We start from the raw sequence: 50,157 nt of genomic DNA, 5'->3' as shown, positions 1-50,157 counted from the left end.
TATATCAATAAAATCTATGTTGTAACTGAACCTCTGCCCTAACTCTGAGTTGTGCACAAACTTAGTGTGATTGGTATAACAATCAGACAAGTAGTAACCTAAAACGCCGATCATAGGATCGGCGTTTTAGCTATTCACTATTGACGTTTATGTTCGAAGCATCAACGTAATGTTTCAAAACATCACTTAATCAAACGTTAACGCGCTGGACATAATATCAAAATTGGTTTCAAGGACAGACTCACTCAACACTTCTTTCTGATCATTGATGATTTTCAATAAGGTTTTATCTTGCTTAGACTCTAAATGGAATTCATAGGTACCATCTTCTAAATCAATAACCCCAACATCTTCACCCCAGATACCGTCCCATAAGCTTGGATCATTGCGCTCATAGTTCACCATATAGACAAACTTAGATTCGTTAAGATCCGTTACGGAAAAATTGTACCTTTCGAAAAACTCCGGTAATAACTCCCAAAATTCCTGCTGCGGGTAATCAACCAAATAGGCCGCCTGGCCTTCTACTTCAGTCAAAGTAACCACCTTGCGATTGGCTTTTGCAAGACGCTGATCCCGAAGGTTTAATCGATATTCGTAGTCGACCTGTGCGGAAACGGCATTAATCATCGCCATCTCGATACGTTCTTTTTCAATCGGATCGATATCGCCATTTTTCTTCGATTGATACTCAATCAAATCGACATTCAAACCAACGCTACGTCCATGAGGTTTTGTCACCAAAGAATATTTAAAGCGCCAGCTTTCTGAAGTTTGTGTATCTTCCCACAACCAAAAGCCACTTTTAGTTTCCTGATGAAACCAATCAGACTCCAATTTGGTGTCTTGCTTTGAGGTCAGGCCTACGCCCTCTTCCTGCAAATAATTCTCGATAGCACTGACCACAACGTTTTCTAAGTCGCTGTCGTCATCAATTTTGTCAAACCAAATCTGCGCAGTCTTATCAAATTCATCAACCCGACTTCCCGATGCTAACGGCAATACCAGAGCCGGCGCACGGATATCCAATGCTTTGCCTATTGGGCCAGATGTGCCTTCTATCGCTGGTACGTCATATTCCGAATCCTTTGCCGGCTGGGTTAGGTGATTGGGAATGATTAACGCTTGGGGCACGTCTTGGTTGACGTAGTCAAATTCGCCTTTTGCCTGTTTGCGTGTTTCTACTGTACTGCAGGCGCTTACGGCCAAGGTCAGTAGTGAAAGATATAAAGTTCGGCGATTCATTAAAACTCCTGATGAATAAAGCCCGCAATTACTTGCTTGTTATTGCTTGTTATAGGTCTAGTGCCAGTGACGATTAAGTGCTAACGATGCCTGTTTGACAGGCTTAATTTGCCTACACATTCTTCGTCATGGGTAGAAGCTATCATCGATATAGGCGCTTACTTTAACATAATCAACGCTAAGTGAAAGCCCCAAAAAAACAACTAAATGGCAATTTAGTGGTCGTTATATCACTTATGTGAATGATAGAACATCCCTGCTAGCTATTTTGGACGAATACATAATCAATTAGTTCCCGATAAAAGTCGATTTAAACCACTCCATTACATACACTTACCTGATTTAATTGAATAACTGGGTTCGAATAATGTGTTAATATTTAGCAATAAATCTTCGGGCAACATTCAGCACTTGAAATGAATCAAAGTTTGGTATTTACGGCCATCGGCAAAGACAAAACCGGCATCGTCAGTGACTTAACAAAATTAGTCTGGCAATTTGGTTGTAATATTGATGACAGTCGAATGGGTATTTTTGGTGATCAGTTTTCGATCATTATGCTGGTTTCTGGGTCAAAGGCGGCGATCAACCAACTGGAAGTCAGGCTTCCCCTGCTCGCCCATTCCATGCAATTGTTAACCATCATCCAGCGCACGCACTCCCTGCACACTGACATCCATGTCGAGCAGGTAACGGTTGAGTTTAGCGGTAAAGACGCCCCTGGCATACTTAAAGAGGTAACCGAGTTTTTTGCCCGACGTGATCTCGATTTAATTTCACTTCGTTCCAATGCAGACAAAATTACGGAAAAAATTTCATCCCAACTCATCTTCAAATTTAATGACAAGACAGACTGGAAAACCTTAACACCCGATTTTAATCAATTGTGTCAGCGGCTCGGCATAATTGGCAAGCTCAATTACAGCTGACATTTACGTAACGTTAAAGGAAACAACTATGGTAAGCCCACTACAAGTCGGAGCAAAAGCCCCTTTATTTACTCTACCGGATCAAAACAATAACCCGGTGTCTTTAGCAGACTTTATCGGCAAGAAGAAAGTATTGATCTATTTTTACCCGAAAGCGATGACACCCGGTTGCACGGTACAAGCTCAGGAATTACGAAATCACAAAGACGATTTTGATAAGCTCGACACAGTCATTTTGGGCATAAGTCCGGATGAAGTTAAACGCCTGGATAAGTTTTGTCAGCGAGATGAGCTTAACTTCACCTTGCTTTCCGATGTGGATCACAAAGTTGCGGAAGACTTCGGAGTGTGGGGACTGAAAAAATTTATGGGTCGAGAATATGATGGTATTCATCGTTTGTCATTTCTGGTCGGCCTCGACGGCACTATCGAAACATTATTTGATAAATTTAAAACCAAAGACCATCACCAGGTAGTGCTCGATAGCATCAAATAGTACCGGTTAACGACAAAAAAACGCGTCAGTCGTGTCAGTGACTAACGCGTTTTTTACAATCTGATAGTAATGCTATTGCAGGAGCTTATTCCAACACGAGATCGTCAGATTTCGACGTCGATGGCCAGGCATTAACAACCGCCTTAACCAGCGTTGCCAGAGGTATCGCGAAAAACACCCCCCAAAACCCCCACAATCCACCAAACAATATGACGGCAATAATAATGGCGACCGGGTGCAGGTTAACCGCTTCGGAGAATAAAAACGGCACCAAAATATTGCCATCCACGGCTTGAATAATACCATACCAAAGAACCAGATAACCAAACTGAGCGCTAAAGCCCCACTGGAACAGGCCAACTAGAAAGACAGGAATGGTTACAACGGTTGCCCCGACATACGGAACCAAAACAGATAATCCAACCAGGGATCCCAGTAACACCGGATAGCGCAGCCCCAGTAACATAAATATGATCGTTGAGGTGATTCCGATAATTAAAATTTCTAAAACTTTACCACGAATGTAGTTGTGAATTTGCTGATGCATTTCCGCGCCAACCTGAGCGGTTAAACGACGCTCCTTGGGTAAGAAACGGATCACACTCTTAAGTAATTCATCTTTATCTTTTAAAAAGAAAAACACCATGATGGGTACCAATATCAGGTAAACCAACAAGGCGACGATATTTGACAGAGAATTAACCGATACTTCCAGTATTACCTGCCCCCATTGTAATAACTTATCTTTTATCGAACCGATTAACGTATCTATTTGTGATTCGGTCACAATCTCGGGATATTGCTGGGGCAATGTCATTAAGTAGTTATTACCTTTGCTGATCATATTTGGCACTTCCTGGACCAGATTACTGGTCTGCTGCCATAACACCGGCACTAAACCGAATATTGCGGTAAAGGCGACGATAGAAAATACCAGCATAACCAGCATCACCGATTTATTACGGTTAAGGCCAATCTTACTCACCCTTTGTACCGGTTGTTCCAGCAAAAATGCGATGGCAATTGCCACCATAATTGGCATTAACAGATCGGAAAAAAAGTAGAGGAGCGCAAAAGATAGCGACAAAAATAAAAACAGGGTAACCGCGTGGGGATCAGCAAACTTTTCTTTATACCACTGGGCGATATAATTAAACATCGAGCTCTCTCTTTAGAATTATAATTTCCATGACCTCATCGTGCAGAGGCATTAATGCGTATTCGAAACCAGCACTGGACAACCATTTAGGGATATCTTGTTTTGAACCTGAGTCAGAAATTATCAGACGCATTTTTTGCCCCGGTGATAACCGCCTGAGGGCGAGTTTGGTTTCGATTAACGGGCGCGGACATTTCCAGTCTCTGGCATCGAGAACTAAGGCGTATAACAAGCAAACCTCCGAACACTGTATATCATTTGATCTGCCTTTGAAACGCCAATATTATCAATATGCTGCAGAGAATAAAACCAGTGTACCCGTTACAACCAAATAATTCGCACAATAATTGTAAAATGAATTCATATCGGCGAATATAGCAAGCCTAACTCTGAGCAAGTTTAATACCGCAAAGCGTTGAACTATCCCGCCTGTCGGTGCTCTAAAAGTTTTAATCCGCATGATATCAAGGTTGTAGTTAGGGTATTAATGAATATTGCCTATAAAAAAACAAAAGTTTTCTTCTCCACTTTATTGTTAACACTTACCTTAGGTGGTGCAAGCCAGTCGATGGCGCAGCAAAACAAAAACCAACTTCCGGAAATTGGTACATCTGCGGTATCGACCTTATCATTGGACAAAGAACGTATCTATGGCGATGCCATGATGCGTCAGGTTCGTGCGAGTATGCCGCTCATTCAAGATCCGGTGCTTATCGAATACATTAATCATTTAGGTAATTCACTGGTTCGCAATGCTGACGGCGTGAATTACAAGTTTGATTTTTTCCTGGTCAATAATAAGGAAATTAATGCCTTTGCATTTTTTGGCGGTCATATTGGCGTCCACTCAGGGTTGCTTACCATGGCCGATAATGAGAGTGAGTTGGCCTCGGTACTTGCCCACGAAATCGCCCACGTAACTCAGCGACATCTGGCCCGTAAACTGGAAGCTCAGTCAAGAGCGACACCATGGACGCTAGCCGGCATGGTAACCGGTGTTTTGCTTGCTCTGGTGAATCCAGAAGCGGGTATGGCGGCACTGATGTCCGCCAACGCCGCCAGCGCTCAGGCAGGCATCAATTACACACGCAGTAATGAAAAAGAGGCTGACCGAGTCGGTATGGCCATCCTCGCCAATAGTGGTTTTGATCCCAACGGCGCGCCGGACTTTTTCAAAAAGATGTCAACAAAGTATCGTTATACCTCAAAGCCACCGGCGATGTTATTAACCCATCCACTGCCCGACTCCAGGATCACAGATTCGAGAAACCGGGCTCAGGCATACCCATCGAGATTATTGCCTGCCAGCCTTGATTTTGAGTTAGCCAAGGCGCGCTTACGTTCTCGATATTCAGGGGAGCCAGAAAATAATATCAAAATATTTACGGCGGAGCTTAGGCGCCAGAACTATCAATCCAAAGAAGCGACGGAATATGCGCTTGCGTTGTCTTATTTTGCCGATAAACAATACGATGCGGCGGAAGAGTTACTTACTGAATTACTGGTGAAACATCCGAATAATCTGTTTTTTGTTGATGGTTTAACCGACACTTACCTTGAACAGAAAAAGTACGATAAAGCACTTAACATGCTTGAACGATTGAACCTGCTAATGCCGAATAATCAGGTAGTGACATTAAATTATGCCAATAGCGCAATTTATGCCGAAAAATATGCCTTGGCGAACAATCTATTACAGGATTTTCTGATCTTGAATCCAGGTAATTTTATTGCTCATGATTTGCTCACCGAAACCTACCGAAAACAGGATAAACCGTCGCAGATGCACGCCAGTCAGGCAGAAGTTTATGCACTTTTAGGGCTCTACCCGAAAGCCATTGATGAGTTGCATACCGCTTATAACTTTGCCGATCAACAAACCTTGATGAAAAAGCGGATAAAAGCGAGAATCGTGCAGTTTCAGGAACAAGAAAATCAATTGAAGCGTTTGTAGGTCAACTGATCCACATTCCTATTTCCATCCGTTAGATATTATAAAGGACAATCATGAGTCAATATACGATTTATCATAACCCCAGATGTTCTAAAAGCCGCCAGACCCTGCAATTATTGCAAGATGCAAACGTTGACGTGGAAATCGTTGAATACTTGAAAGAGCCTTTGAATAAAGAGCAGCTCTTAGATGTTGCCAAGCGTCTGAACGTAACACCACTTGATATGATGCGTACCAAGGAATCTGAGTTTAAGGAACTTGGCTTAAGTAAAGACAGTCAGGCAGACGTGCTTGTGGATGCGATGGTATCTACCCCCAAATTAATGGAAAGACCCATTGTTGTATTTGGTGACAAAGCCTGTATCGGTCGTCCTCCTGAAAACGTCTTATCGTTAATTGAACAATAACCTAGCAGTATGAAATCCGCATGAGCAAACAAACCTTTTCGACCCCGACGTTAAAACGTATTGCCCTGACAGGCTATTTTGGCTTGCTGGTATTTATGCCATTGTGGCTGATGTATCTATCCCCTAGCGAAGGTCTGTCGCCGGTATTGTCCGTCGCAATGTTTGTGATCCCGCTATTGTTCCCATTGCCAGGAATGATAAAAGGAAACCCATACACATACGCCTGGGCAAATTTTATTGTGATGATCTATTTTCTCCATTCTCTGACGACCTTATGGGTATCACCAGAAGAACGTTTACTCGCTGTTGTTGAATTGCTGCTTGCTAGCATGATGTTTTTCGCCGGCACCTATTATTCGAAATATAAAGGCCAGGAACTGGGTCTAGGATTAAAAAAGAACGGTAAAGAAAAGAAATAACTGAGGTATCAACCAAAATGAAACTGAATCGACTGGCTTTATTTTTTATTAGTGTTCCAATCCTCTGCGCATGCGGTGGCGGTTCAGATTCCGACGATGGTTTTATGCCTCAGGATCCGATCACCGGTGATAATATCGTTTTAAACGATACCGTAATCGCCAAAGATAGCGCCGTCGAGTTAATTTTATTACTCAACCGACGCGACGTTAGTGAAATTCACTGGCAACAAACCAGCGGTGCCAGTGCTAATCTGGTTCATACCGAAGGTAAAGTGCTGGCCTTCACCGTGCCTGAGGCCGGTGATTATAGCTTTACCGTAGACTTTCGAAGTGACGGTCAAAGTTATCAGGACTCGGTAAGTTTTAGCGCGACATCCGACACCCCTACCCTGGTCGCGCGCCTTGGTCACAGTGTGGTTGAAGGCGGAGGCATATCACTTCGTGCATTTTTGGATGACTCTTATGCAGAGCAGGATGTTTCCTGGCAACAAACCAAAGGCCCTGATGTCAGCTTTAATGATCGTAATGAAAGCAACCGTGTGGCAATTTTAACCGCTCCACAAGTCAACCAGGATACGGTGATTGAGCTTGAAGCTTCGATGACAGATCCTAATGATGGTACGGTTTACACAGATACGGTATCTTTATTGGTCGAAAATACAGCAGGTATCGCCAATAACGCCTATTTTGATGACGCCCCACTGGCAACAGTATTTCCCTATAACAACGACGGTCCTTATCGGAATGAATTGGTCGATTGTGTGTACTCTAACCAACTAACTAGCTCCTGTCGGCTTTCTACCCTGCCTTTGTTGGCTCAGGAAACACTTAACCCAACCATTGATGATATTATGGACCGAGTTGTTGTCTCACATCGCTGGATGGGCGACAGATTTAAACAATATCTTCAGGCCTACGATAACTTCAACGATTTTAAAAACCTGTTGCGAGCAACAACCGCGATTGTTATTTCTTATGATGTCAGACCTTCTTTTTATTGGACGGTAACCGGAGCCATTTACCTGGATCCAAATTCTCTGTGGCTAACCGTTGACGAGCGCGATACCATCAATGAAGCGCCGGATTACCGGGCAGACTTTGGTCGCGATTTACAGTTTGTGATCCCATGGCGCTATACCAAAGACAACGAATACGTGAGTTTCTTTTTTGAACCTAATGACCGTGAAAACCGTCCTTTAGAAGACATTAAGTACGATTTAGCAGATTTGCTCTATCACGAATTAGCTCATGCTAATGACTTTTTGAGCCCTGCTGACTGGTCGTCGTTTTCAGCGTCGATGCGCATTCTCGATGCTGCAAATCAATACAGTGAAATTTCAGAGCGACTAAACAACATCTACCCCTTGTTAAGTCAGGAAATGCTCGGTCTTGCCGAAGTACGATTTTTGGGCGCTCAGGCAAACAGCACTCAACAAGCCTATCTACCGGCTGATGTTGCAGAATTTTACAAAAATGACGTCGCCAATGATTTTTACAATTACACCACAACGCGAGAAGATCTGGCGATCTTATTTGAAGAGACCATGATGGCACTGCGTTTTGATGTTCGCCGTGACACCGCAATAACCAATGTCCCCACAGGAGATGATATTACTGGCGATGATTACATCGTAACCTGGGGCCAGCGTGGCCGCGTAGCGGTCAACGATATCCTGCCCAGGGCTATTTATGTAACAGAGCGGTTATTGCCTGAATTTGATATCAACAATCACACCGGTGATTTGTTGCCCCCGGTATTAATGACACCAGGGCAATCCTGGATTGATAACCTTGAGCTGACCCCTGAAAATGGCGAACAACTTAGAAGTCGCCCAGAAGCTTTCTCTACATTCACAAGCAAACAGCCAGTGCTTTTCCAGAAATATGAGCCACATCTTCGCGCCGATCCGGAACAGTAGGGACTCCAAAATTGATTTAAAATAGGCCAGCTGCATTGGCCTTTTTTGTTTTCATAACAAACTTACAAGGCTAACTGTGTCGTGACGCAAAGTGAAAGCCAGAAAACGACATTTCGTCATACCTCCGCCGTCCGGTATCTCTCGGTATATGATTACGTTAAAGGTTTAGATTCCGGTTCGTAGACCGGAATGACGCAGGAAGTTTAAGTTGCAGTTTAGTCGACGGAATGACGTTGAAGGTGCGGTGTCGCCTTCCTTGCCTGAAATAACGTATCGTCATACCTCAGGCGCTCGGTATCTCTCGGTATATGATTACGTTAAAGGTTTAGATTCCGGTTCGTAGACCGGAATGACGTAAATGGCTTGGTTCAAAGGCCGAAATGACGTTGCAGGTGCGGTGTCGCCTTCCTAGCCTGAAATAACGTATCGTCATACCTAAGGTGTGGGGTATCTCTCGCGAGGATTTACTTCAAAAGTGTGCTTTTGATAAATGGAATGGTAATCTTGCGCTGCTCACGGATTGAGGCTTTGTCCAGAATGTCGAGGCTATCGATTAATGACGCCATATCCCTGGACAAACGATTAATCAGGTAACGAGCCGTTTCATCATTTAAATCAATACCCCGTAATTTGGCACGGTGGATCAACGCAGATACTTTTTCGTCATCCGTTAACGGTTTCGCCTGATCGACCATACCCCAGGTAATACGTGACAATAAATCCGGTAATCGTATGCCTAATTGTGCGGCACTATCGTTGCCACTTAAAATAATCTTTTTATCGTTCTCGATCACTCGGTTGTATAAATCAAATATTGCCCGTTGCCAGCAATTTGATTTCGCTATCAGCTGCAGGTCATCAAGGCAAATAACATCGACTTGCTCTAAATCCGCCAACACTTCAACCGACATATCGACCAATTCGGCCAATGGTAAGCACACAGAGCTATAGCCTAATTGACTGGCATAGGCGCAGGTCGCGTGCAGTAAATGAGATTTACCGACGCCTTTTTGACCAAACAGATAAAAACCGTGTGCGCTCTGGCTTTTCCCTTCAACAAACGCTTTCAGGTTGGCAATTAAGGGTTGTGGCTCAGAACAATAAAAACTGTTAAACGTTTCATCGTCTGGTAAATGAACTGCAAGAGGCAGCTGATTGTATTTCGACATCACCCCTTCCAAATAAACCGGCTAATCTGCTCTGACTGGCCTCGTTCAAGCGGGTCACTGCCTTCAACCAGCTTTCCTTCCAATTTTAGCGCCTGTTTAATTGCGGCTTCACTGGACAATAACGATAGATTGAACAGCATGGTCGAGCCTTGCACGGAAACCAGTTGAACGCTGGAAACTTGCGTCAAACTCTCCAAAAACGTTTTAACATCTTTAAATGTACTCATCGAATCAACATTTAAAATTTCAATCTTGGTAAAATTATTTGCCTCGGTGGAAACACTATACGAGTTCTGCTCATACAGAGATTGGGCTATACCATTTACCGCTTGGGTAACCAGCTCTGTATTGTCATTGCCTTCGTAGCGCATTGATGCGCGACGACCATTGACGAATAACGTCCAGTCGATGGCTTTCGCCTGGCTATCCGCTTGTTTCTTTGCAGAATCGAGTAATGAATTGTCCGATAGACGAACCACCACAATGGCTTCAGAATTATAGCGTGTAGAGGCTTGTGTCAAGGGTTGTTGAAATCGCCCCCAAACATCACCGGAGGATACTTCCATAGCATCGGTTAAATCCATCAATGGAAAGTTAACCGGCAAACCGTACATGCTGGCCTGCTCTTTAAAGTTAGCGACGACAGGCTCCGGCGAAGAATCGGCAATAATCGAACGACGATTGCCCTGTTCTTCAATAAACCAAACGGTAATGAGTGGTCGATGCTTCCCCCAAATTCCTACCTGTGCTTTTTGCAGCAGCAAATTGACTTTATCCTGATCAAAGTCAGCAATTAAATAGGTTTGGCGTTCCTGCTGGGCATAACTAAATTGACTTAAATAATTATCCGGACGGCGTAACGCTGAGGCCAAGGTGCTGCTACTGGCAACGGATTCGCTACCGGCGATTTTAACCAGCACTTGTCGAAATGCATCTCGCACTGCCTGTTGCCTGGATTGGGAAGACTGACTGGGAACACTCACCTGTCCCTGGTACAAATCATCAACCTGAACAGCATTCACTGTTGCCACGTTCAAGCCAACAAGTAAAAAACTTATGGTGATGCGTTTACACAAAATTTTTATCATTTTCATAGGGCGAATATTATCATAAAGACCAAGAATTTAACCAAGAAAAGAAAATATTTTCTCACAGAGATTTTAACCAGTGCGCTGCGCTGGTAGAATAACCGCAATTTTTACCAGTGTAACGAGGGGACTGTTGAACTTTGTTGTTTGTTTTATCGACAAACTGGCGGTGATTTCTACAAAATTCAATCGTATGTTGCGAATGGATACACTTGCATATTATGAAGTTTGAAGAAAATTGCAATCAATGTTTTACAAGCAGCACTCTGTGAACTTAACTTTTTGCAGGAATCAGAGTGATTAAGACAGACAAAGAAAGATCAATCCCCAAATGAACAGTCATTAAATAAGGGTTCGAAGTGAGCGAGCAGAAACAATCTCTTAGCTATAAAGATGCCGGTGTTGATATCGATGCAGGTAATGCCTTAGTTGAAAACATAAAAGGTGCGGTAAAACGCACACAACGCCCTGAAGTGATGGGTGGTTTAGGCGGTTTTGGCGCAGTATGTCAATTACCAGCAGGCTACAAAGAGCCAGTTCTTATTTCGGGGACAGACGGTGTCGGCACGAAACTTCGTCTTGCCATCGACCTGAAAAAGCACGATACCGTTGGTATCGATCTGGTAGCTATGTGCGTAAATGATCTGCTCGTGCAAGGTGCTGAGCCATTATTCTTCTTAGACTACTATGCTACCGGTAAGTTGGATGTTGACGTAGCATCTGATGTTGTTGCTGGCATTGCCGAAGGCTGTGTGCAATCTGGCTGTGCTTTAGTTGGCGGTGAAACGGCTGAAATGCCGGGCATGTATCATGCAGGTGATTATGACATCGCAGGTTTTTGTGTTGGCGTTGCTGAAAAGTCTGAACTTATCACGGGTGAAGACGTTGCCGCTGGCGACCAGTTAATCGCCCTTGCCTCTTCAGGCCCTCACTCAAACGGCTTTTCTTTGATTCGCAAAGTATTGGAAGTAAACAATACCGATACCAACGAGCTACTCGCGGGCAAGTCGATTGCTGAACACTTGCTTGAGCCTACTAAGATTTACGTTAAATCAACGCTTGCGCTGCTAAAAGACGTAAAAGTAAACGCCCTATCGCACATTACCGGTGGTGGTTTTTGGGAAAATATTCCCCGCGTATTACCAGCGGGTAGCAAAGCTGTAATCGACGGTTCAAGCTGGCAATGGCCTGAAATCTTCAACTGGTTAAGGGAAAAAGGCAACATCACTGAGCATGAGATGTACCGTACCTTCAACTGTGGTGTTGGTATGATCCTCGCGGTTCCTGCTGACAAGCTCGAACAAAGCCTGGAAATCTTAACAGCCAATGGCGAAAATGCTTGGCACATAGGTGCCATCGAAGACGCTGTGGAAGGTGATGAGCAGGTGGTAATTAAATAAATGTCTGGAAAAAAACGAATTGTCGTTCTGATCTCAGGCAGTGGTAGCAATTTGCAGGCAATCATCGATGCCTGCAATGCTGAGCAAGTCCATGGTGATGTTGTCGGGGTAATCTCCAACATAGCAGACGCGTACGGCTTAACCCGCGCCAAAAATGCAGACATCGCCAACGAAGTGTTATCTCACAAAGAATTTGCCAGCCGTGAAATTTACGATCAAAACCTGATTAAAAATATCGATACTTATCAACCTGATTTGGTCGTTTTAGCAGGGTTTATGCGTATACTCACACCAGAGTTTGTGCAACACTATCAGGGCAAATTGCTGAACATCCACCCTTCGTTGCTACCTAAATACCAGGGACTCAATACCCATCAGCGTGCGATTGATGCCGGCGATAAAACCCATGGCGTCAGTGTCCACTTTGTGACAGAAGAGCTTGATGGTGGTCCGGTGATATTGCAGGCAAAAGTACCGGTATTTGAAGAAGATACCGCATCTGACTTAGCGGCTCGTGTCCATGAACAGGAACATCGCATTTATCCACTTGTGGTGAACTGGTTTTGTCAGGATCGCTTAACAATGTCGGAAAATTGTGCCATCCTTGATAATAAGCCCCTGGCCGAAAACGGCTATGCCAATGAAGAATAAGGTGATTTATCGTAATTATTCGCAATAATTATTGAACTTCCCTTCATTGGTAGTTTCGAATCTATATACCGAAAGCTAATACCAATAAGGAGCGCTCATGACCTATCGTACCAAATTCTTTCTCACCCTGGTGTCGAGTCTGTCGCTCCTTTCCTTACCCACCCTTGCCAACCAGACTGCATCGGCTGAAACACGAGAAATCGTCAGTAAGATCCCCGATTTTGTCGCAAAATACAATATCGTTCACGGTGGAGACATCGTTGGTAAAGCCACCAGAGCCCTGGTCAATCATGATGATGGTTCAGTGGAGTTTAGCTATGAAACCAAAATCAAATGGATGATCCTCAAAGATAAACGCAAAGAAATAACCACCAATAAAATTGAAGATGGTCGGGTGATCCCGCTTACTTATGAATCCATTCGCGAAGGTACCGGTAAAGATAAGTATTATCACTGGCAGTTCGATAAAGAAAATTCGCAGGCAACGGATCTAAAAAAAGAAAAAACCGTGGATATCGACTGGCCGGAAGGATTGCAAAGCAAACTCAGCTTTCATCTACAATCCCGATTTAATCTCATCAATGGCGTTGACCGTTATCGCTTTCCTATCCTTTCCACGTCAGGAAAAGTTCGTGAATATGCGTTTGAATACGTTGGCGAAGAAGAACTTATGCTGCCCTATGGATTGGTCGACACTGTAAAATTGCGCCGCCGCAAGAATGATGAAAAAGTCACCTATGCCTGGTTTGCACCAAAGCTTAATTACCTGTTAGTTAAACTCCACCAAATAGAAGGCAGCTATCAACAAGTTCAGGCAGAGCTCGTCAGCCTGGACCAGACGGAAGAAGAAGCTGACGACGCCATAGCGCCAATTGAAGAACCCTAGCAAATAGGCTTTTTTGCTGTGTTCCAGTCTTCTAAATTAATAACTGTGTAACAACTAAATTCTGAAAATTTGTCACTTATCGGATAAGCCACCTAAGTCTTGCACATGTTGAATATCATGCTAAAGTTCAAATATATTCAAAACGTTAGCCCCCACCTAAAACAGAAGATATATGGACATATTGAAAAAACTCTTTGGATACTTGGTTCACCTGTATGTAAGTTTTTATTTTAGGAATAAAAATGTTTACGTTATTAGCGGACTTCGGCGTAGCGGCAATCATGCCTTGATAAATTGGCTTGCCAATTCGTTAGAGCGTTCAAGCGTTACTTTATCAAGCCTCAATTATCAGGTTTATCAAACTCATTCAGGAAAGACCATCTTACTAAATGAAGTAAACTTCTATGGCTGTATTTGGTTTATTAAAAGGATCCGTCAAATTAAGCCTTTATTAAAGCATGCAGACAATGTAGTAATCTCTCTGGAAGATTATTTGCCTGAGCCCAGAGATAAGTATGTCCCAGCAAAAGCTTATAAAATATCGGTTAAAAGAAAATTACTTAACATCATTGCCTCTCGGCTAACCCATTCTATAAAACAAGCTTCCGTTGGACTCGATCGAGGGGACATGAGAATCGACGAAAGGATAGTTGACTATAGACTCTGGCAAAATACAGTCAACGCCGATTGGCTTGTTTGGGATTTTGATTTATGGCTTACAAGCACGGGCTATCGAAAAAAATTTTTAAACAAACTTAATTTGCTAGATGACATCCAGCCTAAAATATCGATTCAAGGAGGGGGATCCTCATTTACTGGGAAAAGCTCGGCTCCGCAAGCACATGATTTAAACTCTCGCTGGAAACATATAGAATGGCCTGACAGAGTGATAAATCTGATTCGCAAGGATGCTAATCAACCCCTTTTGACCAATGAAGAATGGGAATTCATATCTACCTACGAAGCACCTAAGTAAATCACTAAGTCCTGATCACATACAAAGGTTAGTTTTCCTTGTAACGATAATCAGATCCAAGGCTATCCGAGATGGGATTAGATTAAGGGTCAGAGTCAATTATTAAAATATAATTTCTATATATTTCAAATGATTAAACCTCATTCCAGAATGACTCTGTCCCCTTAAACAAACCTTAAAGGGACAGAGTCATTCACTTATCAACCCTAACTCATTGATATTTATCACATTGATATAATGGTAATTGACTCTGACCCCATACGATTTAGTTGTTGGTGTGCTGTTCTATTACTTCTCCGAGCTTGAACAAGATTGCTTCGCCTTTGGCCATTTTGTGCCAGGATTCATCGTTGGTAAGCGGCTGTGTAGCAATAATCGTCACGACATCATTGGGGGTGGTTTCTTCTTTGAAATCTACCAACATTTCGGTATCGATGAGCTTTGCAGGACCAAACGGAGCCCGTCGGGTGATCCAATGCAATTTGGTATCGCAATAGCAAAATACAAATTCGCCATCGGACATAATGGTATTGAACACGCCATATTGATTGATTTTTTGGCACAATGCCGTCAGGGTATTGAACAATTCATCTGTCGGCGGTTTCTCACGGCCATAGGTGTTTATTAATTGTTCGAGGATAAAGCAAAAAATCTGTTCACTATCACTTTCCCCGACGGCTTCATGCCAGGAGGTCTCAAGGGCTTCTTTGTAGTCTTTGAGCTGACCATTATGAGCAAAGGTTATATTTCGTCCCCATAGTTGTCGTACAAATGGGTGGGTATTTTCCAGAGATATGCGGCCTACGTTTGCTTGACGAATATGACAAATCACGGCTTCACTTTTAATCGGATACTCTTTTACTAACCGGGCAACACGTGATGTTGCACTTGGTAAAGGGTCTCTGAATGTTCGACAGCCTTTGCCTTCATAGAAAGTAATCCCCCAACCATCTTTATGGGGTCCGGTTTTGCCCCCCCTTTCAATTAAGCCGGTAAAACTAAATACAATATCGGTTGGTACATTGGCACTCATTGCCAATAATTCACACATGGCTCACCTTTAGTATTGAAACTTGCACGTTAAATATATGAAAACTTTGCCTCTGAAATTTAACACTGTAAACACGTCATTTACACTTTTTATCTCTATTTTTCCAAAGAAGCTTAAAATAACCATTGAAAACCCGCCGCTTTATAATTATCCTTAGATAAGTGGTCTGACCTCATACAAGTTAAGGAGCTATTGTGGAGTATCTCATCTGGTGGGCAGCCTTTGCTGCTGTCACAACCTATCTGGCATATACCCGTGCATCTCTGGGGATGTTTACATTGGGTTATGCTGTATTGCTTTTAGCGGGCAATATTTTCGACGTTACCGGCTTGGTAAGCTGGGTAATCTTTGCTGCAATCGCCATACCATTGAATGTTTCAAGCATTCGCAAACAACTCATCAGTGGCAAAGTGCTGAACGTTTTCCGAAAAATCATGCCGGAAATGTCTACCACCGAGCGTGAAGCTATCAATGCCGGTACCACCTGGTTTGAAGCGGATCTGTTCAAGGGTGATCCAGACTGGCAGAAAATGCACAACTATCCGCAACCTCGCCTGAGTGCCGAAGAGCAAGCATTCCTGGATGGCCCGGTTGAAGAAGTCTGTCGCATGTGTGATGACTGGGAAACCACTCACGAGCTAACCGATCTTACGCCAGAAGTCTGGCAATATCTCAAAGATCATAAATTCTTTGCGATGATCATCAAAAAGCAATATGGCGGTTTAGAATTTAGCGCCTACGCACAATCTCGCGTATTGCAAAAACTTTCCAGTGTATCAGCCGTACTTTCCAGTACTGTTGGTGTACCAAACTCCTTAGGACCAGGTGAATTACTGCAACACTATGGTACTAAAGAACAACAAGACCATTATTTGCCGCGTCTTGTTACCGGGGAAGAAATTCCATGTTTCGCCCTGACTTCTCCGGAAGCAGGTTCTGATGCCGGTGCAATTCCAGATTACGGGATTGTTTGTAAAGGCGAGTTCGAAGGTAAAGAGGTGTTGGGCATGCGCCTTACCTGGAACAAGCGTTACATAACACTGGCACCAGTTGCGACCATTTTAGGTCTGGCGTTTAAACTGCGCGATCCTGACGGCCTGATCGGTGATACCGAAGAATTGGGTATTACCTGTGCATTGATCCCAACCGATATTGACGGTGTGGTCACTGGTCGTCGTCATTTCCCATTGAACGTGACCTTCCAAAATGGTCCAACTCAGGGTAAAGACGTTTTTGTGCCACTTGATTTCATCATCGGTGGTAAAGAAATGGCTGGTCAGGGCTGGCGCATGCTAGTTGAGTGTTTGTCGGTTGGTCGTGCAATCACCCTTCCTTCAAACTCAGCCGGTGGTGTAAAAACGGCGGCTTTGGCTACTGGTGCTTACGCACACATTCGTCGCCAGTTCAAACTGCCTATTGGCAAAATGGAAGGTATCGAAGAAGCCATGGGTCGTATTGGCGGAAACGCTTACCTGATGGATGCGGTAACAACGATGTCTACCGGTGCCATCGATTTAGGCGAAAAACCGTCGGTAATCTCGGCAATCTGTAAATATCACCTAACCGAGAAAATGCGCGAATGCATCAACGATGCGATGGATATTCATGGTGGTAAAGGCGTATGTTTAGGGCCAAACAACTACCTGGGCCGTGGTTATCAAGGCGCACCGATTGCTATCACAGTAGAAGGCGCAAACATTCTGACTCGCAACATGATTATTTACGGTCAGGGCGCAATCCGCTGTCATCCTTATGTATTGGCGGAAATGGAAGCTGCAGCGAATCCAGATTTTAATAAAGCGTTAGACGATTTTGATGCGGCATTGTTTGGTCACGTTGGTTTTACCATCTCTAACATGGTTCGCTCAATCTGGTTCTCACTAACGGGAGCTCGCTTTAAGAAATCACCATATAACGATAAAACCAAGCGTTATTATCAGTTGTTAACACGTTTTAGCTCTAATATGGCCTTCCTGTCAGATTTTTCAATGGCAGCGCTGGGTGGCGACTTGAAACGTCGTGAGCGTATCTCTGCGCGTCTTGGTGATATTCTGAGTTACATGTACTTAGCGTCTGCAACGTTGAAGCGTTTTAACGATGAAGGTCGTCAAAAAGAAGACGAAGCGTTAATGATGTGGGCCGTTGAAGATAGCTTGTACAAGACTCAACAAGCCATAGACGAGTTAATCAGTAACTTCCCAAATCGTGTATTTGCCGCTTTATTCCGCGTTGTGGTATTGCCATTTGGTAGTCACTTGAGCAAGCCTTCAGATAAGCTTGATCATAAGATTGCCAGAATCTTGCAAACTCCAGGCGCTGCTCGTGACCGCTTAGGTGCAGGTCAGTACCTGAATAAAGAAGATGGAAACATCATAGGCAAGCTTGAATTAACGCTAGACAACGTAATCAAGAGTGAAGCGATTCTAGCCAAGATTTCTAAGCAAGCTGGTAAGCGTATCCCGCTTATCAACCTTGATAAGCTTGCGGAAGAAGCGCTCGAGAATGGCTGGATTGATGATACCGAAGCACAACAGCTTCGCATCACCGAAGAAGGTCGTTTGCAAACCATCAATGTTGATGATTTCGACCCCATTGATTTAGTTGTTGATAAAGAACGTCATCTGAAAATCAAAGAAGGCAAGACATCCGTTAAAGCAGCATAATCTGCTTTAACAACTCAAAAGGCGCATCTTGCGCCTTTTTTTTATGTCTTATCAAAACGTTAATGACAAACTTTTCTTATAGGACTGAATTGGTTACTATGATTTTCGTAACTAATAAAGACAACAAAAGAGAGTCAACATGCGCGCTATTCCGTTGAAGCTTATCGCCTTAATTTTATTACTAACCGGTTGTTCTAACATTCGTATTTCCAGCAATAGTGGAGAATGGGTGGAAACAGGATTTCGCGCGGGAAAAGTTGAAACATACAGCTTCGAAGAATTAATGAGCTACAACCACAGATACTTAGGATCTCTCAACGAAGAATACTGTCATACCGACAACATAGAGCCTGCGCCTTCGTTTAAACATCTGGAAAGACAATTGAAAGCCGATACTCAGGAGCTGGGTGGCAACGCCATTGTCTTAGCCCCATGCGAAAGGCTCCGCAATTACGGTAGCTGCACAACATTGTTGCGGTGCCATGCAGGTGCTTATGTAATCGACTTCGATGGGGTTTAACCATCAAAAAAGGCGCTTAATTAGCGCCTTTTTGCAATCTGAATGGCATTACAAAGAGTTCAGGATTAAGATAACTGCTGCCTATTCTAACTTACCTGCGTTTCTGCAAATTCTTTAAACTGCTCCATATAACGATTCGACTGTTTCTTAAACATACCCGGCATTAACATCATCATTAATTTCACAAAACCACTGCATTTAAACTCATTTTTCACGATCCATCGAGTTTGGTTTTCCGATAACGGGATAAAGGTATTGTCCACCAAATTCCAGACATTATCCGTTTCATAAACACCACTGAACTGCTGTGGTAGCTGTTTAACCGTAATGGTTTCGGTCATCGCAATTTCTTTATTCCCCATGCGATACAATAATCTCGATTCAGTCCCCTCTTCTCCTGGAACACCACTAATGGTTTCGAAGCTGATCAGATCTGGCTGCCACTTTTTTAAATTGTGAGGGTTGTCGAACAGCTCTATAACTCTGTCGACGGGCAACGCAATATCGATTTCCAATGTGTATTTCATTCCATTAAGCCTTTCAATGTTATGATTTAACTATATAGTAAGATCCTCAATGCTACCGAGAAATTCCACACCTATATCGTTGCTTAAACGAATCCCTGCAACTTAGTACTATGCTAAAGGTGCTGTACTAACCGGCGTAATATTTGAGGTGAAGGATGACCAACAACAGGTTGTCGTCAATATAGCCTTAACGCTTTTGGTTAATACTTAATTTCGAACGCGAGCCTGACCGTTCTTGGTTCTATTGGGTGAAAATGAACATCTTCTACCCCGATACTTTCCGCCATTAATTTTGACTCATAAAAATAATCAATGTCGTGATCGCGGCTGTTAAACAAATTAAAAACATCGACGGAGACTCGCCAATTATTGTTGTCATAGCCTATCCGTGTATTCCAGCTAGCCGTCTTGCCTGAATACTCGCTACCATCTTCCGTTAGCGGCCGCTTACCAAAATAGCGAAAACGTAAACTACCAAACCAAGACTCGTCCATATGCAGATTTAGTCCGGCTTGAATGACATCTTTGACGGCGCCAGGAATTTGATTACCCTCTGTAGAGCTACCTTGAAAACTTGCATCGGTATAAGCGTATTCAAAATCGGTACTTAGGAATGGCGTAAAGTAATAGTAAGCCACCCACTCTATCCCTTGACGCCTGGAAGGTCTGGCAACCTCGGTGTTGCCAGCATCACCGACAAACAGTAGTTCACTATCAAGGTCCAGCCGCCACAATGCCAGCGACGTATTGATGGTGTCTCCAATAAATCCACGGATCCCTAGTTCATAATCGGTAGAGCGTACTAACGGATCGACGGTGTCGGCCATAGTTCCATCAATCGGATCAATGGTAATCGTCGTTCCCCTGGCATCATTTGAATGAAAGCCCTGTCCCGCAGAAGCATAGCCTTCCCAACCCTCAGTGAAATCATAAATCACGCTGGCTTTTAACGACAACAGGTCATCGCTGGCGGTTCCATCGTTGGCACTTAAATCAATACCAAAGCGATTGATACCGGCGGTATCAGAAACATCAAAATTCAGGTAATCGTAACGTAAACCAATAACCGTTCGAAAATCATCCATCCAGTGAATGCTATTCTCCCAATAGGCGCTTGTGTTGAATTGCTCTATTTCATCACTGCGGGTTACACCAAGTCGTTTGCGTGCTTGCGTCTGATACAGGCCAACCTCATCGATGTCATCATATCGATACTCAAAGCCTACACGGTTGCTACTCGGGTATTGACCAACAGCAAATTGAAACTGATATTCAAGCTGACCACCATACAAATGTCGCTGATCGACCTGCTCAAACTGATCGCCATTGGTTTCGTCATCAAGAAAATAGGTAAAATTGGACCAAAGATTCAAATCATAGGAAATCACATAGGCCGAACCACGCCACTGATCTGTGATCCAACTTGCACTCAAGCTATAACGGCTGGATTCACCACCAACGCTATCGTCAATTGAACCCAAGTCGTCAATAAAACCTTGTGTTACGGCTCTCGTTGGTATTTGATCGGCGCTATTCCATTGATTCTGATATGCCATTAATGAAAACGACAACTTGCCATTTTGCAATGCCTGCTCGTGTTTAAGCAGTACGTTAAACTTTTCAATATCTTCGTCGATATCCGTCCAGGGACCATCGTAATAATGACCTTCAACAGCAAACATTGTATTACTACGTTGCCCTGTAACGGCATTCATCAGTAAAGCCCGCTGATATCCATTCTCCCCTAAGCCTAAACTAGCGACGTTATGGTTAAGGGTACTCGCGGTTGTCATATGAACACCACCAGCACCGCTAAAATCGCCAATATCTGCGTAATACGCGCCTTTTTTATAGGCCAGTTTTCCGATGGTCTCAGGAATGACAAAGTTAAGATCGGTGTAGCCCTGTCCATGTCCATGGCTACGAAGATTCACGGGCATACCATCAACAAACGTCGCAAAATCAGTGCCGTGATCTAAATTAAAACCACGCAAAAAATACTGATTTGCTTTGCCACTGCCACTGTGTTGCGTAACAACCATACCTGGAACCAACTCCAAAACATCGCCGGTTCTGGACAAGGGTCTGATATGTATTTCTTGTTGCCCCACCACACCTTCAGATGCGGTTACCGCACTGCCTGACAGGTTAACCTGGCGTCCTTCAACGATGATAGTTTCGATATCTTGTTCAAACGTATAAGCGGCTGAGGAAAATTGTGACATAGCCAAAAAGATAAAAAACGTTTTCATTTAACATCCATGTCTTTAGTTAGGGATTATCCAGGAAAAATCCAATAGATTTATACAGTTGCATTAAAATATAGGACACGCTTTAAGATTAATACAGTCGATGAATCCTCGGTAAAAAAATTGAGCGTAATTATTGATTCTAAAAATTTGTGGATAAGAACGTAAGATACGCGCATTGATACACCTATGCTTAAACTTCAAAGATCTAAGTGCAAATATCTAGGCTCTAACCGCTTAGCTAAGCTCAAATAAAACAAATAAAAGGTGTTACGACAAATGAGCGATAATCGGGTATCAGCCTGCAAATAAACGGCTTAACATTCGCGCGATTTACCGTCATCAATCATTTTTCGGCAATAATCTCGATTGGCGCCACCAGATTTTGAGAAATATTTTCAAGCATATTGTTCATTTTCAATGGTGCTTTATCGCCCATCAATAAATGTAGGCCTAATGGTGGAGGGCCTCCCGCATTTGCAATCCGAGTCTGAAGTTCTGAAAAAAACTGTAAAGCAAACGCTCGTCGATTGGTTTCTTTAATGACATGAAATCCCGCTGATTGTAGCGCTGAAAGGTATTCTGGTAGCGATGCCACCGAACTACCACCCGGTTCACTTGCCCAGGGAACCGGAAATTTTAACGCCCCCTTATTGACCCTCATAACATCATAGATACCTAACTTACCGCCGGGTTTTAATATCCGGAAAAGTTCAGTCGCTAATGTTTTTTTATCTGCGATGTTCATGCCCACATGCATTAAATAGACTCTGTCGTAACTCTCATTTTCGTCACTCAATGCCAAGGCATTTTCAACCTTAAGCTGAACCTTGTTTGTTAGCCCTACCCACGCACAAAGTGTGTTGCCGGTGTCAACGAACTCCTGAGTCAAATCGATACCTGTGACCTGACATCCGTATTGCTGAGCGACAAAACGACTGCTTCCTCCTAATCCACAACCAACATCAAGTACCTTATGAGTTGGGTCAATATTGAGCTGGCTCAGAAACGCCTGTGTCGCCATCCGACCACCGATATGAAATTCATCTACCGGGGCCAAATCATCGACCGAGACGTCACTGACGGATTTTCCGAGTTTTTCGACACCAGACTGAATCGTTTCAATCAAGCTCCCATGCGTGTAGTGTTGAGTGACAATATTATGACTAGGCATCTAAATTCCCTCCTGCGGATAGTTTAGATTAACCTGGATAAGCGGGCAAAAATAGCCGATTTAAACTGTCAATCGAAAGGCGTTTTGCTTTAGTATAATGTTTCACTGATTGGTACGAAAATAAAGGCGTTCAATGAACAAAATAGAACGAAAAAAAGTGACGTTAATGAATGGTGCCACACCATTTGAGCCATTAGCAAACCTGACTAACCGGCTAGGCAGCGCACAATTATTTATTAAGCGGGATGATTGTACCGGGCTTGCCACCGGCGGCAATAAAACCCGCAAGCTTGAATACCTTATTGCTGATGCCCTACAGCAAAATGCGACAGTGTTAGTCACCATTGGCGGCATTCAATCGAATCACGCTCGGCAAACCGCGGCTGCAGCCAATAAATACCAATTAAAATGTGCGCTGGTACTTGAAAAGGTCGCGGGAACTGGCGGTGAAGATTATCTGCATAGTGGCAACCTATTGTTGGACAACATTCTCGGGGCTGACACGTTTATCGTCCCAGATAACGAGGACAGCCTGAACCATGCAATGTCTCTTGTTGAACAACTCAAAGCGCAAGGTGAAGTGCCCTATTTTATCACTGTTGGCGGCTCTGATCCGATTGGCGCCTGTGGGTATGTGGAGTGTGCATTTGAGCTAATGGAACAATGTGAACAGCAGCAAATTAAGTTAGATGCATTAATTCATGCCACTGGCAGTGCCGGAACCCAAGCCGGATTAATCGCCGGCATGGAGCTTTTAGATGCTGATACGCGGGTTATTGGCGTATGCGTGAGTAAGCCCGAAGCTGCGCAACGACAATTAATCATCAATTTATTGGAACCCATGAGCGAAGCTTTAGGTTTTAATTTACAATCCGCGATAAAACGCATTGAAATTAAAGATCAGTATTATGGTGAGGGTTACGGGATCCCGACGGATTCAATGGTTGAAGCGGTAAAAACCCTAGCGAGGCAGGAGGCAATTTTGCTCGACCCTGTTTATACAGGAAAAGCCATGGCCGGTATGTTGGATATGCTGAAAAAGGGCGAATTTTCAGATACTGAAAATGTCGCCTTTTTACATACTGGCGGCAGTGTTGGCTTATTTGCGTATAAAGATTGGTTTAAATAGTAATTAGGGTTAGATCTTGAGTTTCGAAAAATTTCCGTTTCCATCGTGGCTGTACTACAAAATCATTGATAAAAATAAACCAACTAACTTATTTTCATGAATCAAGATCTGACCGCGTCTATTAAAAATTGCCAATTGATCGAGTTAATTTTCACGCTTCCCTAGCAGAACCTAAACCCTTATTTGTATGAGGCAGAAGTTACTACCCCAGTTTTATCAAAATTAATGTCACAAGAGATGATGTGAAAATGAAGCGTACTACTATGAACAACGCGTTTACCCGATTCGGGACTGTCCACTTGGTAGGCAGATAAGTTCGCGGTATCCAATTGTTTGATAACATCTGAATAACTATCCCCTTGTTTGAAATTACTACAGAGGAAATAAATTTCTTTGCGCGCCTCATCCGCAAAAAAGGCGAATACAGCGACCAAAATAACGCTTATACCAATCCCATTAAGTTTGTGCACAACTCAGAGTTAGGGCCGAGGTTCATTTACAACATAGATTTTATTGATATAGTCATTCTATATTAATGAAATATAGGGCAGTAAATGGGCCTCTCACTAACTCCCTACGGGTGAGTTTTAAAGGCGTTTATCCTGCGTTACTGATTTTGACAATGGAGTGACCATTCTCTGCAATCAAAGCCTTGTCTAAACGCCTTTAAATTCTCACTGAGTGAGCAATAATTTAATGGGATTGGTATTATCGCGGTGGCGAAGAGTATTCGACGAGATTTGATTTTCATGTTTGCGTTATCCCTAATACAAATAGTGACAAAAGCGGCTAAAGATTATTAACGTTTTAATTTTACTAATAGTAAAAACAACCATTTACATCCTCTTCCTGTGTTATTCCTTAACATAACTTTTTTTAAAACAACTTCAAAATCCAAAAGCGCCCCTGACTAGCACCATCCAGACGCGTTCAGGATATGTACAGGGATTTACAATATGTCGAGATATCATGGATGGTAATATCTCGACTAAGCACGTCCATGTGCAAAAAAAAACGCCCCGATACCGAAGTAGCGAGGCGTTTATTTAGAAACTTAGTGGTAGATTACCAACCAGTTTTCTCAGTCAATGCTTTACCGATGTCAGCAAGTGAACGAACGGTTTTAACACCTGCAGCTTCAAGAGCCGCGAATTTCTCGTCAGCAGTACCTTTACCACCAGCGATGATAGCACCAGCATGGCCCATACGCTTACCTGGAGGAGCAGTAACACCTGCGATGTAAGAAACAACTGGCTTAGATACATTAGCTTTAATGTATTCAGCAGCTTCTTCTTCTGCAGTACCACCGATCTCACCGATCATAACGATTGCTTCAGTTTGCGGATCGTTTTCGAACATTTCAAGAACGTCAATGAAGTTCGTACCTGGGATTGGGTCACCACCGATACCAACACAAGAAGACTGACCGAAACCAGCATCTGTCGTTTGCTTAACCGCTTCGTAAGTTAGTGTACCTGAACGAGATACGATACCAACTTTACCTGGCTTGTGGATGTGACCTGGCATGATACCGATCTTTGACTCGCCCGGAGTGATAACACCTGGACAGTTTGGACCAATCATGCGAACGCCAGTTTCTTCAAGCTTCACTTTAACGTCAAGCATGTCTAGCGTAGGAATACCTTCAGTGATAGTAACGATTAGCTCGATACCAGCATCGATAGCTTCTAAGATTGCGTCTTTACAGAAAGGCGCAGGAACGTAGATAACTGTCGCTGTAGCACCAGTTGCTTCTACCGCTTCACGAACCGTGTTAAATACCGGTAAACCTAAGTGCGTTTGACCGCCTTTACCAGGAGATACACCACCAACCATTTGCGTACCGTAATCGATCGCTTGCTCAGAGTGGAACGTACCTTGACCACCAGTGAAACCTTGACAGATTACCTTGGTATCTTTGTTAATTAATACAGACATTATTTGCCCTCCGCAGCAGCAACAACTTTCTCAGCAGCGTCTGTTAAAGACTCAGCAGCGATTACGTCAACGTCAGAGTTTGCTAATACTTCACGACCAGCTTCTGCGTTAGTACCTTCTAAACGAACAACGACAGGAACGTTTACGCCTACTTCTTTAACCGCACCAATGATACCTTCAGCGATCATGTCACAACGAACGATACCACCGAAGATGTTTACAAGTACTGCTTTTACATTGTCGTCAGACAAGATGATTTTGAATGCTTCTGCAACACGCTCTTTCGTCGCACCGCCACCTACATCAAGGAAGTTTGCTGGCTTACCGCCGTGCAAGTTAACGATATCCATGGTACCCATTGCAAGACCAGCACCGTTAACCATACAACCAACGTTACCGTCTAGCGCTACGTAGTTCAGTTCCCACTGAGCTGCGTGTGCTTCACGCTCGTCTTCCTGTGAAGGATCGTGCATGCCACGGATCTTAGGCTGACGGTAAAGTGCGTTTGAATCTACACCGATTTTGCCGTCAAGACAGTGCAAGTTGCCTTCATCGGTAATAACCAATGGGTTGATTTCCAATAATGCGAAATCGTGGTCGTTGAACATGTTACCAAGACCCATGAAGATCTTAACAAACTGCTTCATTTGTACTGGGTTAAGACCCAATTTGAAGCCTAGCTCACGTGCTTGATACGCTTGAGGACCAACAAGTGGGTCAATCGCAGCTTTGTGGATCAGGTGCGGCGTTTCTTCTGCAACTGTCTCGATATCAACACCACCTTCGGTAGAAGCCATGAATACAACACGACGAGTACCACGGTCTACAACGGCACCTAAGTACAATTCGTTTGCGATATCTGTACAGCTCTCAACCAAGATTTTTGCAACCGGTTGACCGTTAGCATCTGTTTGATAAGTTACTAGGTTCTTACCTAACCAGTGCTGTGCAAATTCTTTGATTTCTTCTTTGGTTTTTACCAGCTTAACACCGCCAGCCTTACCGCGGCCACCAGCGTGAACCTGAGCTTTAACCACCCACATATCACCGCCGATCTTGTCAGCAGCCTCAGCAGCTTCTTGAGGGGTATCGCAAGCAAAGCCCTCTGAAACTGGTAAACCATATTCTGCGAATAATTGCTTCGCTTGATACTCATGCAAATTCATGGTGTTTTCCAATTATCGATATAGAAAAATAGCAGCGTTAACTGCCTGTAAAAAAATTGTAGCGATTATAAACACTGCAAGGCACTAGCGATAGTCCCTTACAGTGAAATTCCGAACAAATTTTGGTTAAAATTTAGATGTCTAATAGCAGACGTGTTGGATCTTCCAGTAACTCTTTAATGGTTACCAGGAAACCAACAGATTCTTTACCATCGATTAATCGATGATCATAAGAAAGCGCCAGATACATCATCGGCAGGATCTCAACCTTGCCATCTACCGCCATTGGACGGTCCTGGATTTTGTGCATACCCAGAATCGCTGTCTGCGGAAGGTTAAGGATAGGTGTTGAAAGCAATGAACCGAATACACCACCATTGGTGATAGTAAAGTTACCGCCTTGCATTTCGTCCATGGTTAATTTGCCGTCACGACCTTTAATCGCCAGTTCACGGATACCATTTTCGATACCTGCCATGCCTAGTTGGTCAGCGTCACGCAATACCGGTGTTACCAAACCACGAGGAGTAGATACCGCAATCGATACATCAAAGAAGTTGTGATATACGATATCATCGCCATCAATTGAAGCGTTTACCGAAGGGAAACGTTTCAATGCTTCGGTCACGGCCTTAACGTAGAAAGACATAAAACCTAGACGAGCACCATGGCGCTCTTCGAATACGTCTTTGTATTGCTTACGCAAGTCCATGATTGGCTTCATGTTAACTTCATTAAATGTGGTCAACATCGCCGTTGAATTTTTCGCTTCTAATAAGCGGTTTGCAATTGTCTTACGTAGACGTGTCATAGGTACACGTTTTTGGCTACGCTCGCCCTGTACTGCAACCGGAGCTGCTGCAGGAGTCGCTTTAGCGGCTGGAGCAGCAGGCGCTTTAGCCTTTGCCAGGTGTGCTTCTACGTCTTCTTTAGAGATGCGACCGCCTTTACCTGTGCCTTTAACCTGAGCGGCTGTTAGACCTTTCTCAATTAGTAAGCGACGTACTGACGGGCTGGCAATCTCATCACCAGCGGCATCTGCAGCGTCTGAAGACTCAACTGCAGCAACGGGTGCAGAAGTTGCCCCGGCATTTAATTGACCGATTAGCTGTTCACCAAGAACCGTGTCACCTTCGCCGTGGATGATTTTACCAATCACACCATCTTCTTCAGCAACAACTTCCAATACAACTTTATCGGTTTCGATATCCACCAGGTTTTGGTCACGAGTTACCGCTTCACCTTCAGCAACATGCCAGGTAGAAACCGTAGCATCGGCCACCGACTCAGGTAAAACCGGAACCTTAATATCGATAACTTTGCCAGCCGCGGTATTAGCTGCCGGTGCTTTTGCTTCGGCTTTTGCTTCTTTCTTAGCGTCTTCTTTAGCAGGAGCGGCTTTGCTGTCCGCATCCGATAAAATCGCCAGTAATTGCTCACCTAAAACGGTTGCGCCTTCCTGTTCAAGGATTTCTGTGACCACACCATCAGCAGGTGCTGGTACTTCCAACACGACTTTATCAGTTTCAATTTCTACTAATACCTGATCACGACTTACGGATTCACCCACTTCTACTTGCCAGGTCGCAACGCTTGCATCGGCTACTGACTCTGGTAATACGGGAACCTTAATTTCAGTTGTCATTAATTTATTCCTTACTCACAATTCTTTAACTGGCTTATTTTATCGTTAGCGCATCGTTGACCAATGCCTGTTGCTCTTTCACATGCAAAGACATGTAACCGACAGCAGGTGCGGCAGAAGCTTTTCGACCGGCGTAAGTTAGAGACGCACCTTTTGGAATTGAATTCCAGAAGTGATGCTGACTGCAATACCAGGCACCCTGGTTTTGCGGCTCTTCCTGACACCAGACAAAATCTTTAACGTTTGGATATTCGGCAATAATCGCCTTCAACTCTTCTTCCGGGAACGGATAAAGTTGTTCTATTCGGACGATAGCGACATCGTTTAACTCTTGCTTGCGACGTTGGTCAAGCAATTCGTAATACACTTTTCCGCTACACATCACGATGCGTTTCACTGCCTTCTTGTCTAATTCATCCACTTCATCAATCACGTTTTGATAAACGCCAGAAGCCAGCTCTTCTAAAGAAGACACAGCCAGAGGATGACGTAGTAATGATTTCGGCGACATCACAATCAGAGGACGACGCATAGGACGTACAACCTGACGACGCAGCATGTTAAACACCTGTGCCGGAGTCGAAGGTACGCAAACTTGCATATTATGATCAGCACATAATTGCAGGAAGCGTTCTAAACGTGCAGATGAATGCTCAGGACCTTGTCCTTCATAACCATGCGGAAGCAAAATCGTTAAGCCGCACAAACGACCCCATTTTTGCTCACCAGAAGATAGGAATTGGTCGAATACAACCTGTGCACCGTTTGCAAAATCACCAAATTGCGCTTCCCAGATCGTCAAGCCGCTAGGCTCTGCTGTGGTATAACCGTATTCAAATGCCAATACCGCTACTTCGGACAATACTGAGTCATAGACCTCAAACGGGCCCTGACCTTCACGAATGTGCTGTAATGGGAGGTATGTGCTGGCATCTTGTTGATTATGCAATACTGAATGACGGTGGAAGAACGTGCCTCGACCAGAATCCTGACCGGTAATACGAACTCGCTCGCCAAGATCAACAATGGATGCATACGCCAGGTTTTCTGCAAAACCCCAGTCAAGCAACTTCTCACCATTGGCCATTTTCACACGATCATCGTAGATTTTCTTAACCCGCGATTGCAACTTATGCTCACTCGGATAGCTGGAAATAGATGCCGCTAAGGCTTTAAGGTGATCAAGATCAATCTGGTGATCATATTCATCATCCCAGTCATGACCCAGATAAGGTGTCCAGTCAACACTGTGCTCTGTCATAGGCCGCCACTGTTCAACCGTACACTGACCTTCGTCTAACAACTGACGATAGTAATCGACCATTTCCTTGTTTTTGCTTTCAGTCAGACGATTTTCAGCAATCATCTTGTCGGCAAATAACTGACGAGGTGTTTTGTGTTTTTTGATCTCTTGATACATCAAGGGTTGCGTCGCGTTCGGCTCATCCGCTTCGTTATGACCGTGACGACGGTAACAAACCAAATCAATCACCACATCACGCTTAAACTTATTGCGGAAATCTAACGCGATTTGAGTCGCCAGAACGACCGCTTCAGGATCGTCACCATTAACATGGAAAATTGGTGCCTGAACCATTTTCGCGATATCGGTACAATATTCCGTAGAACGGGTATCTTCAGGTTTAGACGTCGTAAAACCAACCTGGTTGTTCACCACGATACGGATGGTACCGCCAACTTTATACGCACGCGCCTGAGACATATTGAACGTCTCCTGCACCACGCCCTGGCCGGCAATCGCACTGTCGCCATGAATCGTAATAGGTAAGACTAAATCGCCCTTATCACAATCACGACGGTCAAGACGTGCGCGTACTGAGCCCATTACAACTGGGTTTACAATTTCCAGATGCGATGGGTTAAACGCAAGTGCCAGGTGGACATTGCCGCCCGGAGTAATGAAATCTGACGAATAACCCTGATGGTATTTCACGTCACCTGAACCGATAACATCGATTTTACCAGCGAATTCGTCAAACAGTTTGCTCGGGTTTTTACCCATCACGTTAACCAAAACGTTCAGGCGGCCACGGTGAGCCATACCTAAAACCACTTCTTTGGTGCCATGTTCACCCGCACGGGTAATCAAGGCTTTTAACATTGGGATCAGACTGTCGCCCCCCTCAAGGGAGAAGCGCTTTGCGCCCGGGAATTTCGCACCCAGATATTTTTCTAAACCGTCAGCGGCAATTAGATCTTTAAGGATCTCCGTTTGCTGCTCTGCGGTATAATTTGCTCTTGATTGCGCCGACTCCAAACGCTGCTGAATCCAGCGTTTTTCACGAGTAGACGTGATATGCATATACTCAGCGCCAATCGAGCCACAATAGGTTTTTTCTAATGTTTCATGGATCTCGCCAAGTTTCATGGCTTCCTGACCTACAGCCAGTGATCCAACATTAAACTCTTTATCGTATTCAGATTTGGATAATTCGTGGTGAGATAATTCCAGATCGCGAACCCGAGGACGCTGCCAAATTCCTAGCGGGTCTAGGTTCGCGTTTTGGTGACCACGGAAACGATAAGCATTGATCAATTGCAGGACACGAACCTGTTTAGTGTCAGCTGGGGCGCTAACAATCTGTTGGGGTCCTTGCTTGGCTAACTCACGAAACTGGTCGCGAATTACCGAATGATTGGTCTCTACCTTAACCCCGTCAAGGGCTGGTAAATCGTCAAAAATTTTGCGCCACTCATCAGAGACAGAATGAGCGTTTTCTAAATAGGACTCGTATAGCTCTTCTATATAAGCGGCATTTGTTCCGCTTAAATGGGAAGACTCTAACCAAGCCTTCATTACACCTTCTGGCATTGCCTGTTCCTTTTCGGGCTAAAGCAACAAAATAAAGAATAATTAAGATGCCGGACTACACAAACATCCGGCACACTTTACTAAACCGCTCTTTGTAACAACATAGATTTAATTGAACCAATCGCTTTCGTCGGGTTCAATCCTTTTGGACAAACATCAACACAGTTCATGATGCCATGACAACGGAATACGCTGTAAGCATCCTGTAGGTCGTCCAAACGTTCATCTGTTGCCGTATCACGGCTATCGATAAGGAAACGATAAGCGTGAAGTAATCCTGCTGGGCCAATGAATTTGTCAGGGTTCCACCAGAATGAAGGACACGAGGTTGAACAACAGGCACAAAGAATACACTCGTACAAGCCATCAAGCTTTTCGCGATCTTCAAGCGATTGCAGGTGCTCGCGAGTTGGTTGGCTCTTGCCGTCGTTGATCAAATACGGTTTGATTTTTTCATACTGGTTGTAGAATTGTGTCATATCAATGATCAAATCTCGAACAACCGGTAGGCCAGGAAGAGGACGCAGAACAATCTTATCTGCTTTAACTTCGGATAATGGCGTAATACACGCCAGGCCATTCTTACCATTCATGTTCAGGCCGTCACTACCACAGACACCTTCACGGCATGAGCGACGGAATGATAAAGACGGATCCTGTTCTTTCAATAGAATCAGGGCGTCCAATACCATCATGTCAGAACCTTCAGGAACGTCCAACTCATAGTCCTTCATGTAAGGAGCATTATCTACATCAGGGTTGTAGCGGTAAATCGAAAACGTTTGTTTCATCCTTTTCTGCTCCTTAGTATGTTCTGACTTTCGGTGGGAAGGCTTCGCGATGGACAGGCGTCATATTGACAGAACGCTTGGTCATCTCTTCTGTTTCCGGGGTATAAATTGAGTGACATAACCAGTTTTCATCATCACGCTCGGTGAAATCCTGACGGGCATGAGCACCACGAGATTCGGTACGGAAGTTTGCCGCTTTTGCGGTACAGAACGCCGTTTCCATTAAGTTGTCTAGCTCCAGACATTCAATACGCTGGGTATTAAATTCTGATGATTTGTCATCAAGACGTGCGTGCTTAAGACGCTCACGGATCTCAGCAAGCTCTTTCATACCTTGAGCCATTGCTTCACCTTCACGGAATACCGAGAAGTTTAACTGCATACACTGCTGTAGATCTTTCTTGATTTGTACCGGGTCTTCGCCCTGGTCACAGCCTTCCCAGCGGTTATAACGACTTAGTGACTGTTCAAGATCCGATGCCGATGCATCTTTGCCGTTTTGTGTACCCGCAAGGTATTCGCCAAGGAAGTTACCAGCAGCACGACCAAATACAACCAAATCAAGCAGTGAGTTACCACCAAGACGGTTAGCACCGTGTACCGATACACAAGCGATTTCACCAACCGCGAATAAACCTTCAACGATGGTTTCGTTACCGTTAGTATCAATATTGATCGCCTGGCCATTAACGTTACACGGCACTCCACCCATCTGATAGTGACAGGTAGGAATAACAGGAATCGGCTCTTCAGCAGGATCAACGTGTGCGAATGTTTTCGACAAATCACAAACACCTGGAAGACGTTGGTTAAGGGTTTCACGACCAAGGTGATCAAGCTTAAGCTTGATGTGTGGACCCCATGGGCCGTCACAACCACGACCTTCACGGATTTCTGTCATCATTGAACGAGCAACAACGTCACGACCCGCAAGGTCTTTGGCGTTAGGGGCGTAACGCTCCATAAAGCGTTCGCCGTCTTTGTTTAGAAGGTAACCACCTTCACCACGACAACCTTCTGTTACCAGTACACCAGCACCGGCGATACCGGTTGGGTGGAACTGCCACATTTCCATATCCTGCATCTGAATACCAGCACGCAAGGACATACCAACACCGTCACCAGTGTTGATGTGAGCGTTAGTGGTTGACGCGAAGATACGACCAGCACCACCAGTGGCTAATACCGTTGCACGGGCTTTAAAGTAAACCACTTCACCGGTTTCAATATCAACAGCAGTACAACCGACAACGTTACCGTCAGCGTTTTTCACTAAATCCAATGCATACCACTCAGAGAATACGTTGGTTTTGTTTTTTACGTTTTGCTGATACAAACAATGCAATAGAGCGTGACCGGTACGGTCCGCAGCAGCAGCGGTACGAGCAGCCTGCTCACCACCAAAATTCTTTGACTGACCACCGAAAGGACGCTGGTAAACTTTACCATTTTCAAAACGAGAGAATGGCAGACCCATATTCTCTAGTTCGATAATCGCTTCCGGGCCAGTTTTACACATGTACTCGATTGCGTCCTGGTCACCGATAAAATCAGAACCTTTAACGGTATCGTACATATGATATTCCCAGTTATCTTCATGGGCATTACCTAATGCGACGGTAATACCACCCTGGGCTGAAACTGTGTGGGAACGTGTTGGGAATACTTTAGAAATCAATGCACAAGATTTGCCTGATTCTGAAATTGCTAATGCGGCACGCATACCCGCACCACCGGCGCCAATGACAATGGCATCAAACTCACGAACTGGTACGCTCACTTACACACCCCACACTGTTAAAAACACCGCCGCTACGTATACAAATAACGTGATGGTAAAAATAAATTGAAGAAAACCACGTAGTGCTGTGCTTTTTACGTAGTCTGTCAAAACTTGCCAAATCCCGATCCAGGCATGGAACAATACGGCTAGAACCGCGAGAATAGTGAATATTTTCATCGGCAGGCATGCAAATAGCGCCGTCCATGATTCATACGTAACATCATCAGAAATGATGAAGTAACCGAGCATAAACAAACTATACAAGGCAAGGATGATGGCACTGGCACGGATCAGAATAAAATCATGAACACCGTTGCGGCCTAAAGTTGCTACATTGTTTACCATAACCATATCCCCGCAACGACAGATAATAGAAGCCATAGGGCGATAACGACATTACCGCTAGTCTGGCCTGAGCCTTTTTCTTCCAGGTGGCCCATATCCATAATCAAATGACGGATACCGCCTACCAAGTGGTAGATAAGTGCTGAGACAATGCCCCAAATAATAAATTTAAAGAAGAAACCTTGCAGGTAAGACTCTATGGTAGCAAAGCCTTCAGCAGATGAGAGAGAAACCGAAAGGGCCCAAATTAAGATACCAACAGCGAAAAACATCATGACACCACTAACACGGTGCAAAATAGATGCTTTTGCGGCAGCCGGAAACTTGATTGTTGTTAAATCAAGATTTACAGGTCGTTGTTTTTTCACAGTTCTTGCCTAAAAACTAATAGTTCAGCTAGTTGTATTTCTATTTAAAATGGCAAGCCAAATTAAATAACCAAGTTTGTTATTGTTTTCTGCTTCAAACAAATTCCAACTCCCCTGAAATTTCTCTAAAAACAGATCCGCACGAATTATATATAGGTCTATATTGAATTACAATTTTATGAGGTTTTTTATTAGCTTCTGTCTACTTTTCAGCCATTTTTGAAGTAAAAACTCCAATTTTTGTCAAAATAATGGTTTAAATACTAAAGTCATACACAATTACATTGACATTTACCCGTAAAGTTAGAGTAGAATATCGGCAATTTTGTATTCGTGAAATTGACTAATTAATCATTTGTCTTGGATTATTATGATTAAATATTGGTATTGATGCGGAACCTGGTAAACGCCGATTTTGTATCAATGCGAACATTAGTTAATTTCAGAAATTAAAAATCTAACTAAAATTTAGAGGATATTTTTATGGCTGAATCTAAAGCCACGCTGAGCGTCGACGGTCAGGAAATTGCGGAGTTACCCATTCTATCTGGAACCGCAGGCAATGACGTTATCGACATCCGAACTCTGGGCAGCAAAGGTTATTTCACCTACGATCCTGGCTTTTTAGCAACTGCCTCCTGCGAATCTGAAATCACCTTCATAGACGGCGCTAAAGGTGTTTTACAGCACCGTGGTTATGCAATTGATGACCTGGCCAAGAAAGCCGATTACCTGGAAGTATGTTATATCCTGTTGAACGGTAAAGCCCCAAGTCAGGAAGAATATAACGAGTTTGTAAACATCATCACCAACCACACCATGGTGCATGAACAACTTGCACACTTCTTCCAGGGATTCCGTCCAGATGCTCACCCAATGGCTATGCTGTGTGGTGTCGTTGGTGCCCTATCCTCTTTCTACCACGACGATCTTGATATTTCTGACCGTAATCAACGTTTACGTTGTGCACACCGCTTAGTCGCCAAGATGCCTACGATTGCAGCCATGGCTTATAAATACAGCATCGGTCAGCCGTTTGTTTACCCTCGTAACGATTTATCTTACGCAGAGAATTTCTTGCACATGATGTTCTCTGTACCTGCTGAAGAATACAAAGTTAGCCCGACACTTGCTCGTGCGATGGACCGTATCTTCATCTTACACGCAGACCACGAACAGAACGCGTCGACTTCAACCGTGCGTCTAGCCGGTTCTTCTGGTGCTAACCCTTATGCATGTATTGCAGCAGGTGTTGCATCACTTTGGGGCCCAGCTCACGGTGGTGCTAACGAAGCCTGTCTAACCATGTTAGAAAAAATCGGTGACGTGTCCCGTGTCGATGAGTTTGTTGCTCGCGCGAAAGACAAGAGCGACCCGTTCCGTCTAATGGGCTTCGGTCATCGTGTATACAAAAACTTCGACCCTCGCGCCACGGTAATGCGTGAAACATGTCACGAAGTTTTAAAAGAGTTAGGTGTTCAGGATCCACTTTTAGACGTGGCTATGGCACTAGAGAAAGTTGCGCTAGAAGACCCTTACTTCATTGAGAAGAAGCTTTACCCTAACGTGGATTTCTACTCAGGTATCATTCTCAAAGCAATCGGTATTCCAACCAGCATGTTCACGGTAATCTTTGCATTATCACGTACCGTTGGCTGGTGTTCACACTGGGATGAAATGTTGACGCAGCCAGGCCAGAAGATTGGTCGTCCTCGTCAAAATTACACTGGTGAATTGAACAAAGAATTCACACCATTAGATTCTCACAAATAATCTAATTTTTGTGTTCAAAAAGGCAGCCTTCGGGTTGCCTTTTTTGTTTTAAAGGCGTCAAAATAGAATGCGTTTTGACGGTTATGGCCACGGATAGACGGTATGCCGAAAAGCACTAACACAAGGAAGTATGTAGTTAGAATAACGCACAAATACATGGATGTATGCAGGTAGAATAACGCAGGAGCAGTTATCGAGGAGCAGTTATCGAGGAGCAGTTATCGATGAGCATATTCTCGGTGATCGCCAGAGATGGTTGGCGACATTGTGAGAGAAATCCCGATGGTTCTTCTGTGTCTAGGTTTGAATATCAAATATAAATAGGTGTCAAAATCGATCTGGTTTTTGCCCAAAAGACTATATCAATGGGGTTTCTAGTATTAATTACCCAGATTGAATTCTGATAAATTTTAGTGAACTCTAGGGTAAATATAGGTGAAAGAGGCTAAATTAAGCCGCCAATCGTCACTCGGTTCACGAACCGAAATCCTAGTTTTCAACGCAATCCGATTCCGAACGCTCAACGTCATTCCGGACTCCGATCCGGAATCTAATAGAACGAAATTCTCTTGATTCTCTTCCGAATCTTGAACCTTGTAGCTACATTCACCATCGGATTAAACGAAATATGACGTATATTTTCAGCCTATTTCCGGAGCATACCTTAACCGCGAAAGGTGCGAATTAGCCGTGATTCAGCTAAAAATGACGGGAATTCTCTCTTTATCACTCTGTGGTTAGAATTTAAATAACTAACTTGTGGGTTTTTCGTATAAAAAACATGCACTAAAACGCTATTTTTTCCTCCTCCTCCGGTGATTTTGTTGATTATCAGGACTTTTTCTTTGCAGAATCACCATTTTTTGGCCAATTAACTTGTCGAAAAGAGTAACATCGAGCGAAATTTTAATAAAACACGACAAAACTTTCTGACTGTATTTCGAAATAATCTCAAACTTTCTTAGACAAAGAGCTCAACAATTGATGAATTATTATTCAGCAAATGTTTTAAATGCCGTTTTATCCGCAAAATAATGGCGAGAAACCGTAAACAGAACATCTCATTCGATGACTTTTTAAATCAAACAGCTTGTTATTTATCGCTTTATTGTGTTTTGGTTATTAAGCTAAACTTTAACTGAATATTCTTAAAGAGCAGACAGCGTTAGTGAGTGGTGAAAATAATCCAGATAACCATGGAGCTGAGCCGGTTATCCTGATCGTCGATGACGAGCCGGGCAATATTGATCTGGCTTCAAGCATATTGCGACCAACGTACAGGACTAAAGCCGCAACGAATGCCACAACTGCCTTAAAGATCATTAAGGCCGATGCCAATATTGACCTGATATTACTTGATGTAATGATGCCTAAAGTTAATGGCTTTGAATTATGTCGGCAGCTAAAACGCGATGCGTTAACCGCAAATATCCCGATTATCTTCCTTACCGCAAAATCTCAGGTAGAAGACATCACCGAGGGCTTCAAGCTTGGTGCTGTTGACTACATCACCAAGCCTTTACAACCCGATGTGCTTAGTGCCCGGGTAAAAACCCACGTGCAACTTCATCGCAGCCAAAAACTGCTGGCAGATCAGATAACAACGTTAAAAGAGAACGCCAGATTGCGAGAAGATATTGAGAGATTGACGCATCATGATTTAAAAGGCCCTTTAGGCGTGATCCTATTTGAGTTGAATAAAATTGGCGATAAACACGTCGCAAATTCTATTGAAGAGTCAGTAACCAATGTGCTTAATATGATCAATAATTCATTGGATATCTTTAAGATAGAAAATGGGACCTATCCTCTCAACCCGGATATGGTAGATTTAGAAAGGACGATCAATCGCGCCATAAAGTCAGTTCGATATTTATCCAAACCCAAAAATATTGCCATAGAACTCAACAAACCGGATGAGGATATTTATGCCCTGGCTGAAGACCTACTTTTCCTGTCTATCGTCAACAATTTGCTCAAAAATGCAGTTGAAGCATCTCCCGATAATCAGACAATTCGAATTACGATTTCAGGATCTGACGATATGGCTTGTTTCAGTATTGAAAATCAAGGCGCCATTCCTGAAGATTTGCGAGGCTCTATATTTGAAAAATATGCGACCTCCAATTTAGTGCGGGGTTCGGGCCTGGGGGCTTATTCTGCAAAATTGATGACCGAAGCTCAAAATGGCAAAATCTGCTTTAATGTGATTAACGAAGAAAAAACCCGGTTTGAAGTCAAGCTTCCTAAATACTAGCAAGATACTTTGTTATTAGTCTGTTTTCTTCCTTGAGCATGACCTGTGCATTGGTATAATTCCAAGTCCACTAAGTGATTTCCCACTCAGTGAGAATTTAAAGGCTTTAAGGCAAGGCTTTAATTGAAGAGAACGGTTGCATCATTTTCGAAATCAGCCAAAATCAATAGCGCAGGATATACGCCTTTAAAACTCACCCAGAGGGAGCTTATCAAAGGCCCATTTACGACCCTATATTTCATTAATATAGAATGACTATATCAATAAAATCTATGTTGTAACTGAACCTATGCCCTAACTCTGAGTTGTGCAAAAACTCAATGGAATTGGTATAATGCCGCCGATTTTAACTCGACCGTGAAAATAACATGTCAGATACTCAATTGCGCTTTGGCGGAATCGAACGCCTATACGGGAAATCCGCTTTTCAATACATTCAAAATGGCCATTTTTGCGTTATCGGTATCGGTGGTGTTGGTTCCTGGGTGGCTGAATCACTAGCTCGTACCGGGATCGGAACATTAACCCTGATAGATCTCGATGATATCTGTACTACCAACGTCAACCGACAAATACATGCATTAACGGACACCGTTGGTGAAAGCAAGGTTGAAGTTATGGCTGAACGTATACGCCAGATCAACCCTGATTGTAATGTTATTGAAATAGAAGATTTCTTAACCCTGGATAATTTACCAGAACGTTTACATCCGGGCTTAGATTATGTGATTGATGCCATTGATTCGGTGCCAGTTAAAACTGCACTTATTGCCTATTGTAAGCGTCATAAAATTCCGTTAATCACCATAGGCGGAGCTGGTGGACAATGGGATCCCACACAAATATGCATCAGTGACTTGAGTAAAACCTATCAGGATCCCCTGTTAGCAAAGGTGAAAAATCAATTACGTCGGCAGCACAATTTTTCCCGCAACACCAAACGAAAGTTTGGTATTGATGCGGTGTTTTCAACTGAACAATTGACCTACCCTGATGACGACGGTGAAGTTTGCCTGGCGAAACCAGACAGTAAAGAATCGATGCGATTGGATTGCAGAAGTGGCTTTGGCGCAATTACCCATGTTACCGCAAGCTTTGCATTTTTTGCAGTGAGTCGAGCCCTGGATAAATTTCTCAAATCAAAAGCGAGAAAGCTAGCCGAATCGGCTTAGCCGCTAAATTGCTCACAATTTATCAGCGCTAATTTTGCTTAACACAATATCAAACTGACCATTGAGCTGTTTTCGTTTCGGATCTTTGCTAAAATCGACCACTAATTGTCGTTGCTCTTGTTCGCTAAGTTCGAGCAATAGCAGGTCCTTGTGGTTTAATGGCTCACCAGAGAAGTACATTTGCGTTGTTAATTCCCGGTACCCTCGCTTCGCGATCTTAAAATGCACATGCGGTGGTCGTATCCATTTACCATCCGCAGGATAAGGGCCGGGCTTTACACTTAAAAATTGATAATTACCTTTATTGTCCGTTTGCAAGGTCCCCCATCCTTGAAAATCTTTGTCAATTTTAACCCTGCGTTGATCCAACTCATGGTGATATTTACCAAAACTATTGGCTTGCCAAATATCAATTAGTGCTTGGGGCACAGGATCTCCAAACTGATCCATTACCCGGCCTGAAACCATTATCACCTGCCCTTCGGCTTTTTTGGTATGCCCCTTAATATGAGTAAGATCCATATCGACATCCAATTGACCTCGGGTTGGATAAAATGGCCCTTCCGTTTGGCCTGGGGTTAATAATGACTGGGGGTTACTTTGCTGGCGAAAACCGGTAGCCAATAGCAGACTGGTCGCTGAGAGCGCACCGATTTTGAGAAATCGCCGCCGAAACTTTAACGCTTGCTTTACAGACATTACCACTAACTTCAATGAATAAAGACTTATATAGGTTTAGGTTAAAAGGTAAGAGAATACAAAGATCAGGTTGCGCTCAGAGTTAGCTCGCAGGTTTCAGAACAGGCACAAACATATTTTGTTCTGACACCTTTAGTTACCGTAACCACCTTTGCCACCTTCTTTGCCTTGTTGCGAAAACCACTGGTTTTCCAACGTGTCGCCGTTAATCAACTGCTCATAGTGCCAATGATTCTGGGCAAACAACGTGAATAACGCTTGCTCTAACTGATAAGGCTCCTGCCCGGCGTGATATTGAATTTTAAATTCATGGCGTTGGGTTGCATCAATGGATTCAACCACAGGTAATGCTCTGATTTTATTGAGTAGGCCAGGTAGTTGGTCGGAGCAACGCAACGTTAGCGTCTGCAATTGCATAGCACTAGCATGCACCTGTGAGATTCCCTGATTGGTGCCAGGATTTGCAAAATTCTTAGACAATGTAACCTTGCCATCTTTTAAAAACATAACCCGCGGACAAATTCGCTGTAATTGCTCTAATTGGTGTGAGCTAATGATCAAAGTCGCGAGCTCTTTAATGTCTACCAGAATATTGGAAATTTGTCTGGCATAGTCTGGATCCAGACCCGCCGTTGGTTCATCAAGTAATATAACTTCTGGCGAGCCTAATAAACTCTGGGCAATGGCCAGACGCTTTTTCATACCATGAGAAAGAATACGACTTTTCTGGCGACTGTATTCTTTTAAACCAGTAAGTTCCAGAACCCGCTCAACATCGCTCCGAGCCCACTTTGAACTCATTCCCTGTAGTTTGGCGAATAATGTTAATTGTTTCTCAATCGAAAAGTCTGGATCAAATTCAGCATCTTGTATTAACGCCGATAGCTTTGACAAATGTTGATAACTGCCGACCGGGTCACCGATAATATGCACTGAGCCACTATCGGCCTTAAGAAATCCGCAGATAATTGAAAACAACGTGGTTTTACCCGCGCCGTTAGCACCAACTAAAGCCACAGGTTCCCCGGCGTTAATCTCAACACTAATGTTATCCAGCACCTTGTGACTGCCAAACGATTTGTTGACCTGATTTAAACGAATCACGGATTTCATAATATCCCTTATCAGCTCAGCGAGCGCACTCTAAATAACAACAAAGACAGGCCTAAATAGACAACCGATTGCAACAGCGGTTTAACCAGGTTTCCCAATTCCGGCCCTTGCTCTCCAATCGTGGCAAATATCCCCAAACCAGGCAGCAACAATGACGATTGCAAATGTATTTGCCATTGCGATAAAAACACATAATCGAAAAATGGCAGCACTAAATACATCAACATCAATATTAATAGGACTTTCTTTCCCGTTGGCATTATCACATTGAGAAAATTCGTGAGGGCAATAAACGACATCATCCAGATAACCAGAAAGAAAAAGGTATTTAACCCCTGATTCAGGCCTTGCTCGAGTAATCTGGGGTCGCGCCAATTACTGTAAATCAGGGTAATGATGACGAGTACGGACAACAATAGGGTAAAAAAGCTCGCGTATCCGAAAAAGCGTCCCAAAATAAACTCAGAGCGCCGAGCTCTGAGTAAATAAAACTTAATTGTGCCCCGTTGTCGATCACTGGCGAATTGGTCACTACTAAGCAATACACAGGTGAATGGCAATAACACCATTGCGGCAAACCAAAAAACCGATAGCTCTGCCACCGGCCATTGTAAAAGTTGTTTAAAGCCAAGATCACCCAATACCGATCGGATAACGGCGGCATCTGAAGAATTGGCGATCAAATCAACGGCGGTTCGAATCGGATAATGAAATATCAATACCCAAGCGGCAAAAAACGTTAACAAGGTCAGACGCCCGGAGCCAGTAACGAATACCCGCTGCCATTCATGCATACTGATTTGCAAAATTCTTTTCAAATCATAAAGTTTCATAGGGTTAGCATACAAGATGATAATACCAGTGTTAAGTTTCGATTTGTAAGTGGCTGTTACAGCCAACAATGTTAGACTTATAGCATTGGCCAACCAACCAAGTCTGACACATGATTAACGCCCTATTATTCCGCAACCTTCTAATCATTTTCGTCCTATGTTCACTGATGGCATGCAAGCCAGCATCTGATCCTGTAGCGAATACATCTGACACACCGCCAGCTTCCCCTAAGGAAAACACATCAGAAAAGCCTGAGAAAGATATGGCGACATTGCAAGGGGAAGTGTGGTACCGGGAACGTATTATCTTACCGGACAATGTTCGTCTTGAAGTGTATCTGGAAGATGTTTCGAAGATGGATGTCGCAGCAACCGTTATTGCCAGTCAACAATATGACCGCCCCGGCACAGCACCCTGGTCGTTCGAATTGGAATATGATCGTAATCAAATAAACGCGAAAGGTCGCTATGCAATTCGTGCCAGAGTGATGGAAGAACAACGATTGCGCTTTATCAATACTCAGCGAATTGAAGCTTTTCCTACCAACGGTGGTCCGGTAAAAGTGCTTGTCCAACAAGTAGCAGCACCGGCAAGGCCATCCCAACAAGCAGATAATGAAAACAATGAAAATAGTCAGATACAGCTAAAAGACCCATCCGACCTTTCGATGTTGCCATTAACCAGCTCGCAGTGGATGCTGGAACAGATAAAAGGTAAAAAATCTGAAATAAAAGTGAGCGAGAACCAACACCATTTAAGCGTCGATGATAAGGAAAAACGCATCGCTGGCAATTCCGGATGTAACCTGTTTAATGGTTCTTATCAGTTAAAGGATGATAACATTACTATTGGTCCTTTGATGTCGACGCGCATGGCATGTCAGCAAGACATCATGCAGGCGGAGCAGGATTATCTGCAGGCATTGCAGAACGCGCGCTTTTATCAACTTAACGATACACACTTAATTCTGCTCGACCAGCAAAGGAAGGTATTACTCAAATTCAAACAACATAGTGACGCTGAATAACGCTAAGTAATGATGCTATTGAATGACTCTTTTGTATAGCGCAATAATGTATAGCGCAATAACCGAGGCTAAGCGTTGAGAGTACAACAAAACTCAAGTTGCTCGCTAACCAAGTGGCTTTTCAGCCATGATTGCCAGCAGATTGTTATCGGGATCCCGCAAAAATCCGAGCCATAGTTCATGATCGGGCATTTTCGCCGCAAGTTGCGGTTTTTGTTCAAAATCTATTTCCTGATCTCGTAATTTGTTAGCGTAGCTGTCAATATCGTCGACCTGATAATAGATCACTGAGGTATGGTGGTCCTTTTCATTGCCTTGCAGTTGAGTAAGCATGATCCGCGTATCACCCGCCTGAATAAAAGCCATTGCAGGGAGCACATCGAACAGTAAAGCAAGCCCTAACACATCACAATAAAATTGTTTTGCAACGTTAACGTCACTAACGGCTATGGCAATTTGACCGACTTTTTTGATGTTTGCCATCGGCAAGGTTCCCCTCTATAAATTCATTTACATTAACGCAAATTCCACCGCCGCCTGGCAATGCAGTTCCGTGGTATCGAGCAATGGCAATGGCGAGTCTTGTTGCTGAATAAGTAAACCAATTTCGGTACACCCCAGAACAACTGACTGTGCTCCATTCTCAGCAAGCGTTGCAATAATCTTCAGGTATTGATCTTTGGAACGGCTATTAAACTCACCTTTTACCAACTCCTGGTAAATAATATCATGCACGACCTGCCTGTCTTCGCGCGGTGGTATCAGCATCGCAATCGCATATTTTTCAATGATATGTTGTTTATAAAAATCCTGCTCCATGGTGAAGCGGGTACCGAGCAAACCAGATTTTGTATACCCTGACTTCTGTAAGTAAGCACCCGTTACGTCAGCGATATGCAGTAGTGGTATGGATATACGTTGTTGAACCTGATCGGCCACTCGGTGCATCGTGTTGGTACAAATCAATACAACATCGGCACCGGCGAATTCAAGTTTTTGTCCACATTCAGCCAGTAATTCGCCGGCTTTTTGCCAGTCACCCCGTTGCTGAAGCCATTCAATTTCAGCAAAATCAACGCTTATCATAATGATTTTAGCGCTGTGAAATCCCCCTAATCGCTGGTTTACCAAACGATTAATGCTTTCGTAATAGCTGCGAGTTGATTCCCAGCTCATCCCCCCGATAAGACCTATGGTCTTCATACGATGTCTTCCCTGCTTAGCTAATAAATTTTGGCGCTATTGCTGGCTATTCTCATTCTTATCGCGATTCTTCGCCAGTTCTTTTACCCGTTTCACAATCGCTAACAAGCCGTTGCCACGAGAAGGACTTAAATGCTGAATTAATCCCAGTTCATCAAACATCGATCCGAAGTCCAGGTTGTCAATATGTTTCGCACTGCAGCCATTAGTTATCAGCAAGATAATGTGTAACAGCCCGCGAATCACTCTGGCATCACTATCCGCCGTATATGTTAAGCTTGTCATATTTGTATCAACCATTTTTAACCAGGCATTGCTTTCGCATCCAGCAACCAGGTATTCATCAGAGCGCTCGGTTTTTGGCATTCGAGGCAGTGCTTTTCCGAGTAACATAATTTCACGATGCTTAGCATCCCAGCCTGTAGCTTGCGCGAATCTTTGTTTAAGTGCTAGCCAGTCAGGAGAATTCTCTCCGCTGTTCTCGTCCGAGCGGCTAGGTGCGTCTGCATTAACATCTTCCGCTATAGGTGCAGCGTTTGAATCGGATTGTGGCGATTCACTTTCGCCTTGTTCAGCCATATCCGAGACTAAATATTCATTAATGAATCGTACCAATATATCGACTTCCTGCGCAGAGTTATAAGGGGCAAGTGACACGCGAACCGAGCCCTCTAATTGCAGATGTTGCATAAGTGGCATTGCACAATGGTGACCGCTACGAACCGCGATCCCTTTACTGTCTAAATATGAAGCGAGATCCTGATGGTGCTGAGATTTAAGGGTAAAGCTGAAAATGGGCAAATCTGGACACTCAGCAACCAGCCATTGCAAACCCGGGATAGCAGACAGTTTTGTATAAGCATAGCTAATGAGCTTTTTCTCATGAACAAGCGCCTGTTGATAGGGTTGAGCCATTAAAAAGTCGATACACGTCCCCATTGCGATAACCGCGGTAAGGTTTGGCGTCCCGGCTTCGAATTTATGGGGAATCGCATTAAGTTGAGTATGCTCAAACGTGACCTTCTTGATCATTTCCCCGCCATACTGGTAGGCAGGCATAGATTCAAGTAGGTCTCTTCGCCCATAAAGCACCCCTAACCCTGCCGGGCCAAACATTTTATGGGCCGAAAACGCCAGAAAGTCGACATCTATTGCTTGCACATCAATGTTTAGGTGAGCTACTGTTTGCGCGGCATCAAGCACCGTAATGGCATTAACCTGTCTGGCTTTGGCAAACAAAGGCTCTATCGGGTTAACCTTGCCAATTACGTTTGAGGCGTGGTTGATACACATAAATTTGCATTTGTCCGTCACTAAAGGCAGAGATTTCGCCACATCAATTCGGCCTTTGTCATCCAAAGGCAAAATCACTAATTTGGCATTGCATTGCTTTGCCAGCTGCTGCCAGGGAACGATATTGGCATGATGCTCAGCGACGGATAGTAAAATTTCATCGCCTTTAAAGACACGTTGCGGACCAATGGTCGACGCCAATAAATTGATCGATTCGGTCGTGCCCTTAGTCCAAATAATCTGTTCACTGGCCGGGGCATTGATATAGGCTGCTACCTTGTCCCTCGAATTTTCATAACAAGTGGTGGCTTTTGCACTTAAATGATGGGCGCCACGATGCACATTTGCATTACTCTGCTCGAGTTGGTTAGCAACGGCCTGTATAACCGGCAATGGTTTTTGCGTGGTTGCAGCATTATCACAATAAATTAATGGGCAACCATTAATAACCTGCTGAAGAATGGGAAATTGTGCACGAAACTCTGGCAATGAAAATTGTGTCATATCGATGGTGTTTAAAAGCCTATTTTTGCCTGGTTTCAAATTATACCCTAACAAACAGCATTTTCTGTGTGACAAATCAGGATTTTTTACACTTTAGCCAGCAAAAAACGAGATACAGGTCTATAACTAATAGTGTAAATAAGCTAGAGACATAACAATGACGATTTTTTCCTGGTTCAATCAAAATAAAACCCAGCAAATCAGTGATTCAAACAAAACTAGCACAGGGAATCGGTTGTTGAAAGACAATCTCATACCACTTCACCATCGTGGTAAGACTATGTGGCCTGTCGCCAGAGTACGGCTGACAGAGGTAAAATCCAGTTTGAACGATACATCCCCCACTGAAACAGCGCTTGTGGAAACCGTAACGAGTATCACAGATATTTCAGAACGACTTGATGCAAATCTGGCTGACGAAAAGTACGTAATTAACGATTAGTTTTTCGTCGGTTGCGGTTGCAATACTGGCTGGTACGTGGATGTTTTCATGGCAAACTTGCCTGCATTATTGGCGTGTATTTGCTGATAAGTGCTGGACAGAGGCAGACTATTGTAACGCATCAATCCCCAGGTGTGTTCCGGTTTAAAACTTGCCCTACCCTGTTTTTCGCAGGTCTCGGCAGCAAACAAACCGACTTCACCTCGATACTTAGCCGGAGTGCCTAGTACTCGTGTACCGTTGATCATTTGGGTGATCGGCGTGGTTGGCTTAATCAAACTGGCCCAGGGCACAACCGTCAATACCTCCCGACGCGCATCTTCTTCGGATGGATATTCTGTTCTTGGGTTGTTATCGACAACAATATTTTTGGCAACTGCGCTAAATGCTTTCACCTCACATACCTGATGATTTTTAGGTAATGGATATTCATCAATAAAGCCTATCAAGTGCAGTAATTCATGTTTAACAACATCTGCGTCATCCTGCATATCCAAATACACAACCCCATGATTAACATTGGCTCGGCCAGCGTCTGACAATACGCCGATATAATCCACTGCATATTTTCTTCGATATCGAGACAACGCATTGATATCACAGACTAATCGGCCGCTAGTTGCCGCTTCACAATTTAATATCGATTGGGGAATATATTGCGGCGTAAATAAGCAGAATTCCTGCAAGAAAAACGGATCACGGTTTATGTTTTCAATCAATTCGGTTAAGCGTTGTAATTTTGACAATGAACCCGCAAAAAATTGTACGGAAGTGGCACAATCGAGTTTATTTTGATAGTCAGACTTTGCCATATTGTCCTGCTGCCAAAAATCGGCAATGGCAAACCCTCGGGCAGCCGCAATCAATTCATGCTCAGGATTTAGCTGCTCGAGCAGCCTGATGTTTTGTTGAATATCATCACCTTGCTCTAGTGCAATGGTTAATTGCAGCATTAGCGCCAAAAATAGTTCAGACTTATTATCCAGTTTAGCGATGAGCGTTTTTGCTGCCGCAAATTCCCCATCACTCATCAATGTTAACGCTTGTTTCTCGATAGCCTGAGGATACATCAAGCGAACAGCTTGCCCTAGCCAAAGCTCTGCTTGTTGGTGTTGCTTTTGTTCACGGAAATAACGAGAAAGCGCAAATGCCGTTTCGCCGTTAGTCTTAGCGTGAGCCCGGGATAAACGAAGCCATTGCCGACTTCCTAACACAAGCTCGTCAATATTGTGTTGCTGCGCTTGAGGATGGTTGAATGAATTACTAAGCTGATGCAGGAGGGAATTTTCTGGGTATTGAGATGATACCGAATTTAGAGCTGTTGCAACCCAGAATGGTTTACCGCTAATGACCAGCGCAAATGAAATTACGATAACCACAGTCATTATGACAACACGCAGGGATTTCACAGGTGGCGACTCGAACTCATTGGTTTACCGACTTAGAAAATACCAATAATTTACGCATTCAACAAGCGTAATACCAATTCCCCTAAGTGTTTTCCCACTCAGTGAAAATTTAACGACGTTTAGACAAGGCCTTGATTACCGAACTTGGTCGCTCCATTGTTAACATCAGCACGGTCATCATTATAAATTAGAGCGTATGACAAACAATGGACGTTGTTATTCCCTGTCAGTTGGCTCTTCAATCGATTCGCTGGGCTGCGCGACATTAACCTGGAGCAATTCCAATTCAAGTTTTGCATAGCGGTGCTCAATAAACTCATAAACATTGGTACTCAATGCAAGTTTGAAGTAATTGGCTGAGTTATTGGGCAATGCCATTATCTGGTTGTATTTACCCAAATAAAAGTACCCTTCGCACAAGCGGTCGGTTAGTTCTTTATTGCTGGTAACGCCAATCGTTAACTCATCAATAAATTCACCTTCACTCATTTCCCCTAAAAACAATCGCAGAATATTATTGGCCCAGCTATTGTGAGGCAAGCTATCGTAGTTATCCTGAAGATTCACTTTCGCTCGTTCAGGATCAATTTGGTATTCGACCAGATACAACCACGCCATACGATAGGGATCGAACTGCTCCTGGAGTTGAAATTTTTGAATGTCTTCGACTGCCATTTCCGGTCGACCGCCATAATACAAGGCAATACCACGGTTTAAATAGGCATATTGGTGTTGCGGATCTAATTCAATCGCAGAATCGAATGCCTCATAAGCAAGGTTGAATTCCTGCCGCTGGGTATGATGAATGCCCATAAAGTTATAAGCATCAACCAAATCAGGTTGCAGACGCAGTGCCCGTTGAAAATCGAAACTGGCCAACGAACGTAGTCCAACGCTATCAAAAATAACGCCGCGATCATAAAATAACTTTGCCCGTTGTTCTTCGGTGACTTCAACTCGTTGAATAATCTCCGATAAACGCGCTAATGCTAATTCACTTTGTGGATTAATCGCCATCGGTTCAGCGATAACCAAATTGGAAATCCCTTGAGATGAACTCGACGTTGTCGTACATCCTTGAGACAAGCCAAGCAGTGCTAACAGTACGACTGAAGTCGCACGACGCGCAATAAGATTCAAAATTTTCTAACCTGATCCATTTAACATATTCATTACATTATAAATAAAAGGGAGCTAAACAGCTCCCTTTTTTCTAACAAAATTAATTGTTTGATTTATTTACTCTTCAGAAGCAGGTGCTTCAGCAGACTTTTCTACCGCTTCTTTCATGCTCAAACGAACACGACCCTGGCGGTCAACTTCAAGCACTTTAACCGTTACTTCCTGGCCTTCACTCAAATAATCCGTAACATTATTCACGCGCTCATCAGAGATTTGTGAAATATGTACCAGACCATCTTTACCTGGAAGTACGTTAACAAACGCACCAAAATCAACGATGCGAACGACTTTACCGTTATAGATAGTACCTACTTCAATTTCCGCAGTTAATGCAGTAATACGAGCGATAGCATCTTCAGCTTGCTTGCC

44 protein-coding genes (1 of these 44 cut by a window edge) are annotated in these 50,157 nt (G+C 43.7%); 18 read left to right on the top strand and 26 right to left on the bottom strand.

Annotation, left to right across the window (positions count from 1 at the left end; all coding sequences use genetic code 11):
* Positions 1-186 precede the first annotated feature (186 nt).
* Positions 187-1,245 carry an outer membrane protein assembly factor BamC gene (bamC, locus tag ACHUFQ_RS06915; protein WP_394174217.1) on the bottom strand — a complete coding sequence of 353 codons (1,059 nt, stop codon included), beginning with the start codon at positions 1,243-1,245 and terminating at the stop codon, positions 187-189.
* A 416-nt stretch (positions 1,246-1,661) separates the two neighbouring features.
* Between bamC and ACHUFQ_RS06910 the strand changes: the two genes are divergently transcribed.
* Together ACHUFQ_RS06910 and bcp are read left to right on the top strand one after the other, a co-directional pair.
* Entirely contained in the window at positions 1,662-2,174 is a 513-nt protein-coding gene (locus ACHUFQ_RS06910) for a glycine cleavage system protein R (RefSeq protein ID WP_394174215.1), read from the top strand.
* Between the two features lie 28 nt (positions 2,175-2,202).
* On the top strand, positions 2,203-2,670 hold the full coding sequence (bcp, locus tag ACHUFQ_RS06905) for a thioredoxin-dependent thiol peroxidase (protein ID WP_394174213.1): 468 nt from the start codon (positions 2,203-2,205) through the stop codon (positions 2,668-2,670).
* A gap of 85 nt (positions 2,671-2,755) precedes the next feature.
* Here the strand turns inward: bcp and ACHUFQ_RS06900 are convergent, their stop codons facing one another.
* Positions 2,756-3,829, bottom strand: coding sequence for an AI-2E family transporter (locus ACHUFQ_RS06900; protein ID WP_394174211.1), 1,074 nt, complete (start codon positions 3,827-3,829; stop codon positions 2,756-2,758).
* Positions 3,822-4,061, bottom strand: a complete 240-nt coding sequence (locus tag ACHUFQ_RS06895) for a sulfurtransferase TusA family protein (RefSeq protein ID WP_394174209.1) — start codon at positions 4,059-4,061, stop codon at positions 3,822-3,824. The genes ACHUFQ_RS06900 and ACHUFQ_RS06895 overlap by 8 nt, the downstream gene beginning before the upstream one ends.
* Before the next feature lie 255 nt (positions 4,062-4,316).
* Here ACHUFQ_RS06895 and bepA point away from each other — a divergent pair, with 255 nt between their 5' ends.
* Genes bepA through ACHUFQ_RS06875 form a run of 4 tightly spaced genes read left to right on the top strand, consistent with a single transcriptional unit; the run spans position 4,317 to position 8,528 of the window.
* Positions 4,317-5,783 carry a beta-barrel assembly-enhancing protease gene (gene bepA, locus ACHUFQ_RS06890; RefSeq protein ID WP_394174207.1) on the top strand — a complete coding sequence of 489 codons (1,467 nt, stop codon included), beginning with the start codon at positions 4,317-4,319 and terminating at the stop codon, positions 5,781-5,783.
* 53 nt (positions 5,784-5,836) lie between these two features.
* Complete coding sequence (gene arsC, locus ACHUFQ_RS06885) at positions 5,837-6,190, top strand: arsenate reductase (glutaredoxin) (protein ID WP_394174206.1); 354 nt, start codon at positions 5,837-5,839, stop codon at positions 6,188-6,190.
* Between the two features lie 20 nt (positions 6,191-6,210).
* Positions 6,211-6,609, top strand: coding sequence for a DUF2069 domain-containing protein (locus ACHUFQ_RS06880; RefSeq protein ID WP_394174204.1), 399 nt, complete (start codon positions 6,211-6,213; stop codon positions 6,607-6,609).
* A gap of 17 nt (positions 6,610-6,626) precedes the next feature.
* Positions 6,627-8,528 (top strand): hypothetical protein, encoded by a 1,902-nt coding sequence (locus ACHUFQ_RS06875; RefSeq protein WP_394174202.1) that lies wholly within the window; start codon positions 6,627-6,629, stop codon positions 8,526-8,528.
* Positions 8,529-8,992: 464 nt separating this feature from the next.
* Here the strand turns inward: ACHUFQ_RS06875 and hda are convergent, their stop codons facing one another.
* Together hda and ACHUFQ_RS06865 are read right to left on the bottom strand one after the other, a co-directional pair.
* On the bottom strand, positions 8,993-9,697 hold the full coding sequence (gene hda, locus ACHUFQ_RS06870; protein WP_394174200.1) for a DnaA regulatory inactivator Hda: 705 nt from the start codon (positions 9,695-9,697) through the stop codon (positions 8,993-8,995).
* On the bottom strand, positions 9,697-10,728 hold the full coding sequence (locus tag ACHUFQ_RS06865) for a DUF2066 domain-containing protein (RefSeq protein ID WP_394174198.1): 1,032 nt from the start codon (positions 10,726-10,728) through the stop codon (positions 9,697-9,699). The genes hda and ACHUFQ_RS06865 overlap by 1 nt, the downstream gene beginning before the upstream one ends.
* 416 nt (positions 10,729-11,144) lie before the next feature.
* On the opposite strand from ACHUFQ_RS06865, the gene purM reads away from it, so the two are divergent.
* The 4 genes from purM to ACHUFQ_RS06845 all read left to right on the top strand — a co-directional run bounded on the left by purM (position 11,145) and on the right by ACHUFQ_RS06845 (position 14,698).
* Positions 11,145-12,185: a phosphoribosylformylglycinamidine cyclo-ligase gene (purM, locus tag ACHUFQ_RS06860; protein ID WP_394174197.1), complete on the top strand. Its 1,041-nt coding sequence runs from the start codon at positions 11,145-11,147 to the stop codon at positions 12,183-12,185.
* Positions 12,186-12,836 (top strand): phosphoribosylglycinamide formyltransferase, encoded by a 651-nt coding sequence (gene purN / locus ACHUFQ_RS06855; RefSeq protein ID WP_394174195.1) that lies wholly within the window; start codon positions 12,186-12,188, stop codon positions 12,834-12,836. It abuts the gene before it with no gap.
* 97 nt (positions 12,837-12,933) lie between these two features.
* Positions 12,934-13,722, top strand: coding sequence for a DUF3108 domain-containing protein (locus ACHUFQ_RS06850; protein WP_394174193.1), 789 nt, complete (start codon positions 12,934-12,936; stop codon positions 13,720-13,722).
* 172 nt (positions 13,723-13,894) lie between these two features.
* Positions 13,895-14,698, top strand: coding sequence for a hypothetical protein (locus tag ACHUFQ_RS06845; protein ID WP_394174191.1), 804 nt, complete (start codon positions 13,895-13,897; stop codon positions 14,696-14,698).
* Between the two features lie 265 nt (positions 14,699-14,963).
* On the opposite strand, the gene ACHUFQ_RS06840 is transcribed toward ACHUFQ_RS06845, so the two are convergent.
* Positions 14,964-15,749, bottom strand: coding sequence for a class II glutamine amidotransferase (locus tag ACHUFQ_RS06840; RefSeq protein WP_394174190.1), 786 nt, complete (start codon positions 15,747-15,749; stop codon positions 14,964-14,966).
* A 194-nt stretch (positions 15,750-15,943) separates the two neighbouring features.
* Between ACHUFQ_RS06840 and fadE the strand changes: the two genes are divergently transcribed.
* Positions 15,944-18,412, top strand: a complete 2,469-nt coding sequence (fadE, locus tag ACHUFQ_RS06835) for an acyl-CoA dehydrogenase FadE (RefSeq protein WP_394174188.1) — start codon at positions 15,944-15,946, stop codon at positions 18,410-18,412.
* Positions 18,413-18,551: 139 nt separating this feature from the next.
* The gene (locus ACHUFQ_RS06830) at positions 18,552-18,932 is read left to right on the top strand and encodes a hypothetical protein (RefSeq protein ID WP_394174186.1); all 381 of its coding nucleotides are present in this window, start codon (positions 18,552-18,554) and stop codon (positions 18,930-18,932) included.
* Positions 18,933-19,018: 86 nt separating this feature from the next.
* Here ACHUFQ_RS06830 and ACHUFQ_RS06825 read toward each other — a convergent pair whose 3' ends face one another.
* From ACHUFQ_RS06825 to ACHUFQ_RS06815, 3 genes are all read right to left on the bottom strand, one after another.
* A complete protein-coding gene (locus tag ACHUFQ_RS06825) occupies positions 19,019-19,459 on the bottom strand; it encodes an SRPBCC family protein (protein ID WP_394174184.1) in 441 nt (146 codons plus the stop codon).
* 200 nt (positions 19,460-19,659) lie between these two features.
* Positions 19,660-21,711, bottom strand: coding sequence for a TonB-dependent receptor (locus tag ACHUFQ_RS06820; RefSeq protein WP_394174183.1), 2,052 nt, complete (start codon positions 21,709-21,711; stop codon positions 19,660-19,662).
* Between the two features lie 343 nt (positions 21,712-22,054).
* The gene (locus tag ACHUFQ_RS06815) at positions 22,055-22,882 is read right to left on the bottom strand and encodes an SAM-dependent methyltransferase (RefSeq protein WP_394174181.1); all 828 of its coding nucleotides are present in this window, start codon (positions 22,880-22,882) and stop codon (positions 22,055-22,057) included.
* Between the two features lie 133 nt (positions 22,883-23,015).
* Between ACHUFQ_RS06815 and ACHUFQ_RS06810 the strand changes: the two genes are divergently transcribed.
* A complete protein-coding gene (locus tag ACHUFQ_RS06810) occupies positions 23,016-24,011 on the top strand; it encodes a D-cysteine desulfhydrase family protein (RefSeq protein WP_394174179.1) in 996 nt (331 codons plus the stop codon).
* 1,065 nt (positions 24,012-25,076) lie between these two features.
* Here ACHUFQ_RS06810 and sucD read toward each other — a convergent pair.
* From sucD to sdhC, 8 genes are all read right to left on the bottom strand, one after another.
* Positions 25,077-25,949: a succinate--CoA ligase subunit alpha gene (gene sucD / locus ACHUFQ_RS06805; protein ID WP_394174177.1), complete on the bottom strand. Its 873-nt coding sequence runs from the start codon at positions 25,947-25,949 to the stop codon at positions 25,077-25,079.
* Positions 25,949-27,115, bottom strand: a complete 1,167-nt coding sequence (sucC, locus tag ACHUFQ_RS06800) for an ADP-forming succinate--CoA ligase subunit beta (protein ID WP_138321169.1) — start codon at positions 27,113-27,115, stop codon at positions 25,949-25,951. Before sucC ends, sucD begins: the two co-directional genes overlap by 1 nt.
* A gap of 133 nt (positions 27,116-27,248) precedes the next feature.
* The gene (gene odhB / locus ACHUFQ_RS06795; RefSeq protein WP_394174176.1) at positions 27,249-28,760 is read right to left on the bottom strand and encodes a 2-oxoglutarate dehydrogenase complex dihydrolipoyllysine-residue succinyltransferase; all 1,512 of its coding nucleotides are present in this window, start codon (positions 28,758-28,760) and stop codon (positions 27,249-27,251) included.
* Between the two features lie 34 nt (positions 28,761-28,794).
* Positions 28,795-31,593 carry a 2-oxoglutarate dehydrogenase E1 component gene (locus ACHUFQ_RS06790; RefSeq protein WP_394174174.1) on the bottom strand — a complete coding sequence of 933 codons (2,799 nt, stop codon included), beginning with the start codon at positions 31,591-31,593 and terminating at the stop codon, positions 28,795-28,797.
* A gap of 80 nt (positions 31,594-31,673) precedes the next feature.
* Positions 31,674-32,384 carry a succinate dehydrogenase iron-sulfur subunit gene (locus ACHUFQ_RS06785; protein ID WP_394174172.1) on the bottom strand — a complete coding sequence of 237 codons (711 nt, stop codon included), beginning with the start codon at positions 32,382-32,384 and terminating at the stop codon, positions 31,674-31,676.
* 13 nt (positions 32,385-32,397) lie between these two features.
* Positions 32,398-34,164 (bottom strand): succinate dehydrogenase flavoprotein subunit, encoded by a 1,767-nt coding sequence (gene sdhA / locus ACHUFQ_RS06780; protein WP_394174170.1) that lies wholly within the window; start codon positions 34,162-34,164, stop codon positions 32,398-32,400.
* Positions 34,165-34,512 carry a succinate dehydrogenase, hydrophobic membrane anchor protein gene (gene sdhD, locus ACHUFQ_RS06775; protein WP_394174169.1) on the bottom strand — a complete coding sequence of 116 codons (348 nt, stop codon included), beginning with the start codon at positions 34,510-34,512 and terminating at the stop codon, positions 34,165-34,167.
* Positions 34,506-34,880, bottom strand: coding sequence for a succinate dehydrogenase, cytochrome b556 subunit (gene sdhC / locus ACHUFQ_RS06770; RefSeq protein ID WP_394174167.1), 375 nt, complete (start codon positions 34,878-34,880; stop codon positions 34,506-34,508). Before sdhC ends, sdhD begins: the two co-directional genes overlap by 7 nt.
* A gap of 483 nt (positions 34,881-35,363) precedes the next feature.
* On the opposite strand from sdhC, the gene ACHUFQ_RS06765 reads away from it, so the two are divergent.
* The 3 genes from ACHUFQ_RS06765 to tcdA all read left to right on the top strand — a co-directional run bounded on the left by ACHUFQ_RS06765 (position 35,364) and on the right by tcdA (position 40,082).
* On the top strand, positions 35,364-36,653 hold the full coding sequence (locus ACHUFQ_RS06765) for a citrate synthase (RefSeq protein WP_394174165.1): 1,290 nt from the start codon (positions 35,364-35,366) through the stop codon (positions 36,651-36,653).
* A gap of 1,168 nt (positions 36,654-37,821) precedes the next feature.
* The gene (locus tag ACHUFQ_RS06760) at positions 37,822-38,910 is read left to right on the top strand and encodes a hybrid sensor histidine kinase/response regulator (RefSeq protein WP_394174164.1); all 1,089 of its coding nucleotides are present in this window, start codon (positions 37,822-37,824) and stop codon (positions 38,908-38,910) included.
* A 368-nt stretch (positions 38,911-39,278) separates the two neighbouring features.
* Positions 39,279-40,082 (top strand): tRNA cyclic N6-threonylcarbamoyladenosine(37) synthase TcdA, encoded by an 804-nt coding sequence (tcdA, locus tag ACHUFQ_RS06755; RefSeq protein WP_394174162.1) that lies wholly within the window; start codon positions 39,279-39,281, stop codon positions 40,080-40,082.
* Between the two features lie 12 nt (positions 40,083-40,094).
* Here tcdA and ACHUFQ_RS06750 read toward each other — a convergent pair whose 3' ends face one another.
* From ACHUFQ_RS06750 to ACHUFQ_RS06740, 3 genes are all read right to left on the bottom strand, one after another.
* Positions 40,095-40,781, bottom strand: a complete 687-nt coding sequence (locus tag ACHUFQ_RS06750) for a dioxygenase family protein (RefSeq protein ID WP_394174160.1) — start codon at positions 40,779-40,781, stop codon at positions 40,095-40,097.
* Between the two features lie 132 nt (positions 40,782-40,913).
* Positions 40,914-41,894, bottom strand: a complete 981-nt coding sequence (locus ACHUFQ_RS06745) for an ABC transporter ATP-binding protein (RefSeq protein ID WP_394174158.1) — start codon at positions 41,892-41,894, stop codon at positions 40,914-40,916.
* 11 nt (positions 41,895-41,905) lie between these two features.
* The gene (locus ACHUFQ_RS06740; RefSeq protein ID WP_394174157.1) at positions 41,906-42,727 is read right to left on the bottom strand and encodes a hypothetical protein; all 822 of its coding nucleotides are present in this window, start codon (positions 42,725-42,727) and stop codon (positions 41,906-41,908) included.
* Positions 42,728-42,837: 110 nt separating this feature from the next.
* Here ACHUFQ_RS06740 and ACHUFQ_RS06735 point away from each other — a divergent pair, with 110 nt between their 5' ends.
* Positions 42,838-43,755: an META domain-containing protein gene (locus tag ACHUFQ_RS06735; protein ID WP_394174155.1), complete on the top strand. Its 918-nt coding sequence runs from the start codon at positions 42,838-42,840 to the stop codon at positions 43,753-43,755.
* Between the two features lie 105 nt (positions 43,756-43,860).
* On the opposite strand, the gene ACHUFQ_RS06730 is transcribed toward ACHUFQ_RS06735, so the two are convergent.
* Genes ACHUFQ_RS06730 through ACHUFQ_RS06720 form a run of 3 tightly spaced genes read right to left on the bottom strand, consistent with a single transcriptional unit; the run spans position 43,861 to position 46,755 of the window.
* A complete protein-coding gene (locus tag ACHUFQ_RS06730; protein ID WP_394174153.1) occupies positions 43,861-44,238 on the bottom strand; it encodes a VOC family protein in 378 nt (125 codons plus the stop codon).
* A gap of 27 nt (positions 44,239-44,265) precedes the next feature.
* A complete protein-coding gene (locus ACHUFQ_RS06725; protein WP_394174152.1) occupies positions 44,266-44,958 on the bottom strand; it encodes an aspartate/glutamate racemase family protein in 693 nt (230 codons plus the stop codon).
* A 36-nt stretch (positions 44,959-44,994) separates the two neighbouring features.
* Positions 44,995-46,755 (bottom strand): SufS family cysteine desulfurase, encoded by a 1,761-nt coding sequence (locus ACHUFQ_RS06720; protein WP_394174151.1) that lies wholly within the window; start codon positions 46,753-46,755, stop codon positions 44,995-44,997.
* A gap of 157 nt (positions 46,756-46,912) precedes the next feature.
* Here ACHUFQ_RS06720 and ACHUFQ_RS06715 point away from each other — a divergent pair, with 157 nt between their 5' ends.
* The gene (locus ACHUFQ_RS06715; protein ID WP_394174149.1) at positions 46,913-47,197 is read left to right on the top strand and encodes a hypothetical protein; all 285 of its coding nucleotides are present in this window, start codon (positions 46,913-46,915) and stop codon (positions 47,195-47,197) included.
* Here the strand turns inward: ACHUFQ_RS06715 and ACHUFQ_RS06710 are convergent.
* From ACHUFQ_RS06710 to pnp, 3 genes are all read right to left on the bottom strand, one after another.
* Positions 47,194-48,582, bottom strand: coding sequence for a tetratricopeptide repeat protein (locus tag ACHUFQ_RS06710; protein ID WP_394174147.1), 1,389 nt, complete (start codon positions 48,580-48,582; stop codon positions 47,194-47,196). The two genes, ACHUFQ_RS06715 and ACHUFQ_RS06710, sit on opposite strands and share 4 nt — an antisense overlap.
* 240 nt (positions 48,583-48,822) lie before the next feature.
* Entirely contained in the window at positions 48,823-49,746 is a 924-nt protein-coding gene (nlpI, locus tag ACHUFQ_RS06705; protein ID WP_394174145.1) for a lipoprotein NlpI, read from the bottom strand.
* Between the two features lie 99 nt (positions 49,747-49,845).
* On the bottom strand, positions 49,846-50,157 hold the final stretch of the coding sequence (gene pnp / locus ACHUFQ_RS06700; protein ID WP_394174144.1) for a polyribonucleotide nucleotidyltransferase. Its footprint extends 1,809 nt past the window's final position; only the last 312 of its 2,121 coding nucleotides appear in the window; its start codon lies beyond the right edge, outside the window; it ends in the stop codon at positions 49,846-49,848.

The organism is Thalassotalea litorea, from assembly GCF_043642205.1.
Lineage (GTDB): Bacteria > Pseudomonadota > Gammaproteobacteria > Enterobacterales > Alteromonadaceae > Thalassotalea_A > Thalassotalea_A litorea.
The sequence above is the reverse complement of the archived record's forward strand: the minus strand, read 5'-3'. Positions and strand labels throughout refer to the sequence as shown.

Coding starts and splice junctions, on each gene's coding strand:
- ACHUFQ_RS06765 (WP_394174165.1), top strand. CDS start 35,364: ATGGCTGAATCTAAAGCCACGCTGAGCGTCGACGGTCAGGAAATTGCG.
- ACHUFQ_RS06825 (WP_394174184.1), bottom strand. CDS start 19,459: ATGAAATACACATTGGAAATCGATATTGCGTTGCCCGTCGACAGAGTT.
- ACHUFQ_RS06810 (WP_394174179.1), top strand. CDS start 23,016: ATGAACAAAATAGAACGAAAAAAAGTGACGTTAATGAATGGTGCCACA.
- ACHUFQ_RS06900 (WP_394174211.1), bottom strand. CDS start 3,829: ATGTTTAATTATATCGCCCAGTGGTATAAAGAAAAGTTTGCTGATCCC.
- sdhD (WP_394174169.1), bottom strand. CDS start 34,512: ATGGTAAACAATGTAGCAACTTTAGGCCGCAACGGTGTTCATGATTTT.
- ACHUFQ_RS06875 (WP_394174202.1), top strand. CDS start 6,627: ATGAAACTGAATCGACTGGCTTTATTTTTTATTAGTGTTCCAATCCTC.
- ACHUFQ_RS06725 (WP_394174152.1), bottom strand. CDS start 44,958: ATGAAGACCATAGGTCTTATCGGGGGGATGAGCTGGGAATCAACTCGC.
- sucC (WP_138321169.1), bottom strand. CDS start 27,115: ATGAATTTGCATGAGTATCAAGCGAAGCAATTATTCGCAGAATATGGT.
- ACHUFQ_RS06790 (WP_394174174.1), bottom strand. CDS start 31,593: ATGCCAGAAGGTGTAATGAAGGCTTGGTTAGAGTCTTCCCATTTAAGC.
- ACHUFQ_RS06750 (WP_394174160.1), bottom strand. CDS start 40,781: ATGTCTGTAAAGCAAGCGTTAAAGTTTCGGCGGCGATTTCTCAAAATC.
- ACHUFQ_RS06880 (WP_394174204.1), top strand. CDS start 6,211: ATGAGCAAACAAACCTTTTCGACCCCGACGTTAAAACGTATTGCCCTG.
- ACHUFQ_RS06735 (WP_394174155.1), top strand. CDS start 42,838: ATGATTAACGCCCTATTATTCCGCAACCTTCTAATCATTTTCGTCCTA.
- odhB (WP_394174176.1), bottom strand. CDS start 28,760: ATGACAACTGAAATTAAGGTTCCCGTATTACCAGAGTCAGTAGCCGAT.
- tcdA (WP_394174162.1), top strand. CDS start 39,279: ATGTCAGATACTCAATTGCGCTTTGGCGGAATCGAACGCCTATACGGG.
- arsC (WP_394174206.1), top strand. CDS start 5,837: ATGAGTCAATATACGATTTATCATAACCCCAGATGTTCTAAAAGCCGC.
- hda (WP_394174200.1), bottom strand. CDS start 9,697: ATGTCGAAATACAATCAGCTGCCTCTTGCAGTTCATTTACCAGACGAT.
- sucD (WP_394174177.1), bottom strand. CDS start 25,949: ATGTCTGTATTAATTAACAAAGATACCAAGGTAATCTGTCAAGGTTTC.
- ACHUFQ_RS06720 (WP_394174151.1), bottom strand. CDS start 46,755: ATGACACAATTTTCATTGCCAGAGTTTCGTGCACAATTTCCCATTCTT.
- bamC (WP_394174217.1), bottom strand. CDS start 1,245: ATGAATCGCCGAACTTTATATCTTTCACTACTGACCTTGGCCGTAAGC.
- ACHUFQ_RS06820 (WP_394174183.1), bottom strand. CDS start 21,711: ATGAAAACGTTTTTTATCTTTTTGGCTATGTCACAATTTTCCTCAGCC.
- ACHUFQ_RS06785 (WP_394174172.1), bottom strand. CDS start 32,384: ATGAAACAAACGTTTTCGATTTACCGCTACAACCCTGATGTAGATAAT.
- ACHUFQ_RS06845 (WP_394174191.1), top strand. CDS start 13,895: ATGGACATATTGAAAAAACTCTTTGGATACTTGGTTCACCTGTATGTA.
- ACHUFQ_RS06850 (WP_394174193.1), top strand. CDS start 12,934: ATGACCTATCGTACCAAATTCTTTCTCACCCTGGTGTCGAGTCTGTCG.
- ACHUFQ_RS06815 (WP_394174181.1), bottom strand. CDS start 22,882: ATGCCTAGTCATAATATTGTCACTCAACACTACACGCATGGGAGCTTG.
- bcp (WP_394174213.1), top strand. CDS start 2,203: ATGGTAAGCCCACTACAAGTCGGAGCAAAAGCCCCTTTATTTACTCTA.
- ACHUFQ_RS06910 (WP_394174215.1), top strand. CDS start 1,662: ATGAATCAAAGTTTGGTATTTACGGCCATCGGCAAAGACAAAACCGGC.
- ACHUFQ_RS06710 (WP_394174147.1), bottom strand. CDS start 48,582: ATGACTGTGGTTATCGTAATTTCATTTGCGCTGGTCATTAGCGGTAAA.
- ACHUFQ_RS06740 (WP_394174157.1), bottom strand. CDS start 42,727: ATGAAACTTTATGATTTGAAAAGAATTTTGCAAATCAGTATGCATGAA.
- bepA (WP_394174207.1), top strand. CDS start 4,317: ATGAATATTGCCTATAAAAAAACAAAAGTTTTCTTCTCCACTTTATTG.
- ACHUFQ_RS06840 (WP_394174190.1), bottom strand. CDS start 15,749: ATGTGTGAATTATTGGCAATGAGTGCCAATGTACCAACCGATATTGTA.
- ACHUFQ_RS06830 (WP_394174186.1), top strand. CDS start 18,552: ATGCGCGCTATTCCGTTGAAGCTTATCGCCTTAATTTTATTACTAACC.
- ACHUFQ_RS06730 (WP_394174153.1), bottom strand. CDS start 44,238: ATGGCAAACATCAAAAAAGTCGGTCAAATTGCCATAGCCGTTAGTGAC.
- ACHUFQ_RS06715 (WP_394174149.1), top strand. CDS start 46,913: ATGACGATTTTTTCCTGGTTCAATCAAAATAAAACCCAGCAAATCAGT.
- ACHUFQ_RS06745 (WP_394174158.1), bottom strand. CDS start 41,894: ATGAAATCCGTGATTCGTTTAAATCAGGTCAACAAATCGTTTGGCAGT.
- purN (WP_394174195.1), top strand. CDS start 12,186: ATGTCTGGAAAAAAACGAATTGTCGTTCTGATCTCAGGCAGTGGTAGC.